This is a genomic window from uncultured Sphingomonas sp., from assembly GCF_913778135.1.
In the GTDB taxonomy this organism is placed as follows: Bacteria; Pseudomonadota; Alphaproteobacteria; order Sphingomonadales; family Sphingomonadaceae; genus Sphingomonas.
This window is the reverse complement of record NZ_CAJYVU010000013.1, coordinates 1-57,671: the sequence shown is the minus strand read 5'-3', so window position 1 is coordinate 57,671 and position 57,671 is coordinate 1. Positions and strand designations below refer to the sequence as shown.

Here is a 57,671-nt window from a genome sequence, read left to right as displayed (position 1 = left end):
CGACGCACTTCGCCGATACGCACCATGTGCAGCGCGCTGTCCGGCAGATCCGCGATGCGCACGGCGACATCTACGCCCTCCTCGACCATGTGCACGACGCGGTCGAGCAGCAGCAGGCGTACACGAAGATCCGGGTGCGACTGCAAAAGCTCGGTCACCACCGGCAGGATATGCAGCCGCCCGAACACCACCGGCGCCGTTACGGTCAGCAATCCGCTCGGTTCGCCCCGGCTCCCTTGCGCGATGGCGAGCGCCTGGTCGATCTCGCTCACCCCCGCTCGCGTACGCTCCAGAAAGGCCGCGCCCTCGTCGGTCAACCGGACGCTACGCGTCGTCCGCATCAGCAACTGCACGCCGAGGCTCGCCTCTAATGCCGCGATGGTGCGCGTCACGGCAGTCGGCGACATGTTGAGACGCCGCCCGGCCTCGGCAAAGCTGGCATGGTCAGCCACGCTGATGAACGTGCGTAAGGTTTTCAGCTGATCCAACGGGTCGTCCTCTGTCGCAGGATTGCTGGCATTTGTCGCAATAATGAAGTGCGAAACCGGCTGATTATCCTCACTACCAAAATGGGCCACATCCTCGTCATCGAGATTGCCACGAGGACACCGATCATGATGAAGACCGCCCCCGCTGCCATCGCAACGGCCCTGACTGCCGCATCTCTCGCTTTCAGCATGCCGACCACCGGCCACGCCGCTCCGGCCCCGCAGGCCGGGGCGCCTGCCCTCCCCGTCATCCACTATCGCACCGCGAAGGTCGAGGGGCTCGACATCTTCTACCGTGAAGCCGGTCCGAAGGATGCGCCGACGGTCCTCCTCCTGCACGGCTTTCCGAGTTCGTCCTTCCAGTACCGCAACCTGATCCCTGCGCTCGCCGACCGCTATCACGTCATCGCACCCGACTATCCGGGGTTTGGCCATTCGAGCGCGCCAGACCACAAGGCCTTTGCCTACACATTCGGGCACCTGACCGACGTCACCGAGGCGCTGCTCGCCCAGATCGGGGTGTTGCGCTATACCCTCTACATCCAGGACTACGGCGCGCCGGTGGGACTGCGGCTTGCGCTTCGTCATCCCGACCGTGGCACCGGGCTGATCGTGCAGAACGGCAACGCCTATAAGGAGGGCATCCAAGATTTCTGGAAGCCGGTCGAAGCGCTCTGGGCCGATCCCACGCCTGACAACCGCAATGATTTACGCAAGGTGCTGACGCCTGAATTGACCAGGTGGCAATATGTGAACGGCGTGCGCGATCCAAGCCGGCTCGACCCTGACACGTGGCAGCATGATCAGGCGCTGCTTGATCGGCCGGGCAATGACGAGATCCAACTCGACTTGTTCTACGACTATCGAACGAACGTCGCCATGTATACGCAATTCCAAGACTTCTTTCGGCGCCGCAAGCCGCCGACGCTGATCGTCTGGGGCGCCAATGATGACATTTTCCCCGCGTCGGGCGCGAAGGCCTATCTGCGCGACAATCCTGGGGCGGAACTGCACCTGATCGACTCGGGGCATTTCGCACTGGAGGATCGGCTCGACGAGATGGTGCCGCTGATCCGCGACTTCTTGGGCCGCACGTCGGCGCGCCGCTGATCGAACCGGCCTGGCGCCGCTACGACGCCCGGTCTCTCCCAAGGAGAGCGAATATGGCTTACGGATTTCTCGACCTTGCAGCCACGCCCGCGGTCAAGGCAGCGCAGGCGGCGAACGGCAGCCTCGATTATTGGGAGGGGTTTCGTGGCGATCGCGCCTTCGACCGCTTCACAGACGCAGAGGCGGCCTTCATCGCGGAGCGCGACAGCTTTTATATGGCGACGGTGAGCGAGAGTGGCTGGCCCTATGTTCAGCATCGCGGCGGGCCTGCCGGGTTCCTGCATGTGCTCGACGATCGCACATTGGGCTTCGCCGATTTCAGCGGCAATCGCCAGTATCTGAGCGTCGGGAATGTCAGCGCCGACGACCGGGCCTCGCTGATCCTGATGGACTATCCTCGCCGACGGCGGCTCAAGATCCTTGCGCATGTCGAGGCCCGCGATCTGACAAGCAACACCGATCTTGCGGCCCGGCTGGCGTTGCCGGGCTACAAGGCGCGGGTCGAGCGCGCGATGGTGTTGCGACTGGAGACGTTCGACTGGAATTGCCCGCAGCACATCACGCCCCGGTTCACTCAGGCCGAAATCGCCGAAGCCGCAGCACCCCTCCACGCACGGATTGCAGCACTCGAAGATGAAATTGAACGACTGCAGGCTCAAAATATAAAGAAGCGTTGAATGCTGGCGGAGATTGCTAATAGGGCGCGCCGGCACGCGATAACGAGGACCCATATTCGGCCATTTACTGGAAACATCGCAGTTCCCAACTTCAGCCATCCGTTCACGTGGCATGGCCTAATCGGAAAGGCCGCATTGTCCATGCAGTGCTTCTCGCCCGCGTAATTTGCCAAAACCATTTGCCGCGGCTGGCAGCCAGCGTGCCGTTTGGAGCTCGCGTTTTATCGCGCTCTGACCTGCCAACCGATCGATCAGTCTTTCAAACACGTTACCAGCCCGTGCACGCAGCCAAATATACACCTGCTGTCATGCGCCGCGATTGCTATGGCGCATCAACGTCTTCAGGCTGTCCTTTGGCAAAGATACCGCTTAGTGGGCTGCCAGCAATCGTCGCTAGCTCCGTATCATGCATGCTGGGCGGTCCGCGACGTTGCGGCGGTGGTAAGTCCGAAGACTAGATGATTGATCGTGTGCATGGCCAACGTCGCGCGATCGACGCGCCACTCGGGCTGCTTCACTCCAAGCGCAGGCCCAATCAACCAGTGCATCGCCACATAGAAGGCCGCGCCAAATGCCAGCCCTCCCGCAACTACCGGCGTGTCCTCGTCGGTTACAGCGGCGTAGGCCGCGGCGGCAAGTAGCCCAAGAACCAGATGTCCACCTTGAATGAACGCCTGTTCGCCTGCGGACGGCAGCTGGTCGGCAGGCGGCGTGTCGAGCCCGAGTTTGTCCGCCGCTGCGCGTTCCAGCTTCGCCAGTTCGGACGGTTCGCCCGACTTGCGCTCCCCTGAGATTAGCAGCGCCGTGATGCCGAGGCCGGCTACGAGCCCTCCCGCGAGCGCGCCGACCCAGCGTTTGGTGTTCACGTGAGCCATGTTAACGAACACCGGCGAACGAGAAGAGTTCTGTGCGGATTGATGCTGGGGCGCCGGGCTTGAACCAGTTCGTATCCTGGATGTGGCTGGCGGTAACGTAGATGCGGCCATTGCTGCCTTCCGAAAAGGTGTCGGGCCAGCGCAAGCGGCGGTCGGTCAGGACGTTCTGCACGGAGCTGCCGTTCAGCCGCTTGATCGAATAATCGGTCGGTGAGGTGATGTAGAGCGTGCCCGCCTTGCTCATCCACAAACCGTCGGCAACCTGCGTCTGCGCAACGGTGCGGACGCCCGCACCGCGCTGCGCCTCGCTGACGCCATCGCGCAGCAGCGCGGTGTCGATCGAGTAGAGCGTCTTGCCGGTCAGCGCCTGCCAATAGAGCGCGCGACCATCGTTCGAGATGGCGATGCCGTCGGCGGCGAAGGCAGGCTGGCGTCCATCGGGGCGGACCAGCGGACGGCCATCGAGCGTGATCTTGACCGTCTTGTCGATCTGCGTGGAGGGGTGACCGTCGAGCGTGCGGAACGACCGGCCGCTTTCCAGATCGACGACGATGATCGCGCCGCGCGTGCCGCTGTCGGTGATGTAGCCTGTCTTACCATCGGGGGAGAAGCGGATGTCGTTGAGGTAGGTGCCTTGCAGCGCCACGTCACCGGGCACGGGGATGACCTTTGTCACGCGATTGGTCCTGAGATCGATCTTGACTAGCTTGGGCGCGCCTTCGAGGATCTTCTCGTTGCCCGGTGCGCCAGGGTCGACCACCCACAGATTGCCCTTGCCGTCCGGGACGATCGACTGGACGCAGACGAAATAGTCGCTGACGGGCAGCTCGCTGCTGCGCGCGTTGCGCCAGCTGTTCCACTTTGCGTCCGGGTAGGGGCGCAGCGTGCCGTCCTTCATCACCTCGGCAACCGAGATCGGCGCATCGTCCGTCCACCGCGGGAAGTTGACGAAGCGTCGACCATCGGCGGTGACTGCGACCCCGGTTGCCTGATGGTCGAACTGGGCTTCCTGCTTGAGCTCTCCCGCGCTCGCTTGGGCATAGGTGATTGTGCCGGCGCCGAGCAGCGTGCTGGCAAGCGCGAGGGAAGCAAGGAAGCGGATCTTCGAGCGCATGATTGTCTCCAATTCCGAACTGCGCGTGATGCGCGTCTGTTGATAGGGAAACGCGAGAGATCGCTTTGGGTGCAACGGGCGTGATGGAAGCACCGGTTGAGCGCGATCCATGCAGAGTCGGGTTTAGGCCGGAATGTCGTTCACTCTGCCGGTATTCGCCGCCGCAATGCCGTTCTCGCGGTGGCGAAAGTTGCTGAGCGCTTGGTAGACCTGCATGCGCGCGCGCATGATGCCGCCAAGCGGGCGGTGCACCGTCAGGCTGTTTGCCGGACGGAAGGTTATTACCTCGTCGAAATAACGCACCCGCTCGGGGCCATATGCGGCTTGCCGGGGTAATCTGATCGTCGCGACTGTGCGATACGCGCTCTCGTTCGTCGGCCAGTCGACCGATGTATCCTCAATCGGCTGCGTGTCCGCGTCGGTCCACAGCTGCGCACGCAGGTCGAACACTGCGTCACTGCCGCCGAAGTAACTGACCGCGGCGTGACGAAAGCCGTCCTCGTCCTCGTGCGGATCGAGCCGCCAGTCGGTCAGAGTCTGCTGCTCCGGCGCGACCGGGAATGTGCCGATCTTCGCCACATGGTCGCCGAAGCGGATCGGACACTGGCTGAAGTAGGACTCGGCGAGCGGATGGCTAAATGGGTGACCGTAGAAGTCGAGCGTCGGGCTCGGGCCAGCGCCGACCGCGTTCAGCACCTTGTTGATATTGCGCGCGATCGATGCCGCCGCGCTCTTCACGCCTTCGGGCATTGGCACGGTCACGCCGATCTTCTTGGCCTGAGACAGGAACCCCGCGGCGGTGCCCGCCGGAAACGTCGTGCCGCTTGCCAGCACGAAGTCCTGCGTCGGCGCATCATGACCGGGCAGCTTCTCGCCCTCGACGCCGAAGACCTTGATCGACATGCCGCGGTGCGTCGACACGCGGTCGCCGAGCTTCTCTCCCGGCCCTTGCGCGAAGCGGACGGCAACGTCGAAGGTACCGGGATTGGCGAACAACCCTTGCGCGAGCTCGGGCGGCAGATCGGCGGCGATCGTCAGCGTGCCAGTTACACAAGCAGTGCTCTTGGCATGACTGGCGCGGACAGCGTGACCATCACGCTTCTCCACCGTCTGACTCTCCTGAGTCATACCCTTGATGATGCCGTCGATGCTTTCCTGCTCATCCGGTTCGCGCGTCTCGATGTCGTCGCTGTAGCGTAGGTAGGTCATTGCACCCGCTCCCATCTTTGATGATTGCTCGTCTTACGCTTCTGCGCCGACCGGTTCGTGAAAAAGGCAACCGTTCACGCGAGCACGAAAGTTCGCAGAATGACGATAGGTTTCATTGCGCGCACGATTGATGTTGCCGAGTGGCTGGTGCGCGGCGAGGCCCGTCCAGATAGAGAAGCGCATCTCCTCGTTGATGTGCTGGAACTTGTCATCGCTCAGGCTGTCCTGCTTGGCCGCGCGAATGGTTGCGACTCTCTGGAACGTCGCTTCTTCCTGCTTCCATTCAGTGGTGGGATCCTCGATCGGCTGCTTCTTTAGGTCGCGACACAGCTGGACGTGCAACTCCCATTCCATGTCGAGCACCTGAGTTTCCGTCCGGATCACGTCGCGCAACGCATCCGGGCGCGTGCTGGCATCGACTGTCGTGTCTGTCTGGTCGGTTAGGTCCTTGGATACAGGAAAGACCGCAAACTTCGCGACATAGTCACCGTAACGGAATGGCGTGACGCTGAAATATGTCTCGCCCAGCGGATCGGTGTTGGGCGCGCCGCCGAGCGTCTGCACCTTGGGGCTCTCGATCCCGACTGCGCTCAGGACGGTGTTCACGCCGCGCAGCACCTTCGACATCGCCTCCTTGGTGCCTTCCAGCCTGTCGGTCGTGCCGGCCAGCAGCTTAAGGTTGCTGAGGAACTGATCGGCGGTCTTGTTCTGAAAGACCGGGCCGTTGACCATCAAGAAGTCTTGCGTGTGTCCGTCAGCACCCGGCAAGCGATCGCCTTCGACATCCATCACCTTCAACGCAAGGCCGCGCGGCAGGCTGATCGTGTCGGGCAGGATGTCGCCCGCGTTGGTCGAGAACCGCATCACGATATTGTGGTCACCCGGCGTCGCAAACATGCCCTGCGCGAGCTCAGCTGGAAGGTCGCCGTGGATGGTGAGCGTGCCTTCGAGGAACCCGTGCGCCTTGGCGTGCACCGATCGGACCGTGTGGCCGTAATCCTCGGCGGTCTTTTCGAGGATAGTGTCGAACGTCTCGTTCAGCTTCGCGATCGTCTCCTCCTCGTCGGACTTCACGTCCTCAATGTCTGGCGAGTAGCGAACAGGTGCTTGAGCCATGATGATGGGTCCTATCGAAAAGAATTGGCGGCGGCGCGATGCCGCCGCCGTGACGTTCAGCGACGTGCCGCGGGAGCGGCGAATGCCGCCTTCAGCCGCGCGACCGCGAGATCGTTCGCTTCCTTCGCGCCGTGAACGACCTTCGCCATGCCAAAGAACTCGTGCGTGACGCCGGGGAAAGTCTTTTGCTCGACCTTGTCGCCCGCCTTGCGCATCGCGGCTGCCAGCGTCTCACCATCCGAGCGCAGCGGATCGATCTGCGCGTTGATGATTGTGGTGGGCGGGAGGCCGCGCAAATTGGCCGACACCAGGTTCAGGCGTGGGTCCTGCGCGTCGGCAGCGCTGCTCTGATAGTAATACCCGAACCACTTGAGCATCGCGGCGTTGAGCGGCTTGGCGTTTGCCGAGTCTATGCGCGATGGCAGCGTCATGCTGCTATTGGCGATCGGATAAACCGAGACGACGTGGCGCGGAGCGGTCAGGCCATTGTCGCGCGCGTAGATAGCAGTCGCGACCGCCAGATTGCCGCCAGCACTTTCGCCTGCCACCGCGATCTTCATCGGGTCGCCGCCCGAACTCGCCGCGTTCGCCAGTGTCCAGCGATAGGCAGCGGCCGCATCTTCGTGCTGTGCTGGGAACTTGAATTCGGGTGCATGGCGGTATTCGACCGACACAACGATTGCGTTCAGTGCCTTCGACATCGCGCGTGGTGCCGCATCATAGGTCGCGACATCGGCGATCACCCAGCCACCGCCGTGATAATAGACCACGACCGGCATTGGCGTGCCACCTGCGGGCGCGTTTGCGGGCTTGTAGATGCGCGCGAACTGCTTCGGGTCGCTGCCGTAAGGCACATCCTGCGTCGTGACCGAGGCGTCGGGCGCGGTCGACATGCCCTTCTTCGCCATTGCCGCCTTTGCGCCGTCCGCCGCCGACGGCTGCATCCGTGCCTCCGCCGGGGTCAGCGTCTCGATCGGCTTACCGCCGAGACCCGCCATGGCATCCAGCACCATCTGCATGTCGGGTGCGGCCTTCGGCGGCTGTATGCTGGTCGCGGGCGGCGGCGGAGGTGGCGGAGCGCTGACCGAGCGTGGCGATTGCGCGACTACGCCGGCGGAAGCCGTGAGCAGCGCGGCGGCGGCGACGCCGCGTGCCAGAGGCAGTTTCGAGATCGAGCGCATACGTTCCTCCTGTTATCCCGCCCCTGAACAATGGAGCCCGTCACAACGTTTCTGTACGAAACCGTTCCAAGTCTGGGTGAGCGCAGGAGAGGCAGTGGCAACGATCGTACCTATCAGCGGCGATGTCTCGCCCCTCATCCAAACGCGCGGTAACCGCTTGCTCGCGGCCCTGAGCCGCGATGACGCGGCGATGATCAGCCCCTATCTGGAACCGGTATCTTTCACGGTCGGCGACTACATTACCCGTGCCGGAGCGCCGATCGAGAGTTTGTGTTTCTTCGAGCAGGGAATAGCCGGTGTGCTGGACTCACTCGACAACGACCGGCGCTACGCGGTCGGGCTGCTCGGCGCCGAGGGGTTTGTCGGCTGGCCGTTGTTGATGGGTGACGACCGCTCCCCCTACGATGTCACCATGCGCGCTGAAGCCGGACGCGCGCTGCGCATCCCGGCGGACAAGCTGCTGGCGGCAATCGAACAAAGTGCAACCTTGCGCACGACGCTGCTCCGTTTCACGCACGTATTCATGTTACAGATGGGTCGCACGATCGTATCCTCGCTGGCGCATTCGATCGAGCGCCGCATGGCACGCTGGATTTTATTGTACCACGACCGCGTGCGAGCCGATGAAATTTGCATGACGCACGAGGAATTTCGGTTGATGCTTGGCGTGCGGCGCAGCAGCGTCACTGATGCTCTTCATCGCCTTGAAGAGGAGCAGGCAATACGTGCTGTACGTGCCAAGGTGCTGGTTGTTGACCGAGCCAAGTTGATGGCGTTGGCAGGTGATACCTACGGCTTGCCCGAGCAGGAGTATGCGCGCTTGCTGGAGTGATGTCGGCTGAAGTCAGATAAGCATGATGGCGCACAAATTCCGAGCAGACCCACAAACGGTCACTTAGGCGTCTTTCCAGTTCCCCGCTTTCAGACGTTCGTTCACCAGCCAAGCGCCGCCTCCCAGCGATTGTTGTTTCGCCAATTCTTGCTTCAGCCATCGATTGAGTTTGTCGGGGCCGAAACAGAGCCGGATCAAAGATGCGATTTTGAACACCTTGATATGAGCGAAGCCGCCTTAATCCGGGGTATTTAGCAGCCATTTCCGCAGTAGCATGGTCACTTCTCCCGGCCGCTCCAGCGGTGCAAGATGACCGCAGTGGCGCAGTTCGTGGAACTTCGCGTGAGAGATGCGGCTGGCCAGCGCACGCGCGTCGGCGGGTAGGCAGATCCGATCGCGATCGCCAACCGCGACGAGCGTTGGCATGTGTATCGCAGCGATGGCAGGTTCCAGATCGGGACGGGCCAGGAGCGCGCGCTGCTGCCGCTCGAAGACCTCAGCGCCGACTCGTTCAGCCATTGCCTGTACCGGGCCGCTGATGATCGAAGTCAGCATCGGATCGGCGTGCGGCGCGGTCGCCAGCATACCCTGCTCTCCGACAGTACGAGGCCTCATCTGCATCGTCGCGCGGGTGCCGAACAGCGCGACGCGGTCGATCCGGTCGGGTGCCTGACGCACCATCTCCAGTGCGACGTATCCGCCCAGGCTGACGCCGGCCACTGCAAAGCGTTGCGGGGCATGCGTCAGCACCCGCGTGGCCATGTCGGCGAGGGTCACGTCGACGGTGAGGTCGCCAAGCTCCGGGTGTGCGATATCGCCCAGGTCGACGATCTGTCGCGCCCAGAGTTGCCCGTCGCACCCCATCGCGGGAAGCAAGACTAGCGGCACAGGCTTGCGGATCATGATGGAAGTTCCTCACGGGTTGGACGGAAGGCAAGCGGCGCGGCCAGCAGGATGAGAACGACGCGGGCAAGGTGGTGTAACGAGCGTCCCGGCATCACGCCGATCGCCGCCGCCGTTGGCCGGCGGGTCGCCGGCCGGACAGCGATCGGCCCTCCGGCGACACTCACCGCCGCGCTGGCGACCATCGATCCGAGCACCCAGAGGAGCGACGCGCGCATCGCAATGCATGCGGCGTCGCCGTCGATCGCGAAGCGCGTGGTCACCGTGCGCCGCTCACCCGGCGAGGGGAAAGGCGAGGACCAGCATCCCGATCACCGTCATGACCGTGCACACCAGGATTGCGGGAACCAGCGTGAAACGTTGATGATCCGCCAGATCAACTCCCGCCAGGCTGACGAGCAGGTAGGTGGACGGCACCAGCGGGCTGAGCAGGTGAACCGGCTGCCCCATCAAGGACGCGCGCGCGATCGCCATCGGCTCGACGCCATAATGCGCCCCCGCCTCAGCCAGGATCGGCAGCATGCCGAAATAAAAGGCGTCGTTGGAGATGAAGAAGGTAAACGGCAGACTCAAGGCAGCGGCAATCGGCGCCATGTACGGCCCGAGCGCGGGCGGGATGATCCCGACCACTTCCTTGCTCATCGCCTCCACCATGCCGGTGCCCGATAGGATGCCGGTGAAGATGCCCGCGGCGAAGATCAGCGACACGACCGACAGAACGTTGCCCGCGTGCGCGGCGATCCGCTCCTTCTGCTCGGCGACCTGCGGATAGTTGACGATCATCGCGACAGCGAAGGCGAGCATCATCAGCACCGACAAGGGCAGGATGCCTGAGACGAGCCCGGCTAGCAGCGCAATCGTGAGCGCCGCGTTGAACCAGCGAAGATGCGGTCGACGCGCTTCGGGGAATTGCGACACCGCCATGCCGGTGAAGCTCGCCGGCTCGTTCGCCGCCACGTGCCCGATCCGCGCGCGTTCCTTGCGCCCGAACCAGACCGCGAGGCCGATCAAGAAGGCGAGCCCGGCGATCATGCCGGGGATCAGCGGCAGGAACAATGTCGCGGGGTCGAGCTTCAGCGCGCTCGCCGCGCGCGCGGTTGGACCGCCCCACGGCGTCAGGTTCATGATGCCGCTGGTCGTCATGAGAAGGCAGCAAAGATACAGCCGGTTCATATCGTAGCGCTTGTAGAGCGGCAGCAGCGCGGCGATCGTTATAATGTACGTGGTCGATCCGTCGCCATCCAGGCTGACCATTGCGCACAGCGCGACGGTGCCGATCAGGATCTTCATCGGATCGCCGTGGACCAGCCGCAGCAGCCGGTTGACCAACGGATCGAACAGACCCGTGTCCGTCATGGTAGAGAAGAACAGGATCGCGAACAGCAGCATGACGCTGGTCGGCGCGAGGTTCTTGATCCCGTCGATCATCATGTCGCCGAGCCCCGAGGCAAAGCCGGCGATCAGCGCGAAGGCGGTGGGCACGACGATCAGCGCGACCAGCGGGGTCATCCGCTTGGTCATGATGAGCGTCATGAAGGTGGCAACCATCAGGAAGCCGAACAGGGCAAGGCTCATAGGTTAGCGGCTCCGGATGGATCAGAAGGTAACGGCGACGCGCGTGCTGACGGTCTGGCCGTCGTCTTCGCCGGTGACCGCACCGACGCGGTTGTCGGTGTTCCAGTGAATTGCGTTCAGCTGCAGCCGCACAAAGCTGTTGAGGTACCAGTTGGCCCCGATCGTCGCCGCCCAGCCGCGGCCGCCGGTGACCAGATTGGTGAAATCGAGGTCCTCGTAGCGCGCGGTGAGCTCGATCGCGCCGGGCCCGCCATCGAACACCGGCCTGAGCACGCGCGGCTGCCCGAAGCTGCCAAGCCGCGGGTTGTAGGGCGGCAGGTCGCCGGTGACGAACCACCCGCCCGACAGGCTCCACGCCTTGCTGACGAAGTCGGGCCGCCCACCGTCGAGCCGCGCATTGCGTCGCCCCGCCTCGCTCATCACCCACACCGGGCCGGCATAGCCGCCCAGTTCGGCACCGTAGCCGGTGGTGCCGGTGCCGCCCAGCAGCGGCCCCGTCGAGACGCGCAACGCACCATTGAAGCGCCCGCCGATCACCGTGTTGCGCGTCAGCGTCGTCGCGGCCGAGGAGAGCGATTCATCGAAACCCCACAAGCCAAGGTGAAGCACGCCCGTATCGCTCTTGATCGGGTTCCAGTGCGCGCGCGCCAGGATCGTGCGACTGTCGCTGACCGCCTGGTTGCCATCGACGCGGTCGCCGGTGATCGTGAACGACGCGTGGCCCGTCTTCCAGAACAAGCGCGGCATGATGCCGATGCCGTAGAAGCCGCGCTGCGGGATGATCGCAGTCGACACCGTGCTGCGTTCAAGGAACGGCGTCGAGTCCGAGCCGGTCGACCCTTCAAAGGCGCGGTCGTTGAACAGGTGGCCTGCGCGCACGTCATAATCGAGCCCCGGTGCAATCCGGTTGCGCCAGCCGATGAAGGCGGTGACGACGTCGACCTCATTCTCCGAGAAATCGGTTTCGAACTGATAGAAGAAGTGCGTGCCCACGCCCCCTTCGATGCCGAGGCGCAGCGCGCGCATGCCTGTGGTGGTGATGTTGCGCGTGTCGCTCTTCGACCCGAACGTCGTGCTGACGTCGGTCAGGATGCGCCCGCGTGGCTTGTAGGTGAAGACGCCGTCGGCCGAATGGAACACCGGCAGGCCCGCGCCCCATTCGGTGGTGACGCCGGCCGCATTTGCTTCGCGTGCGCGCGCCACGTCGCGCTCTGCCGGGCCCGGGGGCACGAGCTGCGGCGCGTATGGTGAGGTGACCTGCGGACGGCGAGCCTGTTGCGCCAACTGGACCAGTGCCGGCGGGGACGTGTTCGCGGCTACCGGCGGTGTTCCCGGCGTCGCCGACGTTGCTGGTGCGGAAGCCACCTGCTGCGCGCCCTCAAGACGGTCGAGCCGCGCCTTGAGCGCCGCGATCTCCGCGGCCTGCGCGCGGACCAGCGCCGCCAGTTCGTCCGCATTTGGTGTCTGCGCCAGGGCCGGCGTGGCGACGACGAGCGCGATCAGCGCGCAACCGGTTCGCAACGGTTTCATCGGGTAACTGCTCCTTGGGTCAGGATGGCGTTCCAGTCGGCGAGGAAGCGACGTCGCTTGATGGCATCGAGATTGACGAGCAGCTGCGGCCCGATCCGGATCGGACGCGCCCGCTCGGCTCCCAGCCGTGGCGCGGGACCGTCGCTGCGGATCGGAAACAGCCACTGCCGCGCGAGCAGCACCTGCCCGGTGCGCGACAGCAGAAAGTCGAGGAACAGCTTCGCCGCCGCGGGATGGCGGGCATTGCGCGCGATGAAGGCAACGCGTGACGCGACGAGCACGTAATCGCGCGGGAACACGACGCCGATCCGCGGATCGCGGCGCGCACGCGTCAGCGCATATGGGCCGACCACATTGTAGGCGATCGCGGCGCATCCCCTGGCGACCGCATCCAGCATCGGTTCGGTGGTGCGCGACAGCATCGGCCGGGTCGCGGCAATCGCCTGCAGCAGCGATGCCGTGTCGCGGGTAATCGCGTAATCCTCGGTCAGGTACAGGTACCCGACATTGGAGCGTGCGGGGTCGTACGTCGCGACCCGGCCGGTCAGTGCAGCGCCGCGGTCCCGCAACAATCGCTCGAACGCCTCGTGCGTGCGCGGCACCCGGGCGGGCGGGATCAGCCGCTTGTTGTAGACAAAGGCGACCGGCTCCGACGTGACGCCATAGCCCATGTTCTTCCACACCGCGGCCGGTGGCAGCGCCGGCTTCTCCGGGCTCTGATAGGTCTGGGCGTAGCCGTCGTTGATTAGCTTGGCCTGGAGATCCATCGCCGACGACCAGACGAGGTCCGCACTCGGCTGCTGCTCCCGCGCCTCGGTCACGACGCGGCGATAGATGTCGCGTGCCTCCAGATCACGATACTGGACGACGACGCCCGGATAGGTACGGCGAAAGGTCGCGATCACCGCCGTCATCGCCGCCGCGTCGGCATTACCGTAGATGCGAACGCCGCCTTCGGCGCGCGCTTCCGCAATCAGCGCATCATAGGATCTGGGGTATCCAGCCGGCCTTTGCGCCGCGGCGGGCGCGGCGGTGCCGACGAACAATGCAAGCAGCACCGGGATCAGCAATAACGGGTGACGCATCGTTCAGGCTCCTCTCGCTTCCCGCCTCTTCGTTCGGGTAAGTCGACAGCCACCAGCTACACGGGCAAGCTGTCATCAACCTTTCACGAAGCGAGCGACGCGTTGAGGATCTTGATCGTAGAGGATGACGCGCCGCTGGCGCGCAGCATCGTCGCGCTGCTGCGCGACGCCGGGTACGCGGTCGACCATGTCGCCACCGGCGAGGATGCGCTGATGGTCACCGCCGACGATGTCTACGCGCTGGTGATCCTCGACGTCGGGCTGCCCGACACTGACGGTTTTGCCGTGCTCCAGACGCTGCGACGCCGGGGACAGCGCGTGCCGGTGCTGATGCTGACCGCACGCGATGCGCTCGACGACCGTGTCCGCGGCCTCGACCTCGGGGCCGACGACTACCTGCGCAAGCCGTTCGCGCCCGAAGAGCTGGAGGCCCGCATTCGCGCACTCGGCCGACGCCGCGGTGGCGATCCGACGCCCGAACTGACGGTCGGCGCGCTCGCGATCAACCGCTCCACCGGCGAGGCGCGGGTCGATGGTCGCCTGCTGGACCTGCGCCGGCGCGAATGGATGGTGCTCGATGCGCTGGCGACGCGCGCCGGTCAGATCGTCACGCGCGAGACGTTGCAGGCGGAGGTGTTCGGGTTCGACGAACCGGTCGGCCCCAACGCGCTGGAGGTCAACATCACCCGGCTGCGCGGCAAGCTGGCACCCGACGCACCGGTGATCCGCACGATACGCGGCGTCGGATACCTGCTCGATGCGACCTGAACCCCGCACCGGTGCACTGGCGCTGCGAACGCGGCTGCTGACCGCGATGCTCGTGCCGCTGCTGGCGATCGCGATCGTGCTGGGGCTTGCCGGAGCGACGCTGATCGCCGACGTCGTGCGCCGCACCAATGACCGGGTGCTGGGAGGCGCACTCGGCGCGATCGCCGAAACGGTGCAGGTCGAACGGGGCGAGGTGACGCTCGACCTGCCCGCTGCCGCATTCGGGATGCTGGAAAATAGCGAGCGCGACAACGTTTACTACCGCATTGCGGTGGGCGAACGACTGCTGACTGGGTACGCCGACCTTCCTGCGCCAAACGACCGCGCGCTCGACATCGACTCCGCGCGGTTCCGCTTCGCCATGTACCGCGGCCAGCGGATTCGCATCGCGGAGGTCCGCCGTGCCCTGCCGCGGATCGATCAGCCCGTGATTGTGCAGGTCGCGGAAACCCTGGACGGCCGCAGCGCGCTCCAACGCCGCCTGATGGCCGCGTTGCTGATCGGCGAGATCGCGCTCGTCGGTGTGGCGATGCTGCTGATCCGTCCCGCCCTCGCGTGGAGCCTGCGCCCCCTCGCACGGCTGCGAGCCGCCGTGGAAGCGCGCGATACGCGGGCGACACCCGACCTTTCGCCGCTTCGAGCCGGGCTCCTGCCGGCCGAGCTGCGCCCGCTTTCCGACGCCTTCGATCATCTGCTCGCGAGGCTCGACACGGCCACCGCCGGGGTACGGCGCTTCACCGCCGATGCCTCGCACCAGATGCGCACGCCGCTCGCGGTGCTGAAGGTGCAGGTCGAGCTGGCCCGTCGCGGCGATATGCAGGCGCTGGGTGAGATCGCCGACGCCGCAGACCGGCTGGAGCGACTGGTGACGCAACTTCTCGCCCTCGCGCGGGCCGAAGAGGCGGGTACGTCGCCGCCGCTCGAGCACGTCGACCTGCGCGAGGTCGCCATTGCCGCCATCAACCGCCGCATTCACGAGGCGATCGGAGCCGGTGTGGAGGTGCAGCTGGACGCGCCCGACGACGCCGTGGTGATCGCCAGCCATCGCACCCTGTTGTTCGAAATCGTGTCGAACCTTCTCGACAACGCAATCTGCTACATCGGAGACGGTTCGTCGATCACTGTCACCATCGTGAGCGACAACACGTCCTCGACGATCGCGGTGGCCGACGATGGTCCCGGAATCGGCGACGCGGACCTGCAGCGATTGGGCGAACGCTTCGTGCGATTTAGTACGAGCGCCGGACAGGAGGGCAGCGGTTTGGGTCTGGCGATCGTGCACTCCGCAGCCCAACGCTTGGGTGCGCGGCTTCAAATCACTAACACGTATCCTGGACTTCGCGTGACGCTTAGCTTCAAAAGTCTATGCACCCTGAACCATAAGTGAGAAGTTCACCGATGAATTGATTTAGAGTCGCAACCTCTAGCGCACTCGCTTTCTCAAGTTTTTGATATCTTCAATACATCCTATCGTTAGCCCCAATGTTTTATGATTGATTCACTTCTCTAACATATCTGCGACTGAGCAAGTTGGTATGATGGAGATGAGTGATGGGTCACTCGTCGATAGACCCCGCCTTTCATGAACTCCGCCCCTGGAACGAAGGCCGACTGGTCGGAGCCAAGCGGGCTCTGAAACAACAGCAGGTCTGGGCCATCCGCTTCTGGCTGGATCAACACAGACGACTTCGTGACCGAGCCCTTTTCGACTTCGCTATCGATAGCAAGCTGCGCGGCTGTGACGTGGTGAAGGTCCGAATTGGCGATGTGGTCTCGGGTGGGCGTGTGCGTGATCGCGCGGTCGTTGTTCAGCAGAAGACAAGACGACCTGTTCAGTTTGAGTTGATGGACACGGCGCGAAAGACGATGCGTGCTTGGTTGGAACGACGAGGCGGCACCCTGAATGACTTCGTTTTCCCGAGCCGTAACGACTACATGGCTCATATGAGTACGCGACAATATGCGCGTCTAGTGCATGAGTGGGTCGTCGGTATAGGTCTACCTCCCCAGGATTATGGGACGCATTCGCTCCGACGGACCAAGGCTTCGATCATCTATAAGGCGACGGGAAATCTGAGCAACGGACTGCGCTTCGATTGCGAATAGCTGCCTGATGTGGCGAGCACGAGCTCATCCTGGTTCTGAACGAGCATGCCGGTAAATATGCGATTGAGGCCGCGCACCACCATATTGAGCGCCGCGCGCGGCACGGGCTGTTTGGCGGCGATCTTATCGGCAACGTCGAGATAAAGTCCCGCGTAGCGAAACACCGTCAAATCCCACAGCGCATAATCCTCGACCTTGTCCTCGGGCATGGTGAAGAACAGCCGCTGCCGCTGGGCGCGCAGGACATTCAGGAAGCCGGTGCGATCGCCATCGTCCGCACCCTCGAGATAGGAGCGCTGCGCGGTCGCATAGGCCGGCGTCGCGCCATAGACGGGATCGCTGAGGATCAATGCGTGATAGTCGGCCGCATAGGCCGGATCGTCGGCGCCATAGACGAGCAGATTATCGACACGATTGCTGGTCTCGGCACCGATGCCGAACGCGTTCAGTTTCCGGAAGAGTTCGGTCTTCTCGGCCTTGCTGGGTTTCAGGTTTTCGCCGAAGATATTGCGATAGATGCTGGCGAGGTCGGCCTTGCCCGAAGCCTGGATGGCGGCGACGTCGTTGCAGGTCATCAGTCCGTCGCGCGCATCGGGGTGCCCCAGAATGGCGTTGGCGACGAGCGCCAGCAATTGCCGCACGGGGAAATGGCTGCCGTTGCGCTCACTTAGTTCGATGAGCGCGGTGAGGCGCTGCTTGAACGGATCGTCGGGCCCTTCGCCGATCAGCCGGCGGCGGTTCTCGAAGATCGGACAGCGCCCGTCGGTGCTCGCGCCGCAGCTTTCGCAGCCGTCCCAACCTTCATGGCCGGTGACCTCGTCGATGATCGCCATCGCCATTTTGGCGGCGGGCGAGCGGCTGAGATCGGTCAGCTCGAGCGCGATGCCGGGATCGCTGGTGATGCCCGTGACGAGCAAATCCTCGACGACCTTACTGACGCGGACGACCTCGGCGGCATCGGGGGCGGATTTGAGCTTCTCGAGCAGCTGTCCGTGATTGGCCGCGAACAGATAGAAGGTTCGCGTCGCGGGATCGGCAACGTCGCGGGCGAATTCAACGATGAGTTCGTTGCTCTCATCGTCGCGCAGTTCGCTCAAATCCTTGACGATGACGAGAGTCCGGTCGTCGAACGCGAGGCGCTGGATCTTGTCGCCATGGTTCCAGGCCGTGACGTCGCCGCCGAGCGCGGTCCATACTTCGCGACAATGATAGGTTTTGCCGTCGCCAGCCGTGCCGGTGATGATGTGCGAAACGGCTGCATCGCTTTTGAACATCGGTACGAGCTGGTCGCGAAGTGGCGCCGGCAGGGTGATCGGCCGAAGCTTGTGGCGACGCAGCGCACGCTGGATCGACTCGTCGTACATATTGTCGTTGGTCGGAATCGGGCCGTAGTTTCGAAGAAACCGCACCCATGCCGCTACAGTTGAATTCGCCGACAAGCCCTGCCCCCAAGTTTCCGACATGTTCCAGCCAAAGGTTTAGTTGGTCAACGACGAACGCCACGTATCGACCATGTCGGATGAAACAGTTCACAAGTTGCTGCGCTAACCTGCCCGCCCGGCTGAGTTTTCTGGACCGTCGCAGGCGGGATTTCCGTGTGGGACGCCCAAACGCGGTCAGGCAGAAAGCCCCCCGCACGGTTTAAGGCCCCGCTGCCCTGCTCCGATGAATGAAGGTCTGCTTACGCTGCGTAATGGCCGAAACCGGCCATTACGCTTCCCACCATCGACGCGCGCTCTGCGCGCCCTGCCCTCACTTTTGAACAAACGGCAGCTTACCTCGATGAGACGCCCGAAAGCAGACAGGCGGCTTTCCACCCACTTTTCACCACAACCAGCTATTCAGCCGCCTCACGGCGATTTCTCACCGGCACGTTCCTAATCAAACAGAACTTCCGGTGCACTAACGGGAATGATCCGCTCAGATCGGCTTAGGTAAAGCGATCGAAGCCGATCACCCTCTCGCCGCCACAAATCGCTCACCTCTAACGAATGTCACTGGTCGTGAGCGACTTTTACGTCCTCAGCCGGCCTTCCTCAGCGGTGAAGGTCGCCATCCCGCTGGCAGTTCCAGCTTCTGCAGCGTGATCGTCGCGGTCTCGTCGATCTGGTCGGAGGCATGGCCCAGCATGACCTGAAAGGTTCCGGGCGCAATGCTCCAGCGACGAGTCGCCTCGTCGAAGGTCGCGAACAGACGCGGGTCGATTGTAACGCTCACCTGCCGCGTTTGACCGGGCGCGAGCATCACCGACGCGAACCCGCCGAGCCGCTTGGGTGCTTCCCACCCGTTCCCCGCGACATAGACCTGCGGCACCGCTTTCCCAGCGACCTTGCCCGTGTTGCGGACGGTGAAGTCGGCGCGCACGCCCTGCCCGACCCGCGTCGCGCGCAGCCCATTCATCGCGAAGCTGGTGTACGACAGGCCGTGGCCGAAGGCGTAAGCGGGCTTCTGCCCCTTCTGCTCGAACCATTTGTACCCGACCGTCGCGCCCTCGCTGTAGGTCACGTCTCCCTTCGCCGGCTCACCCGGGTGCGGCAATTGCGCGACCGCGTCGGGGAAGGTCACCGGCAGATGACCCGAAGGATTGAAGCGCCCGAACAACACGTTGGCGATCGCGTCACCGCCCGCGGTTCCGGGAAACCACGCCGCGACCAACCCTGCGACCTTGTTGCGCCACGGCGTCAGCACCGCCCCGCCGCTTTCCAACACCACGACGGTGCGCGGGTTGGCCGCGGCGACCGCGTCGATCAGACCATTCTGGTTGTTCCCGAGCTCGAGCGGCACATCGAACGCCTCGCCCGCCCATTGCGTCGCGAACACGATGGCGACATCGGCGTTTCGTGCAGCAATGGCCGCAGCGGCTGAGTCGCTGCCATCGACGAACGTCACCTGAGCATCCGGCGCCTGCCGCCTTATCGCCTCCATCGGCGATGACGGATAATACATGATTGGCCCCGGCCAGAACGTCGGCTGCAAGCCCGGCACCGCGTTGCCACCTTTGGGATAGACCAGCGAGGAACCACCGCCTGCCAGTACGCCCTTGTCGGCGTGCCCGCCGATGACGACGATCCGCTTCGTTGCGGGCGACAGCGGCAGTATCGCGCCCTCGTTGCGCAGCAGCACCATGCTCGCTTCCGCTGCCTGCCGGGTCACATCGGCGTGCGCGGCGAGCGTCGCGTCGGGCAGGTCGAACGGCGCGGCCTCGATCGGATGATCGAACAGGCCCTTGGCGAACATCGTGTGGAGGATGCGCCCCGCCATGCGGTCGAGCTGTGCGTCCTTGACCGTGCCATCCGAAAGCGCCTTGTCGAGGTCGGCGCCGAGATATGGTTCCTTGTCGAACGGATAGCCCGATTGCTGGTCGAGGCCGGCGGTAATTGCGGGCGCGGTGGAGTGAACCGCGCCCCAGTCGGACATGACATAGCCCGGCCAGTTCCAGTCGCGACGTAGCACCTCGTTCAGCAGCCATGGGTTCTCGCACGCGAAGGGGCCGTTGACCCGGTTGTACGAACACATAACCGAGCCCGGATCGGCACGCTCGATCGCGAACTGGAACGCGAGCAGGTCGGACATGCGCGCCTGCGCGGGGTCGATGATCGAATTACCGGCGTTGCGGTCGGTCTCCTGATCATTGATCGCATAATGCTTGATCGTGGAAATGACGTGGTTCGACTGCACGCCCGCGATTTGTGCACCGACCATCGTGCCCGCGAGCAATGGGTCCTCGCCACCATATTCGAAGTTGCGCCCGTTGCGCGGCTCGCGCGCCAGGTTGACGCCGCCGGCGAGCAGCACGTTGAAGCCGGACGCGCGCGCCTCCGCGCCGATCATCGCGCCGCCGCGTTCGGCGACCGCGCGGTCCCACGTCGCGGCGATGGCGAGGTTGGAGGGAAGCGCAGTGCGCGCGCGCTTGCGCGGCGCACCCCCCTGGCTTGCGACGCCGATCCCGGCGTCGGCCTGCCACTGCGGCGGGATGCCGAGCCGCGGCACACCGGGAACGTAGCCCGCCGACCCGTTGCGCGCCTCCGCTGGCGCAGTGAACTGCTTGGGCGGGAAGTCGGTGGCGAAGAACCCCTGCACCAGCACGCGTTTCTCCGCGCGTGTCATCTGCGTTAGCAGCAGCGCGACGCGGCGGTCAGCGGGCAACGACGCGTTCATCCACGGACGTGCACCGTCTGCCACATTCCGGTTCGCGGGTGCCTGCGCCGCGGCACCGGCGAGCGGCAGCGTGGTGAGCAAAGTCGCCGCCAGCGATGTAGCGCGAGCGAGCCTTCGTGACTGATTACGCAAGATAATACCTCCCCCACATGTGCATGCTCGCGCGTGGCAGCGCGGCAATCGGCCGGCCGCTATCATGCGTACGATCGTTGCAGCGATAATGAGCATCGCATCAATCGCGTCAAACTTCGAATTGTTATCGACCGATCAGCTTGCGGCATTGATACCACTCCGAGATCGATAGCGTTTCCAAATAGGTCGATCGCCAAATTCTATTTTTTTGTTGCTCGGGCTTACGGCACATCAATCAGCAACGGTTTCCTTGAACGCCGCCGGCCATCGCTGAGGCTGCCAAACAGCCAGCGATTTCACGAACGGCACGAGGAGGCGCGACAAGCCGCGCGGAACGCGGCGCCGATGGGGAGGATAATCGTGAAGCCGACAAAGCGCGTCATTCGTCTGGGCTCGAGCACGCTGGCACTCGCCATCGCCGCCCACGTCTCCGTAGCGTCGGCGCAGGCGCCAGCGCAGGGCGGTGCCGCCTCGCCCGCCGGCCCCGCGCGATCGACCACCGACGAGCCTGTCGCACCGCCAATCCCCACCAACGCGCAGACCGCCGGCGCACCCGCCGGTGCGCAGGTGACGACGATCGAGCAGCCCGCGTCGGAGCCGGAAGCCGCCCAAGCGACAGACGAGACCGGCACGGGGCAGGACATCATCGTGACCGGCACCAACATTTCGGGCGTAAAGCCGGTCGGTTCTCAGACGCTGGCGATCGACCGGTCGCAGGTGCTGGCGACCGGTTACACCAACGTCAACGACGTGCTGCAGACGATTCCGCAGGTGCAGAACAACCCCAACTCCGGCGGCTCCGGCCCGGTCTATCGCCAGGGCGGTACCGCGGGTTACGGCGGCAATGCGACGCAGGGCACCGCGATCAACCTGCGCGGGCTCGGCACCTCCGCGACGCTGACGCTGGTCGACGGCCGCCGCGTCGTGCCGAGCGGCGCCGCCAGCACCTTTACCGAGTCGATCCAGATCCCGGTCGCCGCGCTCGAAAGGATTGAGGTGGTGAGCGACGGCAATTCGGCCATCTATGGCTCCGACGCGATCTCGGGCGTGATTAATTACGTGCTGCGCAAGAAGTTCGACGGGCTGGAGGTATCGGGCCGCGACACCTTCAACCGTTATAACAACGTCTGGGGCGTGTCGGTCACCGCAGGAAAGAGCTGGGACACCGGCAACATCATTATCACCTACGATCACGAGGATCGCGATCCTTTCACCAGCGGACGCTCAAAGTTCCTGCGCCGCGACCTAACTACCTTAGGCGGCGTCGACTCGCGCGCCAACAACGCAACGCTGGGCGTGTCAACGCCGACGCTCGTCACCGGCGGTAACGGCGTTCCCTACGCTTACTACACCATCCCGACCAACGCCGCGCCCGGCACCACCTTCGCGCAGCTCACGCCGGGTGCAAATTTGGTCGACCAATCGGACTTCACCGATTTCGTCGGGCGGCAGAAGCGCGATCAGGCCGCGGTGTTCATCAACCAGGACCTGACGCCGACGCTGTCGCTGTACCTGGAGTCCTTCTATACCAAGCGCGAGACGTCGAGCCGCAGCTACGGCAATTCGCGCGTCGGCAACAACGTGCTCGTCTGTCAGGGCAGCCCTTATTACATCAACGGCGCACCGGCTTCGGCATCGGCGGCGAACGCAGACTGCGGCGGCGCGCTGGCGCAGACGGTTGCGGTCGATCCCATCACCTTCTTCGGCGGACCGTCGGTGACGAAGAACCCGACCGAGACGATCAGCGTGACCGGCGGCATGACCGGGCATCTGCCCAATCGCTGGAACGTCGACACCTACTTCACCTACGCGCACGATTCGACCTGCGGCATCTGCAATTTCGACAACAACGCCAATGGTGCCGCCCTCGCCGCGCAGATCACCGCGGGCCGTATCAATCCGTACGGCAACGCGCCGCTCTCATCCGAGCAGTACGCGACCTTTCTCGGCACCAACACGCAATATTCGTACAACACCTTCGTCGACTCGGTGGTGAAGCTGGACGGGCCGCTGTTCTCGCTGCCCGGCGGCGAGGTGCGCACCGCATTCGGCGGCGAGCTCGCCTACAACCGCCAGCATCTACGCAACGGCAGCAACAATGCGTTCGAGAACGCTCGCACCAACAACGCCTTCGCGATCACCAACGACAGCGCCACGCAGCGAAGCACCGCGAGCGTGTTCGCCGAATTGTTCGTGCCGATCGTCGGCAGCGACATGAACGTGCCGCTCATACAGGAGCTGAACCTCGACGCCGCGGTTCGTTACGACAATTATTCCGACTTTGGTGGCACTACCAATCCGAAGTTCGGCGCGACCTGGACCGTCAACGACTTCCTGTCGATCCGCGGATCATGGGGAACGTCGTTCCGCGCACCCGCACTGACCGACACCAACCCGAACAATTACTCGTCCGCGGTGATCGGGCTGCCGTTCGCGAACAATTCGGGACGGCAGGATATCGCACTGCTCTATCCCGGCTTCAGCAGCACCTACATCCTGCTCGGCGCCAATCGCGACCTGCGCCCCGAAACGGCAACGACCTGGTCGGCGGGCTTCGACGTCAAGCCGGCGGGCAGCGGGTTCCGTTTCTCCGGTACCTATTACAATACGCACTACTCGAATCAGATCGTCGGGCAGAATGTCGGGCTGTTCCTGTCCAACCCGGCCAATGCCGCGCTCTACAGCCAGTATATTCAACCGGTCAGCAACCCGGCGAATTGCGTCAACGGCAACCCGGCGACCTATGACCCACGCCTCGCCAATTTCATCGCCGCCAATCCCGCGCTCTACAACACACCGGTGCTCAGCGCCTGCACGGTCGGCGTGATCCTCGACGCGCGCAACGCCAATGCCGCGACCACGTTTCAGGACGGATTGGATTTCCAGACCTTCTACCAGTTCGAGACCGGTTTTGGTCGCTGGAACATCGGCGCCAGCGTGACCAAGATCCTGAACCAGACGCTACAACAGGTATCCGGCGGCGCTACGGTCGACGTGCTGGATACCTATTACTACCCGGTCAGCCTACGCGGGCGCGGGCAGTTGAGCTGGAACCTAGGCGGGCTCGGTGTCAATGCGTTCCTCAACTACACGGGTTCGTACACCAACACGATCCCGATCACCGGGCGTGACCAGACCAAGGTGCCGTCGTGGAAGACGCTGGATATCGGCATCACCTACTCGGTCCCGCGTACCAGCGGCGTGCTGCGCGGCGTGCGACTGAGCGCGAACTTCCAGAACATTACCAACGAGGACCCGCCGCTTGTGCTGACGCAGGCCGGGGCGAATTACGGCGCGTACGACCCTTCCAACGCCAACATCCTCGGGCGTATCGTGACGTTCCAGCTCACCAAAGCCTTCTGACGCACGCAGCCTTCAACGGAGTTTCGATCTCATGACCAAGTCACAATTTGCGATGCTGGCGGCCGTCGCCGCCATCGCCACACCCGTTGTCGCGCCCGCACAAACTGGCCCGCAAGCCGGCGCGCCCGTCATCAAGACCGATCGCGGCCAAGTGCGCGGCTCCGTCGAGGACGGCGTCGCCAGCTGGAAGGGCATTCCATTCGCCGCTCCCCCGGTCGGGCAGCTCCGCTGGCGAGCACCGCAACCTGCCGCCGCCTGGACCGGTGTGCGCGATGCGACCGCCTATTCGCACGACTGCATGCAGGTGCCCTTCCCCAGCGACGCCGCCCCGCTCGGCACCACGCCTGCGGAAGATTGCCTGTACGCCAACGTGTGGAAACCGGCGAGCGCGGCCGCGAGTGCCAAGCTGCCAATTATCGTGTGGATCTACGGCGGCGGCTTCGTCAACGGCGGCGCCTCGCCCCCGACCTACTCGGGTGCGAACCTTGCCAAGCAGGGCGTCATGTTCGTCAGCTTCAACTACCGCGTCGGCCGCTTCGGCACATTCGCGCTGCCGCAGTTGACCAAGGCGAATGTCGACAACGGCATGCTCGGCAATTACGGCGTCATGGACCAGATTGCGGCGCTCAAGTGGGTGCAACGCAATGCAGCCGCGTTCGGCGGTGATCCCAACAATGTGACCATCATCGGCGAGAGCGCGGGCGGCATGTCGGTGCACATGCTCAACACCTCGCCGCTCGCACGCGGGCTGTTCAACAAGGCGTTCGTGATGTCGGGCGGCAACGGCCAATCCGACAAGAAGACGCTCGCCGATGTCGAGCAGGTCGGCGCCGCGTTCGCGCGGTCGAAGAACATCGACCCTGCGGCGCCTGACGCGCTGGCCAAGCTGCGCGCGCTCAGCGCCGACGACGTGACCGACGGGCTCAGCATGATGCAGATGTTCCGTCCCAAGGCAGGGCCGCCTACCAACACCGGCCCGTTTGTCGACGGCAAGGTCGTGGTGAACCTGGGCGACGCCTATAGCAGCGGCAATTTCGCGCGCGTGCCGACGATCATCGGTGCGACCAGCGCCGATATGGGCGGCAAGTCGGGCTTCATGATTGCGGGCGCGCGCGACGCGTCGGCCGCCATCGCCGACAAGGGCGTGCCGGTTTGGGAGTATCGCTTCTCCTACGTTGCGGACTCGGTCGGGCAGCCGGGCGCGCAGCACGCCACCGACATCCCTTTCTTCTTTGACACGCAGGCGATCAAATACGGCGACAAGACCACGCCGCGCGACAACCAGGTCGGCGACACGATCAGCCGCTACGTCGTCAACTTCGCCAAGACGAGCGATCCGAACGGCGGCAGCCTGCCCAAGTGGCCGCGCTACACGCGCGCCGGCGACCAGATCATGGACTTTACGGCCGACGGTCGTGCGGTGGCACAGCGCGATCCTTGGGGTGTCGACATCGAGGCAGGCAAGGCGCGGCTGGCGGCGGCGACCGCGTCGGGTCGCTACAATACGCTCACCACCACGCTCGGCACGCTGCTCGACAATCCGGGTGCGAAGGCGGTACTCCAGCGGCAGATCCCCGACGTGCTCGCCAGTCCGCAGATCGGGATGGCGCGCGGCGTGACGCTAGAGGCGCTGCAATCCTATCTGCCCGCGCTCACCGATCAGAAGCTGCGCGCGATCGACGCCGATCTCGCCAAGGTACCGGTGACCGACACCGCGGCGAGCAAGTAAACTAGACGATCTCGTCCTGTGCCGCCGGCAAGCGGCACAGGGCGGATTGACCGCATCGTTCGTGCCCGCCAACCTCCCGCCGATGCGCCGCTCGCCCAGCATGTCCAGCCTGCGCCTGTTCATGCAGGTCGCGTACAACCGCAGCTTCAGCGAAACCGGGCGGCTCACCAACGTCTCGCAGCCTGCGCTCAGCCGCACGATCCGGCTGCTCGAAGAACAGCTCGGGACGCGACTGTTCGACCGCGATAGCCGCAACGTCCGCCTGACCAGCGCGGGAGAGGCGTTGCTGCCGATCGTCGAGCGGCTGACAGCTGACTTCGACCATGCTTTCACCGAACTGGCGCAGAATTTCGCCGGGCAGCGCGGGCGCGTCGTCATCGGTGCCCTGCCGTCGGTCGCGGCGGGTGCGCTGCCGCGTGTCATGGCAACGTTCCTGGCTGCGCACCCACAGGTCGAGGTGATCGTGCGCGATCACCTGTCGGGCACCTTGTACCAGCAGATGCAGGACCGGCAGGTCGATCTGGCGGTCACCACGCCGCCGCCCAGCAACGAATTTCATTTCGCACCCTTGTTCGACGACCGGCTCGACCTGATCGTACCCGCGGGCAGCGCGCTCGACGTGCCCGCGCCGGCGCGCTGGGACGTGTTCGTCGACCATCCCTTCATCGCGATGGCCGCGCGCAGCAGCGTGCGCGACCTGACCGACGCCGCGATGAGCAAGGCGGATGTCTCGGTGCGTCCGTTGTTTGAATGCACCCAGCTGGCGAGCGTCGGCGCGATGATCGAGGCTGGGCTCGGCATCACCGCGCTGCCACGCTCGTGTCTGGGCATGCTGCACATGGGGGCGCTCGCGGCGCGGCGGCTGGAGGCGCCGGTGATCGAGCGGACGATCGGCATCGCGCACCCCGTCAATCGCACCCTCGCCCCCGCGGTGGAGGCGTTCCGGCTCCACTTCCTCGCGCATCAGCACACCTGCACCGCGATCGCATAAACTGATCGATCGATCAGAATTTTCTAATTGCTGAATAGCGTCGCCGCCCGCAATTTGTCGGACGACCGGCAACAGCCGGGTCGGGGAGGATCATGCTCGCACTCATCGGCGCATCGGCGATTCTGTTGCTGTTGCTGCTCATCCTCTCGAACCGCATCTCGCCCCTCGCCGCGTTGATCCTGGTTCCCGTGGCGGCTGCCGTGATCGCCGGGCAAAGCGCGGACGTGCCCGGCTACGTCGCCGCCGGCTTGTCCAAGATCGCGCCGGTCGCGGCCATGTTCGTCTTCGCGATCCTGTTCTTCGGCATCATGACCGATGCCGGGCTGCTCGCACCACTGGTCGCGCTGGTGCTGCGCCTGGTGGGCGAGCGACCGAGCCGGATCGCGCTCGGCACCGCCGCGCTCGCGCTGCTGATCCACCTCGACGGGTCAGGCGCGGTCTGCTTCCTCGTCACCATTCCGGCGCTGCGTCCGCTCTACGATCGGCTCGGCATGGATCGACGCGTACTCGCCTGCACGGCCTCACTGGCGGCAGGCGTCAACTTCCTGCCGTGGACCGGCCCGACGCTGCGCGCGTCCGCCGCGCTGAAGGTTCCGATGACCGATCTGTTCACGCCGATGATCCCGGTGCAGGCGACTGGGCTTGTGTTCGTCTTCGCCGCCGCCTGGTGGCTCGGCAAACGCGAGGAACGACGCATCGCCGCCGGGAGCCCACGCCCGACCGTGCAGGGCGATGCAGCCATTCCAAACACCGCCGACGATGATCGAACGCTCCACCGCCCCCGCCTCTTTCCCCTGAACGTCGCGCTGACGATGTTGGTGGTCGGCGTGATGATCGCCGGCGTCGTCGAGCCCGCGATCGTGTTCATGGTCGGCACCGCAATCGCGCTGGTACTGAATTACCCCGATGCAACGGCGCAGCGCGCCCGCGTCGACGCGCACGCCCGCGCGGCGCTGCTGATGGCCACCATCCTCCTCGCCGCCGGTGCGTTCACCGGCATCATGAACGGATCGGGGATGATCGGCGCGATGGCGCAGACCGGCGCGACGCACGTTCCGGCTCCGCTCGGACAGCACCTACCGGCCCTCGTCGGCGTGGTGGCGATGCCGCTCAGCCTCGTATTCGATCCCGATTCATTCTACTTCGGCGTGCTGCCCGTGATCGCGCACGTGTCCGACGCTTTCGGAACGTCGGGGATTGCGGTCGCGCGCGCGGCGCTGCTGGGGCAGATGACGACCGGCTTTCCGGTCAGCCCGCTGACGCCGGCGACCTTCCTGGTGGCCGGGCTGAGCGGCATCGAACTCGGCGCACACCAGCGCTTCTCCATTCCCTGGCTGTTCGCCGCTAGCCTTGTGATGCTCGCCGCCGCCCTGCTGCTCGGAACGATCCCACTGTGAACCGCACCATCCGCATCGGCGCCGGCGCAGGCTTCGCGGGCGACCGGATCGAACCCGCGATCGAACTGGTCGAGCACGGCGACCTCGACTTTCTCGTGTTCGAGTGCTTGGCCGAACGTACCATTGCACTGGCGCAGGCCGCGCGCCGCGCCGACGCAGCCGCAGGCTTTGACCCGTTGCTGCTGAACCGAATGCGGCGCGTCCTGCCGGCGGCGCATGCGCGCGGCGTGCGGATCGTCACCAACGCGGGCGCGGCAAATCCCATAGCAGCCGCAACCGCCGTCGCAGCGCTCGCACGTGACATGGGGATCACCCGGCTGAACGTCGCAGCCGTCACCGGCGACGACGTGCTCGACTATATCGTCGCTCACGATCTGCCGCTGATCGACCGTGCGGGTCGCACCGGAGACCTGGCCGGCGTCATTTCCGCCAACGCCTATCTGGGTGCCGCACCCATCATGGATGCGCTCGCGCAAGGGGCCGATGTCGTGATTACCGGACGAGTCGGCGACCCCGCGCTGTTCCTCGGGCCAGTGGCGCACGCCTTCGGTTGGTCGCTCGACGATCCAGAGATGGCAGGGCGTGGCACGTTGCTCGGTCATCTACTCGAATGCGCCGGGCAATTGACCGGCGGCTATTTTGCCGATCCGCCGCGCAAGCACGTCCCCGACCTTGCCCGGCTGGGCTTTCCGATCGCGGAGGTGGCACCAGACGGCAGCGCCGTGCTGACCAAGGTCGCGGGCTCCGGGGGACGCCTGACGCTCGCGGGGTGCAAGGAGCAGTTATTGTACGAGATTCTCGATCCAGGCGCTTATCACCAAGCCGACGTGGTTGCCGACTTCCGCCGCGTTCGTTTTCGGGAGCTCGCGCCCGATCGGATCGCGGTCGATGGCGGAACCGGGCACGGGCGTACGGGCAAGCTCAAGGTGTCGATCGGCCACGACGACGGCTTCATCGGAGAAGGACAGATTTCCTATGCCGGCCCCCGCGCCGCCGAGCGCGCAAGGCTGGCGGGTGAGATCGTGCGCGAGCGATTGCAACTGATCGGCGCGCAGCACGACGAACTGCGCGTCGATCTGATCGGCGCCGACCTGCTCGATCGATCGCGCGACGACCATGCCGCGCGCGAAGTACGGTTGCGTGTCGCCGCGCGCGCCGCAAGCGAACAGGCCGCAGACCTGGCGGGCATGGAGGTCGAAGCGCTCTATACCAACGGTCCCTTCGGCGGCGGCGGCGTGGTGCGCAGCGTCCGCCCGGTGGTGGCGATCGCCTCCACGCTGATCCCCGACGATGTGGTCAGCCCGCGCGTGACGATGGTGGAGGCGTAGATGCTGCTGGGTGACGTGGCGCACGTGCGCACCGGCGACAAAGGCGAAACCTCGCAGATTTCGGTGATCGCTTACGATCCGACCGACTTCGCCTTGCTCGCCCGCGAGGTGACGGAGGTACGCGTCACGCGGCATCTGTCTCACCTGCCGATCAGGCAGGCGACGCGCTACGAATTGCCGGAGCTCGGCGCACTCAACTTCGTGCTCGACGGTGCGTTGGCGGGTGGCGTGACCCGATCGCTCGCCCTCGATGCGCACGGCAAGACCATCGGCGCGCACCTGCTCGACCTCCCGATCGGTGAGGCAGAGCCGGCGTGATGGTGCGCAAGCAGCTCGCCTTTCTCCTGCTGGCGGCCAGTAGCGCGAGCGTCGCCGATGCACGGCTCACGCGCCTTTTCGTCACCAGCCAGGAAGATGTGGCCCCGGCCCGTCCGGATGCTCCCGCCTATCGCATCATGCGCGGCCATTACGACGGCGAGGTTGATCCCGTCGACGCACGCAATCGTATCATCACCGATCTCAGCAGTGCCCCGCGGCTCGCCAACGGCCATGTCGCCTATAGCGCGACCTTCGCAATTGCGCTTCCCGCCGATCCTGCACGAACGAACGGCTTCCTGTGGTACGACGTGCCCAATCGCGGCAACGGCAGTGTCACCGCCGACCCGGACGGCGCGATCCGTGTGGTGAGCGGGTGGCAGGGTGACCTGACCCCGCAACCCGGCGCGCAGACGCTTGAGGTGCCGGTCGCACGCGGTCATGACGGACCGCTGACCGGTCCAGTGCTCCAGCGCTTTACCGACGTGCCCGCCGGCACGCGAAGCGTCGCGATCACCGGCAGCATCGGGCGCCCGACCGCGCGGCCGCTACCCGTTTCGCTCGACACCCATCGCGCGCAACTGTTTAACCAGGCAAGTGATTCCGCTGCGCTGGTGGCAGTGGCCGCACGCGACTGGGCTTTTGCCGACTGCCGTGACGGCCCATTCCCGGGCCGTCCCGACCCGACGCAGCTCTGCCTGCGCGGCGGCTTCAAACCTGCCACTGCCTATACGCTCACGTATCAGGGCCGCGATTCGAAGGTGCTGGGATTGGGGTTCGCCGCGGTGCGCGATTTCAACGCATTCCTGCGCTACGCCGCGCGAGACGATGCGGGAACACCCAACCCGGTGGCGGGACTGGTGCGCTGGCCGATCATCACGGGCACGTCGCAGTCGGGCAATTTCGTCCGCAGCCTGATCGCGCTCGGCTTCAACGCGAGCGAAGACGGGCGGCGCGTGTTCGACGGCGCAAATCCCAACATCGCTGCGCGACAGGTGCCGCTCAACATTCGCTTCGGCGTACCCGGGGGTGCCGCGGGACTGTTCGAGCCCGGCAGCGAAGGCGCTTTGTGGTGGTCACGCTACGACGACCGCGCGCGTGACCGCGGTGTGTCGAGCCTGCTCGATCGTTGCCGCGTCGACGACACGTGTCCGCGGATCATCGAAACCTTCGGCTCGGCCGAGTTCTGGGGCCTACGGATGTCGCCCAATCTGGTCGGCACCGACGCGCGCGCGGACCTGCCGCTGCCGCTCGAGGTACGCCGCTACTATTTCCCCGGTACGACGCACGGCGGATCGTCCATCGGCGGCTTCCCGCCGGCAGGCGAGAAAGTGCCCGCCGGCGCCCCGGCATGCCTGATGGCATGGAACCCCAATCCGTCCGCGGATACGCGCCGCGCCTTGCTACAGGCACTCGCGGAATGGGTCGCGCGAGGCAAGGAGCCGCCCGCCAGCCGCTATCCCACGCTCGCGCGTGGCGAGCTGGTCGAACCGACCGCCGCCGCGATGAATTGGCCGCGCATTCCGGGTGCACCGCTGCCCGATGGCAAGCTGAACGCCTTCCTCGATTACGATTTCGGCCCCGGCTTTCGCTACAATGACCTGTCGGGCGTGATCGCGCGCCAGCCGCCAGCGATCCGGAAGGTGATTCCCTCGCTCGTCCCTCGCGTCGACCGCGACGGCAACGAGGTTGGCGGCGTGCCATCGGTGCAGATGCTGGTACCGCTAGGCAGCTATACCGGCTGGAACGTGCAGGCCCGCGGCTATGGTGCCGGCGGCGGTTGCGGCTTCGTCGGCGGGTTCGTGCCCTTTGCCCGCACCGAAGCGGAGCGGCGCGCGTCGGGGGACCCGCGCCCCTCGCTCCAATCGCGCTACCGCGACCACGCGGGCTTCGTCGCGCAGGTCCGCCGGGTTGCCGCCGAACAGGTGCAACAGGGCTGGCTGCTCGCCCCCGACGCCGAACGGCTGGTGAAGCAGGCCGAGCAGAGCGACGTGCTCCGATGAGCCAACAACACATATCGATCCGGGAGAACCACATGACTCGTCACAGGCTGTCGCTCTGCTCCGCGCTCGCGCTCGTGCTCGCCGCCGATGCCGCTACCGCGCGCGAGGCGCCGCCCCCCGATCAGGCGAGCGCACGCGCCGATGCGACGCTGGCCAAGATGCGGATGGAGGAGAAGACCATTCTCACCCACGGCATCATGCCGCTGCCGTTCGGCCCCAACCCGCCCAAGCTGCCCGCCGATGCGATCGCGGGCGCGGGCTATGTCGTGGGCGTCCCGCGGCTAAGCGTGCCGTCGCTGCGCGAAACCGATGCCAGCCTGGGCGTCGCCTGGGTCGGCGGCATTCGCAAGGACGGCGCAACCGCCCTTCCCTCCGGCCTCGCAATGGCATCGACCTGGAACGATGCGCTGATCGAGCAGGGCGGGCGCATGATCGGCGGTGAGGCTCGCGCGAAGGGGTTCAACGTCCTGCTGGCGGGCGGCGTCAACCTGCTGCGCGATCCGCGGAACGGTCGCAATTTCGAGTATTTGGGCGAAGACCCGCTGCTCGCCGGCACGCTGGTGGGGCACGCGATCCGCGGCATCCAGTCGAACCACATCATCTCGACGATCAAGCATTTCGCGCTCAACGGTCAGGAGACCGGACGAAAGTTCGTCAACTCGAAGATTTCCGAAGCCGCCGCCCGCGAGAGCGATCTGCTTGCGTTTCGCATCGGCATGGAGATCGGCAATCCCGGGTCGGTGATGTGCGCCTACAATCAGGTGAACGGCGAACAGGCGTGCGCGAGCGATTGGCTGCTCAATCGCGTGCTCAAGCAGGACTGGGGCTACCAGGGCTTCGTCATGTCCGACTGGGGCGCGGTGCCGAGCCTCGATGCCGCGCTTAAGGGGCTCGACCAGCAATCGGGTGCGCAGCTCGACAAAGCGGTGTTCTTCGCCGACAGGCTAGCCGCTGCCGCCGCTAGCGACCCTGCCTACAGAACGCGGCTAGACGACATGAACCGTCGCATCCTGTGGGCGATCTACGACAACGGGCTCGACCGCTTTCCCGCGCGCGCGGGCGGTGCGATCGATGCGACAGCCAACGCGCAGGTCGCCGAAGAGGTCGCGAAGCAGGGTATCGTGCTCTTGCGCAACGAACGCAACGCGCTGCCGCTCGCCGCTTCGGCGAAGCGGATCGCAGTGATCGGCGGATATGCCAACACCGGCGTCCTGTCGGGTGCGGGCTCGAGCCAGGTGCAGGGCGCGGCAGGGCCGGCGCTGTCTATCCCGCTCGGCGGCACCGATCCGTTCTCCGCCTTTCTCTCGCAATCCTACCAGCGTTCGGTCCCGCTCGATGCGATGAAGGCGCTCGCGCCACAAGCGGACTTCCACTTCCGCGATGGCCGCTACATCGCCGATGCGGTGACACAGGCGAAGCAGGCCGATGTCGCGATCGTCTTCGCCACGCAGTGGTCGACCGAGGGGCTCGACCAGCCGGACCTGTCGCTGCCGAACGGACAGGATGCGCTGATCGACGCGGTGACGCGCGCCAATCCGAACACGATCGTGGTGCTGGAAACGGGTGGTCCCGTGCTGATGCCGTGGCTTAACCGAACCGCGGCGGTGGTAGAGGCGTGGTACCCCGGCGCGCGCGGCGGCGAGGCGATTGCCGCGGTATTGTTCGGGAAGGTCAATCCCTCGGGCCATCTGCCGATCACCTTCCCGGCATCGATCGACCAGTTACCGCGTACGTCGGTCGACGGTTTCGACGCGCTCGAACCCGATTTCGCGGGCAATCCGCCGCACGGCGACATGAAGCTCGACGCCGATTACGGCATCGAGGGATCGGACGTTGGCTACCGCTGGAACGCGCGCAACGGGTACAAGGCGTTGTTCCCGTTCGGACACGGCCTGTCCTACACCAGCTTCGCAATTGGCGTGCCGCGCATGAACGGCACCAATGCGACGATCAACATCACGAACACCGGCCAACGCCCCGGCGCAACCGTGGGGCAGCTTTACCTCACCAAGCGCGGCGGCAAGATCAAGCAGCGGCTGGTCGGTTATGGTCGCGTTGAACTCGCGCCCGGCGAGTCGCGAACGATAACAATTGCGATTGATCCACGGCTACTCGCCGATTGGCAGAATACCGGCTGGACGATGCCGGCAGATGATTATTCTTTCGCAAGCGGCTCGTCAGCGGGAGAGTTGAGCAAACCCGTAACTATACATTTGCCAGCGCGTCGTTGGCACGACGCCACTCTTCGCGACCCAACTCGCAACAAGCGTTGAGAACTAAAATACGGCGGACGCAAGGCGATCATTCTAACCTTGTTCCGCCCGCAAATAGCAAATGCTCCGCTTCTAAACACATCAAGCGCTTGTGTTTTCAAGCTACTTCCTGAACAAACGGCCGACCATGGCAAGCATCCCTAGATAACGGACAGGCGGCTATCCACCACAAACAGACAATCGTCTGATGATCAGATCGGCGAGTGCCAAGGGCAGAAGATGCGGGAACCGACTTATCAGACCCGACGCTTCGTTGCGGCGACGAAGGAGTTCTCCACCGCCAGCCGGTCGACCCTGAACGAGGCGCACCGAGAGGCGACATCGATATATACTTACGAACTCGCCGAAGCGTTCACGAAGGCGATCGAGTAAAGACCTTACCTTCAACGCAGTTGACGAGTTGCGAACCAACCTCCGTTTCGACCGCAATAAAGGTCCCATAATCGATAGCCGATCGAATGAGCGCGCTACATCTGAAAGGCGAGTCGAACAACCGGTACAGCGGTTTACCTCTGAGGGCAGCCAAGACGGTCGCAGGCATTTGCTCACCCTCAACGCGTATCTCGTTCTTCCAAACGTGAAGACGGCCTGCGTCCCAACTCGAGGCGTGGATGATCCCGTCGCACCAGAACAGCTTGTAGCGTTGAAGACCCGAGGGCACCGCGACATCGGCGAACACCTCGTACTTCTCGGCGAGTCGAACGAGCAGGGAGGATAGACCGTCCGTCGAAACGAGTGCGATCGACAGAGCCATTTCGTCGATGCGTCCATCGGCTCCCGCATGGCGCAGCGTCTCGAGCTCCAGCGAACGGAGAAGCCCGTGCATGCCGACCGCCTTACCAGGCGCCTGTGCGGATCGGATGACCTGCATCACGGTTCCTTGTCGAAGAGCGTCGTCGATGGCGTCGAATTCTACGCAAAGCTCAACGGGGCTGAAGGGCACGTGATCATTCAGCTGCACCGTCACGCATCGAAAGCGGACCCCGTCCAGCGTCGTCGCCACTCGTCGAGCCGCATCGCTCGCCTCGCACACCCGCGCGGCGATCACCCGATCGTTGGTCCACAGATCAGCCATTTCGTCGACCACGTCCGCGGCGATGGTCTCGACCTCGCCAGCGGTGAGCGCGCAGAAGATTCCGCGCGAGGTCGAGTTCAAGGAATGTACGAGTAACACGCCACCGGCCGGAGCGAACGGCGGCCACTGCAGACAGTAGCGCCAATTTCCCGCGATGAACCTTTCAACGAGTGCCGGACGTCCGATGGCACCGCAGGGCCGATCCCGACAGAGGAGATCGACTTCTCGTAGAAGGAGAGAGAGGTTCGACCCGCCGGGTCGTTTCGGTAGATCCTGGGTCCGATGAAGCCCTGGTTCGTCGACGTCGAAGCTCAAGGTCTGATCGTCCACGAAGCCGACGCTTGGACCAACAGAACCCATTAGCGCACCACCCGGCAGCCTGCAGCGTCTGCCGCCACGACCGAAGAAGAGCCGGTCGAAACGCGCGGCTAGGCGGCGCACCGCAGGTCTATCGAGTCCCAGCCAGGCTTCCTCGACCAACCCGGCGCCACGTAACCGCGCCTCCGTCAAGAAAAGGTCGTGCAACGCGCGCCACACCGGGGTTCCAGTGGGCGTCCGGGCCTCGCCGACGGCGTGCTCCAGCAACGAGCGGACCCGCTCGGACCGCACCTCATCGGGTTGATTATGTTCGCAGAAGGAGCTGATCATGCGGTCGTTGTAGGACGACGAGGCCGATTGCCGAAGTCGACCATTTCGATCGCTCGTGCAAACTGAATCGGCGTCAGCGCCGGCGCGTCGCGATGCAGAAACATATCACCAAGTCTTTCATCTGGCGGCAACCAGAGAAAGACCTGTGTTTTAACGCACGACCGCAGGTGAAGTCACCGGCGGGGTCAGCCGAGCCGGTTGGATGCCTGGGGGTCGAGCGGTGTCTGCTGCTTGGCAGCGGTCGCCGCGATGGAGACGCGCTCACCAGTCTAGGTTCGCAACTCCCTCACAATCGCGTTCAACGGGCTGCGATAGGAATCGCGCGAGGCCCTCCACCACCTGCATCTCCGCCTTGTAGATCACCTGCCCCCCCCCCCTTTCTTGCGGAAACGAGTTTGGCGGCTGAGAGGATCGCCAGATGCGGGCTGGTGCCGTTGCGCGACATGCCGACCGCGTCCGCGATGTCGCTCGCGGCCACTCCTTGGGGCAGATGCTCGACCAGCAGCTTGTAGATATCGAGCCTGGTCTGCTGCGCCAGCGCGCTCATGACTTGTACGGCCTGCATCTTCTTCACTCCATTCCGATACGCGCGGCGGAGACGCCGATCCAAGCCCCGCTGAATTTAGCCACACAAATTCAATAATACGAGAACTATTGAATTATAATCGTAGAATTCTTATCTGCTGTGTGTCGCTGTAGGCCGCCGTTCGGCGACCTACAGACGGCGACGACCTGGAGGAACCGATGGATGCGATCACCGTCAGCGGTTCGATGCCGGCCAGGACGTCCACGCACGCGACGGCTTCACGGCGCACCTGCCGCGCGAGGAAAAGCGCGGCATCTTTCCCGATCCGCTCGACGCCGACAAAGCGGCCGACGAGCTGGTGCCGACAACTGACGTGCGATCGGCCGCATCGCCCCCGTCGCAGTGGAAATCCCAAGCTGTGCCGTCTCCGCCACAAACGCATCTTACCCGGGAGGCAAAGATGAGCATTCTTAACGCGGTCGACCGCGCGGACGCTGTCGGCATGCCGGGTGCGCGCGTCCTCCATCCGCTGCTTAGTGGCCGCGACTTCGTCATTCCGGGTGCCGCGCAGGTCGGTGGAGCATCGTCGCTCGCTTTCGATGCCGTTCGCGTGGCGTTGCAGGTGCCGTGGAAGGGCTAGGCGCACGCCGTCATAATCGACGACGCATCCATTCGATCGTCGCTGAACGTCGTGGAACCCAGTCATTAAAGAAGGAGCGTTGAGAGGCATGTCCACCAACGGCACGGCATCCACGAAGACGAGCCGGACGACGTTCGTGACCGAACGTCAGGCTACCGTATACAGCCTGTATGTTCGACACCAGTCGATGTCGGAGGTGGCTCGGATGATGGGCGTTTCCCAGATCACGGTTCGGGAGACGTTGGTCCAGTATCAGCGAAATAAGCTGCGGGATCAGGGATTTTCCCCGCCGCCGTTGAAAGCCATGTTGAAGGGGGACGTCATTACTCGCTTCGGCGTCAATCGTCGAAAGGCGGGCGGACGGCCGGCCATGCACCCGCAGGTAGATGTCGCGGCCCGTCCGACGCCTATGCGAGAGGTGCGATCGTCCGAACCGACCCGCCGCAAGGTCGACGCCCCCACCGCCGGCGTCACCAGGATGATCATCACATGTGCCGAGGCGGGAACACCCACCCACGAGGCGTTCCTCCGCAACGTGCTCGCATACGCCAACTGGTTGAACGCCGAGCTGATGGTGGTGAAGATTGGCGACGGCGACGTCGATCCGGTAGTTATAGACTTCTTGTGGGCGAGCCCGGTCGATCTCGAGGACCAGGTGGAGGTTGCCACTAACGTAAGCGTCCATCCGCGAGCCACACGTCCTCTGGGTAGCGTGAAGGGCTGCAGATCCGCTGTTTGGACCGTCGTGCCTCATGCGGTCATCCAGCTCGAGACGATGCCGCGCATCCGTGCCGACGGCCTTCGCGTGCAGCTCACGACGGGCGCTATGACTCTTCCGCACCGGTCAGCCATCCCCGGATCGCGCGAGGAACTCGGGGCCGTGATCGTGGAATTGTCTAGTGACGGGGTGGGTCATTGCCGCCACATCCTCGCGCCTGTCGACGGGGACGGATCGTTCCAGGATCTCGCAGTCCGCGTCGAAGGCGGATCCATCAAACGCGGCTGTGGGGTCGAGGCGATCAACTTCGGCGATATTCACCACTCCAGTCTCGATGCGGAAGTGGCGGCGGCGACCTGGGGAATTGGCGCAAAGGACCCAACCGCCAAATCCCTCGTCGACCTACTTCGTCCGAGACGGCAGATCTTCCACGACGTCTGCGACTTCTCGGCACGAAGCCCTTTCGACGCCCGTAACCACCTCCGTCGGTTCGCCCAGTTTGCGAACGGGGGTGGGAACGTGGGCGCGGAGATGGAGCAGGCTGCGAGATTTCTCTCCGTCTCCTCACGCCCGTGGTGCACGTCGCTGGTCGTTGCCTCCAACCACGACGCCATGTTCGGGCATTGGCTTCGGGAGACTGATTTCCGGGACGATCCGGCGAACGCAATTTTCTTCCTGAGATGCGCACTCGCTCTACATGAGCGGCTCGCACGCGGCGAGGACTCGGAAGGGTTCTTCGAGGCAACGCTGCGGGATCTCGCCGCGGATGAGCTGCAGGGAGTGCATTTCCTTCGGAACGGCGAGAGCTACAAGGTGGCGGGGATTTAGATGGGTATTCACGGAGACAAGGGCCCCGATGGACGCAAGGGCGGCATGCAAAGCGTCGAGAACCTAGGCATTCGCGCCACCATCGGTCACACGCATAGGCCCACCACGCGCGGAGGCATTTGGTCCAGCGGGGTGTGCCAGACTGAGCTCGGATACGCCAAGGGCCCGCTCACCGCGTGGGCTATCGCTCACGTGATCACGTATTGGAATGGTGCCCGCCAGCACCTCTTCTATCACGGCGACCGGTTCCATGGATGAGGTCGAGTCTTCGCATTTCGCATTTTCGCAGCAGGACGAAGAGCTTGGTAGTGGAGGTTTGAAGTGACCGCCGCTGCCCGCAGCCAGATAGGCAGCAACTTCCGCCGCCTCTCCAGCAATCTGCACCGCAATCCGAAAGCGATGGCGATGCTGGCCGCTATGGGCATCGACGAAGCCACGGTGCATCTGGTCGGACTGGGCATGAAGGAGCCCTACCGCCGCTCCGATGGCACGAGAACGGAGAACGTCCTTGCATTCCCTGTCGGGAGCGAGAGCGCTCGTCGGCGGTATGCCTATCTGAATCTCCCTGGCATGACCGTCAATCCCGAAAATCCGATTGGGTGGGGACCTGGTGCGCCCGAGGTGATCTCGTCCGGCGAGAACGGGCAGATCGTTCTGATATGCGCGAGCGCCATCGAAGTCTGGCAGGCGCAGAGGGCGGCGGTGGGTGGGGAAATCGACGTCGTCGCGGAATGCTCGAGCCAACCGGGCCGGATACCGGCGGCGTGGCTGGATCCGAGTCACTGGATGGGGCGCGCGAGGGTGGTAGTCACCGCCGGGGTGGCTTCTGCTTGCGCCGCGGCGATCATCCGCGTGGCGCAGAGGCCGGTCGAACGAAGCCGTACGACCTTTGTGGCCGATGAGTGGCCAGACGACTTGTCGATGTCCACTCGGCTGGTAGAAATTCTTGACGACGCAGCTCCGGAGGAATTGGAGAACGACGATCTTTTGGGCGACCTCACCCGGGAGTCGGGTGACTTTGCGGCAAAGCCGATCTCCGTGCATGGTGGCGTCAAGGACGCACGGAGCTTCTATGCGTTCACCGTAGAACGCCGACGAGCCGCCGAAGGAGGCAGGTCGGACCGTGTCCTTCACCAATACCATACCATCGTGTTACGGTCGGACGGGACGCTTCTTGAGGCTAGGGTTCTACCCGCGCCGGCTGGCACGCCAACTCACCGGCGCGTCCATTCGCTTTCGGATGGAACCCGGATCAACCCGATCCAGGACCCAGGTCACTATTGCTCGTGGTCGTTGGCAGGCATTCGGCAGTTCGTCGCTGACCGCAAGGCCGGAGAAGATCCCTGTCGCACTGACCCCAGGACTCTCGCAGAACAGGCCGCGGCAGGACTGCGCGACGTAGCGCGGCTGCCCTGCGCCGATGACTACTGGGCGCTGACCACATTCATCTTCGCAACGTATTTTTTTCGCCTGTTCGATGCCCTGCCGATCATTCATCTTCACGGCGAGCGTGGAAGTGGCAAATCGGATCTGACGACTACGATAGTCACAATGTCCTTTAACGGACAGACCATGGCCCAAGGCTCTGCGGCTGCGCTCGTGAGGCTCGTCAGGGAGACTGGTGGCCTTGTGGCGCTAGACGATGCCGAGACGCTGGTTGCCGGAGGCGGTGAGATGGGCCAAGCCTTAAAGCAAGGCTACAAGCAGCTGACGGCTACCAAGATCCTGACGATGCCCGGTGGGCGAACTGAGGCCATAGACTTCTTCGGGCCCCGCTTGGTGTCAAACACGCTCGGCCTGGACCCCATCCTGGCATCACGGGCTATACGAGTCCCTACTAGCGTTTCGACTGATAGTGCGTTCGACGCGTGCAAGGTCGATTTCAACGTAGCGGCTTGGCGGGATGCGGCGCACGCGTTCGCCATGAGCCGGATTGGCAAAGTAGCCGATGCATACGACTTGGCTAGGTCGGACGTGCGCAATCGCCACGACGAGATCTTTGCCCCGCTCATCGCGATCGCGCGTGTGGTGGGATGTGACGAGATGTTGCGCGCGGTGCTCTCGAAAGCCGCTGCCGAGGCGTAGGCAGCGGTGGCGGTGACCGAACCGACCATTCTCAAGCGGATGATTGAACACTCGCCCGGCTAAAGCGCTCTTCGTAAAGGATCAATCAAAGCATGATCCTCGCGCCGTCGACAGAGCCGACCACGTCCGCTTGAACCCCGCATGCTAAGCATGTGAGCTCGCCATAGCCGCGGGCGCACACGAATGCGCGCGGCCCGAGCCGCGTTCTAAAACATCGCGCGATTTGACCGATTCGGATATAAATCCGAGTAAAATGCGGTGAGAAAATCTAGGCAGCTAATAAGACACGGTTTTTGCTTAACACAGCTAGCATCTGTTCGAACTCTCATCGGCGATCGGCTTGCGCAGGCCGAACATCGGGTTGGCGTCGAGCCCGTCATGCTCGATTCCCCACATGAATGAAGCGTTGAGCCATTTATGCGCTTTGTTGGCGGCCGAGTGGCTGCGGTCCCCCACCGCCGCGCGCATGTCCTTGCAGTCCTGCTTCGTGATCTCGCGCACCGACCTGCCCTTGAAGAAGGGGCGCAGGTCGCGGTTGAACGTCCCCTCGACGTCCTTGAGGCTGCGCAATCCGTTCGCCTTGACGTGCTTCTCGATGTAGCGGTCGGCGAACGCATCGAAGTCGTGGTGGCTTTCCGAGGCGACCGCTGCCTGCTCATCGGCCTCCCGGCTTCGCCGCTCGGCGATGGGGTCGCCTCCGCGGTGGACCTGCTCGAGAACCGCGCGAGCTTCCGCCCGTGCCGCATCGGGGGACCAGGGCGAGCCGTATTTCCCGATCGTTAGCGTCTGCGTCTTCGCGCCGACGGCGCGAGTGCGGTATTGGACCACGAAGACGATGCTTCCGCTGGGATTGACGCGGATGCCGAAGCCCTTGAGTTGGGCGTCCCAGTGGATCTGCCGTCCCTCTTCCCGCGATGGCGTCTCGAGCGCGTTCAGGAACTTCTTGTTAATGACGGTGGGGGTGTCGGTGAGGCTCTTGGAATCGGGCGTCGTCGGGATCGTCATTGGTGCTGTCCTGGCAATCACCTGGCAAGCACCGCAGCGGAAGCCCACGGTATGCCAAGGTAAGGGGACGTCCATCTAAATGACTGTTTTTATCGGGAAAACCCAGTGGCGGTAAGCGATGGTAAGTCACGGAAACCGCGGGCCGGGACTTGGTAAGGCTGAGGTCGTGAGTTCAATCCTCACCGGCAGCACCATTTCTTTGAAACTTAGCATATTTTCTGCCGGGGTGTGAACGCTCGGGACACCACGGCACCACCATCGGAACGAGATCGGTTCGCTTCTGCTGGGGCGGGATGTGTCGAAGGCAGGTCGACCTGACCCTGGTTGGGTTAGACGCTCAAGCCCACGCCGCCTGCTCACCGTCAGGGCATGCTGCGGAGCGCGGCAGCGCCGCCATAATGTGCGGCTACGCCCGTACCGCGTACATGCCGTCGTCGGCGTGCGCGACGCAATCAGCGTCGCCGCAGCGGCAGCGATGTCGATGGTAAGCGCGTCACAGAACCGTGCCGGGGCGAAAGGCGTGACCTGTCCGGCGAGCAAAGCGATAACTTGCGAGATGAGCGAGCGGAAGGTCACCAGTCCCGCGCCGCATTGTCCCGGCGCAGCAGCTCCAGCGGGGGAATGTCCAGGCATCTGCCAAGCCAAGTGCGGATCGCAGCAATAGGTGCGATCTTGCCCTTCGTGGCAAGCCGCAGGATGCCTGACGGTTGTTGATCAGATCCGAGCGCGTTCAATCCATTCAAGGAGCGCGATCAGCGTGGCGCACTCGCTGTCGCCCAAGTCGTTCAGCAGGCATCATGGTCAGCGCGACCGCGCAGCGGTCGTCTTTCCGCGATTCGGAGATCGATCAGCCCGGTGGCGACGAGCTCGTTCGTCATTGCGGCGCTGCTCAGCCAGGTCAACTCCTTCACCGCCTACGTCCCGGTTGCGCCCGCGGTCAGCGTTCCGATGGCATCACTGCCATGATAAGCCCTGATAGGTCCGGCAGCTTGAGCCTTCGTAGCCTCAGGTTGCGTTCCGAGTAGCCAGCCGAGCAGCGGATCACTACCATAGGCCTTGTCAGCCGCGAGACTGGCAGGTTCAATGCCCAGCCTGGTGCTGGCACGTGACACCAGCGCCTGGCTTGCCGCAACCCTCGCTGCGAAGCGGGCGGGCGTCGCCTCCACGTCGAGGACGCGGTCGGTGTCGCGGTCGAGCAGCGGGTTGATGGCGTAGGCGTACCGCGCCGGCCCGTGATGTCCGTGAGTCTGTTCCGCCTTGCAGAAGTGGATCACGCGCTCGTCACCGCCGCAAGCAAGCCTTTTTCAACAGGGTCGAACGATTTCAATACCCCACTTCGAGCAAGCGAAAAGATGCCGAACCCTTTCGCAAATGCCACTCTTCACTGGTGGATGCCGCTCTCAACGCTCAGCAGCTTCTTTGATGCGAAGGCGAGCAAGCAGACCAGTGTGCCCGCGCTGCCCAGCAGGACGAACAGCCAGCGAACGCCGATGATTTCGCCTAGAGGAGCCGCAGCGAGTAGGCCGACCGGGGCAGCCAGACCCATCAGCGTGCCGAGCAGCGCCAGCACGCGTCCCTGCAACCAGTTGGGCACCGTGGTCTGAATAAGTGCGGTGAACGGCGCATCCCCCATAATGAAGGTGATCCCGCTGATCGCCCACATCATCGTCGCGAGCCAGAATAATCCGGGCGGCAACAGCGCAGTCGCCGCGAGCGACGCGCAGGACAAGGTAAACCCCCACACGATCCACCGGACTAATCGCTTGGGTACGATCGTGGCGACGATCACCCCGCCCGCGATCATTCCTGCTCCGCCAGCACTTTCGAGGATGGCGACCTGTTCAGGCCCGCCACCAAAATGCTGCTTCACCAGCAACGGCAGCAGCGTAAAGGTCGGCATGATAACCAACACCACCGCGGTCAGCAGCGCATAGATACGCAAAAGCCGGGGGCTTTGCCGAACCACTGCTATGCCTTCGCGAAATTCCGCCCACAGGCCTAAATTCTCGCCTTTTCCGCGTTGTTGCGGGACCGCGAAGATCAGCAGTGGCGTTATCCCCAAGACGGCGGTCCCTACGTCGATCCACAACGCCATGCCGACCGGCATCACCGTGATCGCCAGCGCGCCCAACGGCGCTGCGGCAACGGTGACAATTCCCATGAGCGTCTGATTGAGCCCCGCTGCGCGGGGAAGGAAGCCGCGTGGCACCAGCATCGCCGTGCTCGCGGACGATGCCGGCATCTGGAATGCACCCGCTGCGCTTCGCGCAAACATTGCGAGGTATACGTGCCACAGCGCGACCTGCCCGATCAGGAACAACACGATGAGGACTACGACGCACGCAGCCGCCAACAGGTCGGCGACGATCATCAACAGGCGGCGACTGTAGCGATCGGCGAACGTCCCCCCGAGCGGTCCCAGCAGTGCCTGCGGCAGCAGCGCCGCAAGCCCGGCGGTCGCCAGCGCGCCGAGATCCCGGGTCGTATCGGTGATCCACCAGATCAGCACAAACTGCGTGATCGCGGAGCCGATCATCGACAGCGCCTGACCGCCGAAAATCGACCCGTAACGCCATTGCCAGCCGGGACCGGGGTCGACGGCCGGCGCCGTCGCAGCCGCGTCGGTGGTCTGGGCCGGCATCATATCATGCGGGGCAGGACGTCGGTGTTCCGTCCGCGATCAAGGAAGCGGTGCTTGAGCACGCCAAGGACATGAAGCGCGACCAGCGCAAGCAGGGTGTAAGCCAGCGTCTTGTGCGTCCACGCGAAGACGGCAAAGGCCCGATCGTTCTTGGGGAGCAATTCCGGCAACTCCAAGCCGAAGAAGGGCACACCGTCGCTTTGCGTGAACGAACTGGACATCGCATAGCCCATCAGCGGCACGACGATGGCGAGCGCCAGCATCACATGTTGCACTATTGTCGACAGTGTCGTTTCCCATCTCGCCAGACCGTCGGAATGCGGCGGCACGGCAGATCGTCGGCGAACGAAGAGAGCGATCGCACCGATCAGGAAGGCCAGCACGCCAAACTCCTTGTGAACGGGATACGCCCATTCCGACTTGGCAACGAAGCTGTCGGGCAGCGAGGTCATCGCCCATCCCAGCGTGATAAGCGGGATGATCAATGCCGCGCGCATCCAGTGCAGCAGACGCATCGATAGCGGGTAACGATCGGGGCGTTGGTTCATCGCATGTCCTCAGGGGCAGTATCGCCACCCAGCGCGCGGTAAAGCGCGGAGGCGGCGGTTAGTTGATCGCGACGGACGGTCAGTGCCGTCTGCCGTGCGGCATAGGTCGCGCGCTGCGCGTCTAGGAGTTCGAGCCGGTCCGTCTGACCAGCACGATAGGCAAGGCTGGATAGCGATAGGCGGCGTTCCGCCTCGGTTATCACGGCGCGCTGCTCGGTTAACTGCGCGCCATAAGTTGCCTGCGCGGCGAGGCCGTCGGCGACTTCGCGGAATCCAGTCTGGATAGCCTTTTCATAGGTCGCGACGGCGATGGACGTACGCAGTTTCGCGATGTCGAGACTGCCGCTTAGCTCACCGCCTCGGAAGATCGGCAGGCTGATCGCCGGCGCGTAGGACCAGGACCTGTTGGCGCCCCGGAACAGCGTATCGAGCGCGAGACTAGCAAAGCCAAAGGCTGCGGTCAGTGACACCCGCGGGAAGAAGGCGGCGCGCGCTGCCCCGATATCGGCATTGGCCGCGCGCAGCTCCTGCTCCGCCTGGGCGATGTCGGGGCGGCGAAGCAACAATTCCGACGGCGTACCTGCCGCCAGGGTGTTGCGAACCGGCTGGTCGATCAGCGGAACCGGTACAGGCAGATCGGGAGGCAGCGGGGCACCGACCGCGAGCGTCAGTGCATTCGTCGCCTGCGCGCGCTCGCGCTCACGCTCGGCCAGATCGGCCTGCGCCTGGCGCACCAATCCCTCGGCCTGCGCCAGATCGATGCCGCTTGCCTGTCCGGCATCGTGGCGGCGACGGGTGATGTCGAGCGAGGTCCGCCAGTCCGCAAGCGTCGTCGCGGTCAGCGCCAGCTGCTCGTCGACCAGCCGCTCGTTCCAATAAGCGTCGGAAACTGCGCCGATCACCGTAAGCTGCACTGCACGACGCGCCTCTTTACTCGCGAGCCAGCGGTGGAACGCTGCCTCGTTGAGCGCACGCAGGCGGCCGAACAGATCGATTTCGAAACTCGACAGTGCGGTTTGCGCGCTGAACTGCCCGAAGGTGTACCCGGTCGGCGCGGTGCCCGTCCCTGTGCCGGGCGTCAGGCCAACGCCCGCACCGGCTACGCTGGCAGGCTGACGCTGCCGCGTATAGCCCGCATCGACGTTGAGGGCTGGCAGCGACTGCGCGCGCTGGACGCGCACCTGCGCGCGCGCCGCTTCGGCGTTGAGCGCCGCGATCCGCAAGTCGCGGCTCTCATCGAGCGACAGCGCGATCAACCGTTGCAGCCGCGGATCCCCGAACATGCCGCGCCATGCCGGGAGCGGTTCATGTCCGCTCGCAACCGGATAGGCTTTTGCGACCGGGGGCGTCGGTAAAGCCAGCCTCGGCGTCATCGAACAGCCCGCAGTGCTCGCCAGCATCAGCGCGAGCATCATGGAGCGCATCATCATGGCACCTGCCCCGCCCGCCGCGCGCGCCATTTCTCAGCCAGTCCCAGCACGACCACGAAGAACGTCGGCACGAAAACCAGCGCCAGAAGCGTGCCCGTGATCATGCCCCCGAACACGCCGGTTCCGATTGCGTGCTGCGTCTCCGCGCTCGCGCCGCCCGCCAGCATCAGCGGCATGACGCCTAGGGTGAAGGCAAGGCTGGTCATGATAATCGGGCGCAGCCGCACGCGTGCGGCGGCGATGGCGGCGTCGACCAGGCTGCTGCCGGCCTCGCGATATTGTTTGGCGAACTCGACGATCAGGATCGCATTTTTGGCACTCAGCCCGATGATGGTGATGAGCCCCACCTTGAAGAAGACGTCGTTCGACAGGTCGCGCAACAGCACCGCGGCTACCGCACCGATCAGCCCCAGCGGGACGACCAGCAATACCGCCATCGGTATCGACCAGCTCTCGTATAGCGCGGCCAGCACCAGGAAAACGACCAGCATCGACAAGGCGAGCAGCATCGGCGCCTGCGCGCCCGCATTGCGCTCCTGCAACGACTGGCCGGTCCATTCGATCGCGAAGCCGGGGGGCAGTTCGGCGGCAAGTCGCTCCATCTCACGCATCGCATCGCCGCTGGACGTACCGGGAGCGGCGGTGCCGGTGATGCTGACGGAGGGATAGCCGTTGTAGCTGGCGAGCTGGAGCGGGCTGTTGCTCCATATCGGCGTGACCAGCTCGGTCAGTGGCACCGTGCCGCCCGCTGCATTCTTGACCCGCAGCCGCATCACATCATCCAGGTTCATGCGGTGCGCCGCATCGGCTTGCACGATCACCTGCTGCAAGCGCCCCTGATTGGGAAAGTCGTTGACGTAGCTGCTGCCGAGCGCCGTGCCGATCATGTCACTGATTGCGGTGAACGACACGCCGAGCGCACGTGCTTTTGCCCGATCGATGTCGAGCCGCACGCTGGTACCGGCCGGCAGTCCCTCCGCATAGACGCTGCTCAACTTGGTGCTGCGGGCGGCATGCGCGATGAGCAGGTCGCGTGCGGTGAATAACGCCTGACGGCCCTTGCCTGCGCGATCCTCCAGCCGCAGCGCGAAGCCGGACGACGTGCCCAATTCGTCGATCGCCGGGGGCATGATGCTCATCACCTGCCCTTCGTGGATAGCGCCAGCGACCGCGGTGTCGGCACTTTCCACTTCCTTGCGGACGTCCGTCCCTCCCCGATCACCCCAGTCCTTCAGCATCGTGAAGACCATCGCGGCGTTCGGCCCCGAGCCTGAAAAGCCGAAGCCGAGGATCGCCTCGGTCGTCTCGATGCCCGGGCGGGTGGCGGCATGGCGCTCATAGGCCTGCACTGCCTCAAGCGTGCGCGTCGCGGTGGCATCGGCGGGCAGTTGGAAGCTGGTCATGAAATATCCCTGATCCTCCTCGGGCATGAACGAGGACGGGAGATTGGCGAAGGCGAGCCCCAGCATGCCGACGATCGCGACGAAGACGAGCATCATCCGCCCGCTGGCCCTGAGCAGCCGCGCGACCCAGCTCTGGTAGCGTTGCGTCAATCGATCGAACCGGTCGTCGAACCAGGTGAAAAAGCGGTTCCTGCGCGGTGCATCCTCCAGCGGCTTCAGCAGCGTCGCGCACAAAGCCGGAGTGAGGGTGAGCGCAAGGAACGCGGAGAACAGGATCGATACCGCCATCGCCACCGCGAACTGGCGATAGATCGTGCCGACCGATCCCGCCGCCAGTGCCATCGGGATGAAGACGGCCGACAGCACCAGCGTGATGCCGATGATCGCGGGCGTGATCTCGTCCATCGCCTTGCGCGTGGCGTCCTTCGGGGACAGCTTTTCCTCGTGCATCAATCGCTCGACGTTCTCGACGACGACGATCGCGTCGTCGACGATGATGCCGATCGCCAGCACCATGCCGAACATCGTCAGCACATTGATCGAATAACCGGTCGCCAGCATGACCGCGATCGTGCCGAGCAGCGCGATCGGCGCGACGATCGCGGGGATCAGCGTGTAGCGGACCTTCTGCAAGAACAGGTACATGACGAGAAAGACCAGCACCATCGCTTCCGCCAGCGTGTGGAGCACCTTCTCGATCGAGATACGCACGAACGGAGCGGTATCGAACGGCGCGGTCCAGCTCATCCCCTGCGGCAGCGCGCGGGACAGCTCGGCCATCCGTTCGCGCACCGCCTTCGAGGCGGCGACGGCATTGGCGCCGGGCGTCAGCTGGATGCCGACCGAGGCCGCGACCTTGCCGTTCTCACGCGTGGCGTTGCCGAAGCTCTGACGGCCAAGCTCGATCCGTGCGACCTTGTCCAAGGTCACGCTCGACCCGTCGGTATTCGACTTCAGGATGATGGCTGCGAAATCCTCCGGCGTTTTCAGCTGACCATCGGCAGTCAGCGGCACCAGCACGCGCTGGCCGCCGTTCCTCGGTTCCGCCCCCAGCGCACCCGGCGCGATCTGTACATTCTGCTCGGCGATCGCAGCGGTCACGTCGGTCGCGGTCAGCCCGAATCCGGCGAGCTTTGCCGGATCGATCCAGATCCGCATCGCGCGCTCGGCCGAAAAGTTCTGGACGCGGCCGACACCGGGCACACGCTTCAGCTCATCGACGATGTTGCGCGTCATGTAATCGGACAGCTCGACCTCATCCTGGCGTCCGTCCGACAGCAGGCTGACGATCATCAGAAAGCCCGATGCGGCAGATTCGACGGTCACGCCGGTCTGGCGCACCACTTGCGGCAGGCGCGGTTCGATCGTCTTGAGCCGGTTCTGCACATCGACCTGCGCGAGTTCGGGGTCGGTGCCGGGGCGGAAGGTCGCCGTGATCGTCGCGGACCCCGACGTATCAGCCGAGCTTTCGAAATACAGCAGGTTCTTCGCGCTCGACAGCTCGCGCTGGACGAGCGACACGATGCTGTCGTTCAGCGTCTGCGGTGTCGCACCGGGGTAGCTGGCATAGATGCTGACGGTCGGCGGTGCGACGCTGGGAAATCGCGCGACCGGCATTTGCGGGATCGCGATGATGCCCATCAGCACAATCGCGATGGCGATGACCCAGGCAAAGACCGGACGGTCGATGAAAAAGCGCGGCATGGTTAGTCCCCAGTCCGGTCACGCCAGGCACGTTGCCTGACCGGGGTGTTCGACTGGACCCGATCCTGCCCCTCGACGATCACGACCTCACCGGCCTTCAATCCGGCGCTGACGACATAACGGCCGTCCGTCAGCGGCCCCAGGGTCACCGGACGAACGTGAACCCGATCCTGCGGGTCGACGACACTGATCTGAGCCCGCCCATCGCCTGCACGCGTCACCGCCTGTTGCGGCACGGTCAGCGCATCGGGCAGCGCGGCACGGGGCAGCCGCGCGCGGACAAACATACCGGGCAACAATCGTTCGCCCGGATTGGCCACCTCGATGCGGACCAGCGCATCGCCGGTCATTGGATCGACCGCAATGCCGGAAAAGAGGATGCGACCTCGTAGCGGTACCCCGCCGGACCCGGCCACGATCTCTGCCGCGTGAGCGTCGGCGCCCTGTTTCCGCAGCGCGGCATAGCGCTCCGCGGGTTGACGCACATCGACATAGACCCGGTCGATCTGCTGGATTGTCGCGAGCGGATTGGCGTCGGCGGCGGCAACCAGCGCACCCTCCGTCACGTTGGCCGCGCCGATGCGCCCGGCGATCGGCGCGGTGACACGCGAGAAACCGACATCGATCTGCCGACGCCGCAGCGTGGCACGCGCCTCCGCCAATTCTGCCGACGCCTGTTCCCGCGCAGCGACGGCGTCGTCGTAAGCTTGTCGGCTGATCGCGTCCGCTTGCACCAGCGGCTTCAGGCGTTCGGCCTGCGTTCGCGTCCGCGCATAGGCGGCAGATGCCTTGGCGACCGTCGCCCGCGCCGTATCGGCCTCGGCGCGGAAAGGCGCGGGGCTGATCTGGAAAAGCACCTGCCCGGCGCGCACCACGGCGCCCTGATCGAACAGGCGACGCTGGATGATCCCGCCGATCTGCGGCCTGATCTCCGCTGTGCGGAACGCGACAACGCGGCCCGGCAGTTCATCCACGGCTGTCACCGCCCGTGGTGCCACCCGGATCGTCAGCACCTCGATCTCGCTGGTGTTTCGCGCAGGCGCTTGCGCGGAACATCCGCCCAGCGTGGCAGCCATCATCATGGCTGTCAGCAAGCCGAGACTAGCGGTTGTAAGGCGGTAGCTATGCTTCATCGCCACGCCCATCGGCGCGGTCGGTTGCCGCGGGGTCGAGATCGTGTGGAGACTGTGTGGATCCGCGCTGGCAGGATCGTGGAAAGTGCGGCTAGGATGATGCGATGCCGACGCCCGCCACCCGATGAGCCCGCTCGCCCTGATCGCTGAGGATGACCGCGACATCGCCGATATCGTGCGTGCCTATCTCGAACGCGAGGGATTTCGCACGGTGCAGGCGACCGACGGGCGAACCGCGCTCGACCTGCATCTGGTGCTGAAACCGGACATCGTGCTGCTGGATATCTCGATGCCGCTGGTGGACGGATGGGAGGTACTGGCGGAGGTCCGACGCCGGGGGAACACGCCGGTCGTCGTCACGACGGCGCTCGATCAGGATATCGACAAGCTCCAGGCGCTCCGCGTCGGCGCGGACGATTATGTTGTGAAACCGTTCAATCCCGTCGAGGTGGTGGCGCGGGTCAAGGCCGTGCTGCGACGCTCGGGCGGGGACAACGGCAGCGGCGTCCTCCGGGTCGGTCCGGTCGAGGTCGACATCGGCGCACATATGGTTCGCACCGTGACGGGCGAGGTGACACTGACGCTGACCGAGTTCCGACTGCTAACGCATATGGCGCGAACGCCCAGCCGCGTGTTCAGCCGCGGCGAATTGCTCGACGCCTGCCTGCCCGGATCGGACGCGCTCGATCGGACGGTCGATAGCCATGTCAGCAAGTTGCGCCGCAAGCTGGAGCAGGCAGGCGCCCCGAACATGCCGGAGGGCGTGCGCGGCGTCGGCTATCGCCTCTGGTCCCGCGGATGAGCCGGCAGGTCAGCCTTACGCGGCAATTGTCGATCGCGATGGCGGGGCTGGCGTTCGTTGCCGTCGTCGTCAGCACCGTGGCCTTCTACATCGTTTATGCGGTGCTTGAGCGCATGCGCATCCTTCCGCCCATGCCCTCCAGCGTCGCCGACACCACCGGGCTCGATCTGGGCATCACGCTTGCCGCCGCCGGGATCGGGATCGTTCTGGCGCTGGTCATCGCGATCCGCCTCGCGCGCAGGATCGTTCGCCCGTTGGGCGCGGTGGGAGACGCTGCGCGCCGGATCGCATCGGGTGATCTTACCACGCGGATCGATGCCGTGCCCGGAACGCATGGCGAAATCGCGCTATTGATCGACGACTTCAACGCGATGGCCGGTCGCCTGCAACGCATGTCCGACGACGTGAAGGTCTGGAACGCGCAGATCGCGCACGAGCTGCGCACGCCGCTGACCGTGCTTCGCGGCCGACTGCAGGGGGCGAAGGACGGCGTGTTTCCGCTTGATGATGCGCTGGTGACCGGGCTGATGAAGCAGGCGGACGGCTTGACCCGGCTGGTCGAGGATCTTCGTAGCGTCAGCCTGGCCGACAGCGGACGGCTCGAACTGGTAATAGCGGATGTCGATCTTGCCGCCGAGCTGGCCGAGATGCAGCCACTAGTGCTGGCGATACTCGCACCGGCCGGTTTTGAGCTGCAGATGACGCTTGAGCCCGTCTCCGTGCGCGCCGATGCCGCCCGCATCCGTCAGGCCGTCCTAGCGTTGGTCGACAACGCCCGCCGCCATGCCGATGCCTGCACCCTGCGGATCGCGGTCGTATCCGCCGGAGGAGCGGCAACGATCACCGTTTCTGACGACGGCCCCGGGCTGCCCCCCGGCTTTGAAGGCGATGCATTCCGCCAGTTCACGCGCGGCACCAGTCGACTTGGAGGATCGGGGCTCGGACTGGCTGTGGTGCGTGGCATTGCGCAAGCACATGGAGGTGACGTGGTCTACCAGCGTGCGCCGGGAACTTCCGCATTTCGTATCAGCCTGCCGCTGAGCAAACCGAACTAGTCCGCAGGTACCAGGCCCAGGCGAGGCTGTTGGAAAAGGCCCTTGCGAAATCGGCGTGGCGGATGGCGTCGGCGCGCCGCGCGCCGCCGTCCGGATCGTCAGCGCCGCGCCGCTGTAGCAGCTGGTGACGGCGACCGTCGCGCGCGATGCCGAAAAGGTCGACCTGCCCGACAATCCGCCGGCGACCCGGCAGCCCCGCCGAACCCGTCGAGTGATGAGGACAGGTCCCGGTAGCGGCGGGATCGGTCGCAACGCGAATTGCAAACGGTGACCGACGCGGCGACGAGCGGGCGCAGCGTCAGCCACGCGTCGCGCCAGGACAGGCCATCGTTGCCTAGTCGAAGGGCCTGAACGTTCGACCGCCAGCGATAATAGACATTGAAACTTCAATGAACGTCTTAACGCTCGGCGAGAAGGTGTGTGAGTCATTGCAGCCGAAAACTGACGTGCATCTACCGCACGGATGGTTGGTCAACAGGGGGTGGATGATGACAGGATTGAGCAAGTCGGCGTGGCTGATTGCCTGCGCTACTCTGGCTCTGGTGCCGAGCATGACGGCTGCGCAGACCTCAGCACCCACACCGAGCGCTGCGCAGGCGCCGGACCGGAGCGGTGACGCATCGCTCGACATCGTCGTCACCGCGCACATCGACTCCGGCGTCGGCAGCCGAGGCTTACCAGATGTCGCACAGATTGCCCTTGCGGTCGCAGGCGACGTATGAGGTGATGTGGACGTTTGAGCAGGCCCGTCGGCATGATATTCTGCGCTCGATCGGGCTCCGTCGGCGCGTTGGGCGTCGATTGCGCAGCAGCGTCCGCCGCGAGCGAAAGGGCGATGGCCGTCGCGATCACGCCATGCTTGTACCTGGCATCGTCCATCTCCAACGGCCCTCTCTTGTAGAGGATGGGTACGGCGTGGGCCTTCCTTCCCTGTTGGCCAGAGGTGTGCGCGGCCGTGCACCCCGACCGCTATCGGGCATGGTTCGCGACCTGCCATGCGGCGACCCGGTCCACCGCATTGCGGCGCAACGCGTCGTAGAAGAGCCCATAGTCGTTGAGATGGTAGCTGCCGAACAGGATCGACAGCTTGTCCATGAAGCCCGAGGGTGCCGACCACGGCACTTCCACTTCGAGCAGGCCGTCGCGGCAGGCCGCCCCGGTCAGATGAGGCACCAGTGCTGGCAGCGTGCCGGCCGCAGTGCCGAACGGTGCTGCGGGGAACGGCAGGCTGCCGTGGTTGGCATCCTTCGGCGCAGCGCCGTGACGGCGCCAGGTCAGCGGATTGACGCAGAGCGCGCGCGAGCGACCGTTCACGACATGCACGCCCCGCCACCAATAGGCGCGATTGTCGGTGATCATCCGCGTGCCACTGCGCCCGGCCTCACTCGTGTTATAGGAAACGACGCAGCCGGTCTGACGCGCAGCTTCACAGATCGGCAGGCCGACCTGGCCGAACGTATCGGGCACGTAGCCGCCGATCAGATACGCCGCGACGAGCCGCTTCTCGAGCGGTGTGCCGAGGATTTCGTCCTGCAGTAGCCGGATGGCGTGCGCGGTCCCCTGACTGTGCGATGCGATGATGAAGGGTCGACCGGCATTGTGGTGCGCGATGAAATAGCGGAATGCGCGCGCGACATCGCCGTAAGCGGCATCCAGCGCCCGCATCTCCTTCAAGGCGCCGAGCGTCGCCTGGCGATATCGCGGGGCATAAAGCCGGCAACAGGCGTTGAACACGCTCACCTGGGCCAGCAACACCGGCCGGTTTAGGGGGGCGGCGTCGTTCGTCGCGTCGAAAGGCGCGTTCCACACCGGGCTTCCCTTGAACGTGGTGGGGTGGACGAAGAACACGTCCGCGCGAGCCGTTCGTTCGTCGATGACGGCGGTTTCGGGCGGCGTCGACCGCTCCAGACCATTGCGGCCAGGCAGCGCGAGCCACGCGCCGCCCTTCGCATAATCCGGTGCGGGCGGCAGGGCGGACGCGTCGAACGCCTTGGGCGGACCACGAAGCCCTGCCAACAAGCCCCAGCCGCCGACCGCCGTGAACAGCCCGAGCAATATGGCAATTACCACGCCCAGGCAGGTCAAGCCGCGCGTGACCCAGCGACGCCGGATCGACGTCGCGCGGCGTGTGCTCACAATTTGCGGGCCCGGGCATGCGCCGCAAGCACCCGTGCGCTCGGCTTGACGGTCCGCTTGAACGTCTTGCGATCAACGGCGACGAGACCGAACTGCTTGGCATAGCCCGAGGTCCATTCGAAATTGTCGAGCAGCGACCAGTAGAGATAGCCCTTCACGTCGATGCCCTCCGCGATGCACCGGGCGACCTCGGCGACCGTCGCGTCGATGAACCTGGCGCGCGCGGCATCATCGGTGGTGCCGATCCCGGTTTCCGTCAGGTAAATGGGGCGGCCGATATGCTTCGCGGCGTAACGGATCGTCGCGCCGACCGCGGGCGGGTAGTTCTCGTACCCCATGTCGGTCAGCGGCACGCTGCCATCGGCGGGCAGCAGCCCCTTCGCGCCGACACGCATCCGCGAATAGGTCTGCACGCCGACGAAGTCGGAGCGGCGCGCAGCATCCAGCCAGCCGCCGTACATGGTGCGCTCCACCTCCGCCGCCCGGTTATCCGGACCGACGCCCTGCACCTCCTGCATGGTCAGCGAAACTCCGACGGGAAAATCGCCCGGACCTGCCTTGATCGCCGCCTGCGCCTTGGCGTGGGCGTCCAGCATGACGGCATCGATCTTGTCGGGATCGCCGAACAGCATGGACGAGAATGCGGGCGAATTCGTCCGCCGCGCCGCAGCAGCGATCATCGCCCGCGCATTGGTTGCCTCGGCGTCGCTGGCAAAACGCGGCAGAACCCTGCGCAGCCCGAGGATATTGGCCTCGTTGAACGTGGTCGCCATGCCGATCAGCGGCCCCAGCTTCTGCGTCGCCCGCGCGCAAAAGCGGGCAAACAGGTCGGCACCGTCCACTACCTCGAAGCCGCCGCGCATCGCGAACCACAGCGGCACGGTGAAGTGATTGTAGGTGACGATGGGCAACAACCTGCGCGCGTGGCACGCCTCCAGGACGCAAACGTAATGATCGAGCGCGGCTTCCGAGAACATGCCCTGTGCCGGCTCGATCCGAGCCCATTCGATGCCGAACCTGTAGCAGTTCAGGCCCAGGCTGACGGCGATATCGAGGTCTTCTTCGTACCGGGCATAGCTGTCACAGGCGTCGCCGGACGGGTCCTTGAACGCGGTCGGCGTGATCGTCTCGAGCAGCCAGCTGTCGGAGGCGGTATTGTTGCCTTCGCTCTGATGCGCGGAGATCGCGGTACCCCAGAGGAAATCCCTGCCGCTCCGCGGTACGGCAGGACGCGTGCGCGCGTCTGCGGCACGCCCCGCGGCAAGCAGGCTCGCTGCGCCTGCGACCATCTGCCGGCGGTTGGGGTTGCTACCCATCTTCACTCTCCCGTTCGTTGGTGTGGTGCCGGTGATCGGATCACTGCGCAGGAGACAGCGCCCACTTCTTGCGCGCATCGATCATGGCGGCATCCTTGGCGCGCTCGCGGATCGGCTCCAGTCGCTTGACCTCGGTCGTGGCACCGACCGACAGATAGGTTGTCGGCGTCGTGGTGACCGCAGGCCAGCGCGGCGCACCGTTGCCGTTCGGATCGCCCGTACGCGCGAAGCGGACCCAGTAATCGCCCATCAGTTTCGACACGGCGGCATCGCGGGCGTCCCAACGGTGCTCGGCTGGTTTGGTACCGAACACATATTCCAGTTCGCCGCCGTGATCGGTCCCCGCCGCGCCGGCGCGCTGATCCACGGGAACCTGATCGAAGAAGTAGGCGAAGGCCGGGTTGCCGTTGGCGGCATGGCGATCCGCCAGCGCGAACGACGGCAGGACAAAGCCGACATCTTCGGCCAGATCGATGGTGGCGGCGTCACGCGGCTTGCCCCCGGTCGCGACATAGCCGTCGCGCAGTGCGGTGAACTGATCGCCCAGCAGCGCCATGGCCGCGGCCTCGTTCATGCCGCCGAGGCTGGATTCGTTGGAATTCGCGCCGATCATCAGCGGAATGCGCATCTCCTCGTTGCGGTAGAACGGGTCACCGGGACTGCGCACCACGACCTTTCCGTCTATGAACGGAAAGGCACGACCATTTTTCACGATGTCGGCGAGCGGGATGGCGCGAAGCTGTGCGGCCGTCGCGTCCTTCAACCCCAGGCTGGCGGTCCATAGTTCGCCGAGCTTTTCGGCATTGATGGGACCGCCACGAATGGGGAACAGCGCGCCGCCGCCCGCGCCGGACTCGGAAATGGCTTTCTGAAACAATCCCCGCGACGAAGGCGAACCCATCATGACCTGAACGGTCCCGGCACCCGCCGACTCGCCGAAGACGGTGACGTTGGCGGGATCGCCGCCGAAACGCGCGATGTTGCGGCGTACCCAGCGCAGGGCCGCAACCTGATCCATGATCCCGTAATTGCCGAGTTGCCCGTCCGGATCTTCCCGGGTGAGCGCGGGATGCGCGAAGAAGCCGAGCCGGCCAAGGCGATAGTTGATCGTCACGATCACCGCACCCCGGCGAGCAAGCGCGGCCCCGTCGTACAACGGCACACCCGCAGCGCCGTAGGTGAAGCCGCCCCCGTGGATGAACACCATGACCGGATACGTTCCGGGCTTGGTCGGCTGCCAGACGTTGAGGAACAGGCAGTCTTCGCTCGTCGGCCCGACCTGCGCCCACGGCTCCTTGTGCGCGTCATCCTGCGGACAGGCCGCACCGAAACGGCGAGCCTCTCGCACGTTGGTCCATGGCGCAACGGTCTGCGGCGCCTTCCACCGCAACGGACCGACGGGCGGCGCGGCATAAGGGATGCCCTTGAACACGGATACCGGGCCTTCGTTCGCCCCGACCACGATGCCGCTGTCGAGCTTCACCCGAGCCGTCGGCGTTTGTGCGATCGCGACAGCCGGCAAGGCTAGCCCCAGGACCATGCCGAGCAAGCGCCCGATCGTTCGCGCACCAGACAGATCGAATGTTCCGGACTTGTTGCCGGGCCGCGAAACCGGCGACCTGCGACGTGAGGCGAAAGCGTGCATGATCCTCTCCCTTGCGACCACGATCGTGGTTCGTGCGGATCGCCATAGCACAGGCACAAGATGTTCAATAGAACT

Annotated in this window: 45 protein-coding genes (1 of these 45 running past the window's edge); 21 read left to right on the top strand and 24 right to left on the bottom strand. The window is 64.7% G+C overall.

Annotated elements, in window-relative coordinates; genetic code table 11:
* Window positions 1–578 carry the 5' portion of a LysR family transcriptional regulator gene (locus tag QZ847_RS01355; protein WP_294352389.1) on the bottom strand. It extends 400 nt beyond the left edge of the window, so the window shows 578 of its 978 coding nt (coding positions 1–578); the start codon lies at window positions 576–578; the stop codon falls past the left edge of the window.
* A gap of 39 nt (window positions 579–617) precedes the next feature.
* Between QZ847_RS01355 and QZ847_RS01350 the strand changes: the two genes are divergently transcribed.
* Window positions 618–1,598, top strand: a complete 981-nt coding sequence (locus tag QZ847_RS01350; RefSeq protein WP_294352401.1) for an alpha/beta hydrolase — start codon at window positions 618–620, stop codon at window positions 1,596–1,598.
* Window positions 1,599–1,651: 53 nt separating this feature from the next.
* Complete coding sequence (locus QZ847_RS01345) at window positions 1,652–2,275, top strand: pyridoxamine 5'-phosphate oxidase family protein (RefSeq protein ID WP_294352387.1); 624 nt, start codon at window positions 1,652–1,654, stop codon at window positions 2,273–2,275.
* Between the two features lie 404 nt (window positions 2,276–2,679).
* Here the strand turns inward: QZ847_RS01345 and QZ847_RS01340 are convergent, their stop codons facing one another.
* The 5 genes from QZ847_RS01340 to QZ847_RS01320 form a co-directional block, all read right to left on the bottom strand.
* Complete coding sequence (locus QZ847_RS01340) at window positions 2,680–3,141, bottom strand: hypothetical protein (RefSeq protein WP_294352385.1); 462 nt, start codon at window positions 3,139–3,141, stop codon at window positions 2,680–2,682.
* A gap of 10 nt (window positions 3,142–3,151) precedes the next feature.
* The gene (locus QZ847_RS01335; RefSeq protein ID WP_294352384.1) at window positions 3,152–4,264 is read right to left on the bottom strand and encodes an L-dopachrome tautomerase-related protein; all 1,113 of its coding nucleotides are present in this window, start codon (window positions 4,262–4,264) and stop codon (window positions 3,152–3,154) included.
* A 123-nt stretch (window positions 4,265–4,387) separates the two neighbouring features.
* Complete coding sequence (locus tag QZ847_RS01330) at window positions 4,388–5,473, bottom strand: catalase family protein (RefSeq protein ID WP_294352382.1); 1,086 nt, start codon at window positions 5,471–5,473, stop codon at window positions 4,388–4,390.
* Window positions 5,474–5,506: 33 nt separating this feature from the next.
* Complete coding sequence (locus tag QZ847_RS01325) at window positions 5,507–6,589, bottom strand: catalase family protein (RefSeq protein WP_294352380.1); 1,083 nt, start codon at window positions 6,587–6,589, stop codon at window positions 5,507–5,509.
* A 56-nt stretch (window positions 6,590–6,645) separates the two neighbouring features.
* Window positions 6,646–7,608, bottom strand: a complete 963-nt coding sequence (locus QZ847_RS01320; protein ID WP_294352378.1) for an alpha/beta hydrolase — start codon at window positions 7,606–7,608, stop codon at window positions 6,646–6,648.
* Here QZ847_RS01320 and QZ847_RS01315 point away from each other — a divergent pair.
* The gene (locus tag QZ847_RS01315) at window positions 7,586–8,602 is read left to right on the top strand and encodes a Crp/Fnr family transcriptional regulator (RefSeq protein ID WP_294352376.1); all 1,017 of its coding nucleotides are present in this window, start codon (window positions 7,586–7,588) and stop codon (window positions 8,600–8,602) included. The two genes, QZ847_RS01320 and QZ847_RS01315, sit on opposite strands and share 23 nt — an antisense overlap.
* A gap of 237 nt (window positions 8,603–8,839) precedes the next feature.
* Here the strand turns inward: QZ847_RS01315 and QZ847_RS01310 are convergent, their stop codons facing one another.
* Genes QZ847_RS01310 through QZ847_RS01290 form a run of 5 tightly spaced genes read right to left on the bottom strand, consistent with a single transcriptional unit; the run spans window position 8,840 to window position 13,695 of the window.
* Entirely contained in the window at window positions 8,840–9,505 is a 666-nt protein-coding gene (locus tag QZ847_RS01310) for an alpha/beta fold hydrolase (protein WP_294190140.1), read from the bottom strand.
* The gene (locus QZ847_RS01305; RefSeq protein WP_294190139.1) at window positions 9,502–9,768 is read right to left on the bottom strand and encodes a hypothetical protein; all 267 of its coding nucleotides are present in this window, start codon (window positions 9,766–9,768) and stop codon (window positions 9,502–9,504) included. The genes QZ847_RS01310 and QZ847_RS01305 overlap by 4 nt, the downstream gene beginning before the upstream one ends.
* A 10-nt stretch (window positions 9,769–9,778) precedes the next feature.
* A complete protein-coding gene (locus QZ847_RS01300; RefSeq protein ID WP_294352374.1) occupies window positions 9,779–11,080 on the bottom strand; it encodes a CitMHS family transporter in 1,302 nt (433 codons plus the stop codon).
* A gap of 21 nt (window positions 11,081–11,101) precedes the next feature.
* Window positions 11,102–12,610: a porin gene (locus QZ847_RS01295; protein ID WP_294352372.1), complete on the bottom strand. Its 1,509-nt coding sequence runs from the start codon at window positions 12,608–12,610 to the stop codon at window positions 11,102–11,104.
* Window positions 12,607–13,695, bottom strand: coding sequence for an ABC transporter substrate-binding protein (locus tag QZ847_RS01290; protein WP_294352370.1), 1,089 nt, complete (start codon window positions 13,693–13,695; stop codon window positions 12,607–12,609). Before QZ847_RS01290 ends, QZ847_RS01295 begins: the two co-directional genes overlap by 4 nt.
* A gap of 102 nt (window positions 13,696–13,797) precedes the next feature.
* On the opposite strand from QZ847_RS01290, the gene QZ847_RS01285 reads away from it, so the two are divergent.
* The 3 genes from QZ847_RS01285 to QZ847_RS01275 all read left to right on the top strand — a co-directional run bounded on the left by QZ847_RS01285 (window position 13,798) and on the right by QZ847_RS01275 (window position 16,569).
* Complete coding sequence (locus QZ847_RS01285) at window positions 13,798–14,463, top strand: response regulator (protein WP_294190135.1); 666 nt, start codon at window positions 13,798–13,800, stop codon at window positions 14,461–14,463.
* A 46-nt stretch (window positions 14,464–14,509) separates the two neighbouring features.
* The gene (locus tag QZ847_RS01280; RefSeq protein ID WP_294352368.1) at window positions 14,510–15,850 is read left to right on the top strand and encodes a sensor histidine kinase; all 1,341 of its coding nucleotides are present in this window, start codon (window positions 14,510–14,512) and stop codon (window positions 15,848–15,850) included.
* A gap of 164 nt (window positions 15,851–16,014) precedes the next feature.
* Window positions 16,015–16,569, top strand: coding sequence for a tyrosine-type recombinase/integrase (locus QZ847_RS01275; RefSeq protein ID WP_294352366.1), 555 nt, complete (start codon window positions 16,015–16,017; stop codon window positions 16,567–16,569).
* On the opposite strand, the gene QZ847_RS01270 is transcribed toward QZ847_RS01275, so the two are convergent.
* Together QZ847_RS01270 and QZ847_RS01265 are read right to left on the bottom strand one after the other, a co-directional pair.
* Window positions 16,518–18,008, bottom strand: coding sequence for a hypothetical protein (locus QZ847_RS01270; RefSeq protein WP_294352364.1), 1,491 nt, complete (start codon window positions 18,006–18,008; stop codon window positions 16,518–16,520). The two genes, QZ847_RS01275 and QZ847_RS01270, sit on opposite strands and share 52 nt — an antisense overlap.
* A 583-nt stretch (window positions 18,009–18,591) precedes the next feature.
* Complete coding sequence (locus QZ847_RS01265; RefSeq protein ID WP_294352361.1) at window positions 18,592–20,808, bottom strand: glycoside hydrolase family 3 C-terminal domain-containing protein; 2,217 nt, start codon at window positions 20,806–20,808, stop codon at window positions 18,592–18,594.
* A 411-nt stretch (window positions 20,809–21,219) separates the two neighbouring features.
* Between QZ847_RS01265 and QZ847_RS01260 the strand changes: the two genes are divergently transcribed.
* The 9 genes from QZ847_RS01260 (at window position 21,220) to QZ847_RS01220 (ending at window position 34,630) form a co-directional block, all read left to right on the top strand.
* Window positions 21,220–24,222, top strand: a complete 3,003-nt coding sequence (locus QZ847_RS01260) for a TonB-dependent siderophore receptor (RefSeq protein WP_294352359.1) — start codon at window positions 21,220–21,222, stop codon at window positions 24,220–24,222.
* A 31-nt stretch (window positions 24,223–24,253) separates the two neighbouring features.
* The gene (locus QZ847_RS01255; RefSeq protein ID WP_366930161.1) at window positions 24,254–25,951 is read left to right on the top strand and encodes a carboxylesterase family protein; all 1,698 of its coding nucleotides are present in this window, start codon (window positions 24,254–24,256) and stop codon (window positions 25,949–25,951) included.
* A gap of 46 nt (window positions 25,952–25,997) precedes the next feature.
* Window positions 25,998–26,942: a LysR family transcriptional regulator gene (locus tag QZ847_RS01250; protein ID WP_294352357.1), complete on the top strand. Its 945-nt coding sequence runs from the start codon at window positions 25,998–26,000 to the stop codon at window positions 26,940–26,942.
* Window positions 26,943–27,034: 92 nt separating this feature from the next.
* Window positions 27,035–28,339 carry a citrate:proton symporter gene (locus QZ847_RS01245; RefSeq protein ID WP_294352355.1) on the top strand — a complete coding sequence of 435 codons (1,305 nt, stop codon included), beginning with the start codon at window positions 27,035–27,037 and terminating at the stop codon, window positions 28,337–28,339.
* The gene (locus QZ847_RS01240; RefSeq protein ID WP_294352351.1) at window positions 28,336–29,667 is read left to right on the top strand and encodes an acyclic terpene utilization AtuA family protein; all 1,332 of its coding nucleotides are present in this window, start codon (window positions 28,336–28,338) and stop codon (window positions 29,665–29,667) included. The genes QZ847_RS01245 and QZ847_RS01240 overlap by 4 nt, the downstream gene beginning before the upstream one ends.
* Window positions 29,668–29,985 carry a hypothetical protein gene (locus QZ847_RS01235; protein WP_294190205.1) on the top strand — a complete coding sequence of 106 codons (318 nt, stop codon included), beginning with the start codon at window positions 29,668–29,670 and terminating at the stop codon, window positions 29,983–29,985.
* Window positions 29,985–31,985 carry an alpha/beta hydrolase domain-containing protein gene (locus QZ847_RS01230; protein ID WP_294352400.1) on the top strand — a complete coding sequence of 667 codons (2,001 nt, stop codon included), beginning with the start codon at window positions 29,985–29,987 and terminating at the stop codon, window positions 31,983–31,985. The genes QZ847_RS01235 and QZ847_RS01230 overlap by 1 nt, the downstream gene beginning before the upstream one ends.
* 32 nt (window positions 31,986–32,017) lie before the next feature.
* On the top strand, window positions 32,018–34,258 hold the full coding sequence (locus QZ847_RS01225) for a glycoside hydrolase family 3 C-terminal domain-containing protein (RefSeq protein ID WP_294352350.1): 2,241 nt from the start codon (window positions 32,018–32,020) through the stop codon (window positions 34,256–34,258).
* A gap of 219 nt (window positions 34,259–34,477) precedes the next feature.
* Window positions 34,478–34,630, top strand: a complete 153-nt coding sequence (locus tag QZ847_RS01220) for a hypothetical protein (RefSeq protein WP_294352348.1) — start codon at window positions 34,478–34,480, stop codon at window positions 34,628–34,630.
* Here QZ847_RS01220 and QZ847_RS01215 read toward each other — a convergent pair.
* Window positions 34,611–35,981, bottom strand: coding sequence for a hypothetical protein (locus QZ847_RS01215; protein WP_294352346.1), 1,371 nt, complete (start codon window positions 35,979–35,981; stop codon window positions 34,611–34,613). The two genes, QZ847_RS01220 and QZ847_RS01215, sit on opposite strands and share 20 nt — an antisense overlap.
* A 298-nt stretch (window positions 35,982–36,279) precedes the next feature.
* Entirely contained in the window at window positions 36,280–36,546 is a 267-nt protein-coding gene (locus tag QZ847_RS01210) for a helix-turn-helix domain-containing protein (RefSeq protein WP_294352398.1), read from the bottom strand.
* A 421-nt stretch (window positions 36,547–36,967) separates the two neighbouring features.
* Between QZ847_RS01210 and QZ847_RS01205 the strand changes: the two genes are divergently transcribed.
* The 3 genes from QZ847_RS01205 (at window position 36,968) to QZ847_RS01195 (ending at window position 40,778) form a co-directional block, all read left to right on the top strand.
* The gene (locus QZ847_RS01205; RefSeq protein ID WP_294352344.1) at window positions 36,968–37,147 is read left to right on the top strand and encodes a hypothetical protein; all 180 of its coding nucleotides are present in this window, start codon (window positions 36,968–36,970) and stop codon (window positions 37,145–37,147) included.
* An 88-nt stretch (window positions 37,148–37,235) separates the two neighbouring features.
* Window positions 37,236–38,693, top strand: coding sequence for a hypothetical protein (locus tag QZ847_RS01200; protein ID WP_294352342.1), 1,458 nt, complete (start codon window positions 37,236–37,238; stop codon window positions 38,691–38,693).
* 321 nt (window positions 38,694–39,014) lie between these two features.
* Window positions 39,015–40,778: a hypothetical protein gene (locus QZ847_RS01195; protein WP_294352340.1), complete on the top strand. Its 1,764-nt coding sequence runs from the start codon at window positions 39,015–39,017 to the stop codon at window positions 40,776–40,778.
* A 306-nt stretch (window positions 40,779–41,084) separates the two neighbouring features.
* On the opposite strand, the gene QZ847_RS01190 is transcribed toward QZ847_RS01195, so the two are convergent.
* From QZ847_RS01190 to QZ847_RS01165, 6 genes are all read right to left on the bottom strand, one after another.
* Window positions 41,085–41,783: an Arm DNA-binding domain-containing protein gene (locus QZ847_RS01190; RefSeq protein ID WP_294352338.1), complete on the bottom strand. Its 699-nt coding sequence runs from the start codon at window positions 41,781–41,783 to the stop codon at window positions 41,085–41,087.
* A 1,381-nt stretch (window positions 41,784–43,164) separates the two neighbouring features.
* Window positions 43,165–44,424, bottom strand: a complete 1,260-nt coding sequence (locus QZ847_RS01185; protein WP_294352336.1) for an MFS transporter — start codon at window positions 44,422–44,424, stop codon at window positions 43,165–43,167.
* Entirely contained in the window at window positions 44,424–44,972 is a 549-nt protein-coding gene (locus QZ847_RS01180; RefSeq protein ID WP_294352334.1) for a cytochrome b/b6 domain-containing protein, read from the bottom strand. Before QZ847_RS01180 ends, QZ847_RS01185 begins: the two co-directional genes overlap by 1 nt.
* Window positions 44,969–46,372 (bottom strand): efflux transporter outer membrane subunit, encoded by a 1,404-nt coding sequence (locus tag QZ847_RS01175; RefSeq protein ID WP_294352396.1) that lies wholly within the window; start codon window positions 46,370–46,372, stop codon window positions 44,969–44,971. Before QZ847_RS01175 ends, QZ847_RS01180 begins: the two co-directional genes overlap by 4 nt.
* Before the next feature lie 26 nt (window positions 46,373–46,398).
* Complete coding sequence (locus QZ847_RS01170) at window positions 46,399–49,509, bottom strand: efflux RND transporter permease subunit (protein ID WP_294352332.1); 3,111 nt, start codon at window positions 49,507–49,509, stop codon at window positions 46,399–46,401.
* Between the two features lie 2 nt (window positions 49,510–49,511).
* The gene (locus QZ847_RS01165) at window positions 49,512–50,591 is read right to left on the bottom strand and encodes an efflux RND transporter periplasmic adaptor subunit (protein WP_294352330.1); all 1,080 of its coding nucleotides are present in this window, start codon (window positions 50,589–50,591) and stop codon (window positions 49,512–49,514) included.
* Window positions 50,592–50,766: 175 nt separating this feature from the next.
* Between QZ847_RS01165 and QZ847_RS01160 the strand changes: the two genes are divergently transcribed.
* From QZ847_RS01160 to QZ847_RS01150, 3 genes are all read left to right on the top strand, one after another.
* Window positions 50,767–51,444 (top strand): response regulator, encoded by a 678-nt coding sequence (locus tag QZ847_RS01160; RefSeq protein ID WP_294352328.1) that lies wholly within the window; start codon window positions 50,767–50,769, stop codon window positions 51,442–51,444.
* A gap of 26 nt (window positions 51,445–51,470) precedes the next feature.
* On the top strand, window positions 51,471–52,499 hold the full coding sequence (locus tag QZ847_RS01155) for an ATP-binding protein (RefSeq protein WP_294352326.1): 1,029 nt from the start codon (window positions 51,471–51,473) through the stop codon (window positions 52,497–52,499).
* A 389-nt stretch (window positions 52,500–52,888) separates the two neighbouring features.
* Window positions 52,889–53,221, top strand: a complete 333-nt coding sequence (locus QZ847_RS01150) for a hypothetical protein (RefSeq protein ID WP_294352324.1) — start codon at window positions 52,889–52,891, stop codon at window positions 53,219–53,221.
* Between the two features lie 247 nt (window positions 53,222–53,468).
* On the opposite strand, the gene QZ847_RS01145 is transcribed toward QZ847_RS01150, so the two are convergent.
* From QZ847_RS01145 to QZ847_RS01135, 3 genes are read right to left on the bottom strand one after another with little or no spacing between them, the layout of a single operon-like run.
* Window positions 53,469–54,635: a DUF3089 domain-containing protein gene (locus QZ847_RS01145; protein ID WP_294352322.1), complete on the bottom strand. Its 1,167-nt coding sequence runs from the start codon at window positions 54,633–54,635 to the stop codon at window positions 53,469–53,471.
* A complete protein-coding gene (locus QZ847_RS01140; RefSeq protein ID WP_294352394.1) occupies window positions 54,632–55,951 on the bottom strand; it encodes a family 1 glycosylhydrolase in 1,320 nt (439 codons plus the stop codon). The genes QZ847_RS01145 and QZ847_RS01140 overlap by 4 nt, the downstream gene beginning before the upstream one ends.
* Before the next feature lie 40 nt (window positions 55,952–55,991).
* The gene (locus QZ847_RS01135) at window positions 55,992–57,596 is read right to left on the bottom strand and encodes a carboxylesterase family protein (protein WP_294352320.1); all 1,605 of its coding nucleotides are present in this window, start codon (window positions 57,594–57,596) and stop codon (window positions 55,992–55,994) included.
* Window positions 57,597–57,671: the final 75 nt, after the last annotated feature.

What these genes read in the sequence shown, in the direction of transcription:
- QZ847_RS01175 (WP_294352396.1), bottom strand. Translation starts at nt 46,372, where the DNA reads ATGCTGGCGAGCACTGCGGGCTGTTCGATGACGCCGAGGCTGGCTTTA.
- QZ847_RS01345 (WP_294352387.1), top strand. Translation starts at nt 1,652, where the DNA reads ATGGCTTACGGATTTCTCGACCTTGCAGCCACGCCCGCGGTCAAGGCA.
- QZ847_RS01200 (WP_294352342.1), top strand. Translation starts at nt 37,236, where the DNA reads ATGTCCACCAACGGCACGGCATCCACGAAGACGAGCCGGACGACGTTC.
- QZ847_RS01320 (WP_294352378.1), bottom strand. Translation starts at nt 7,608, where the DNA reads ATGCAGATGGTGCTGGATGCCATGGCGGGTCTCGGCGGTAAGCCGATC.
- QZ847_RS01315 (WP_294352376.1), top strand. Translation starts at nt 7,586, where the DNA reads ATGGCATCCAGCACCATCTGCATGTCGGGTGCGGCCTTCGGCGGCTGT.
- QZ847_RS01275 (WP_294352366.1), top strand. Translation starts at nt 16,015, where the DNA reads ATGGGTCACTCGTCGATAGACCCCGCCTTTCATGAACTCCGCCCCTGG.
- QZ847_RS01310 (WP_294190140.1), bottom strand. Translation starts at nt 9,505, where the DNA reads ATGATCCGCAAGCCTGTGCCGCTAGTCTTGCTTCCCGCGATGGGGTGC.
- QZ847_RS01150 (WP_294352324.1), top strand. Translation starts at nt 52,889, where the DNA reads ATGAACGTCTTAACGCTCGGCGAGAAGGTGTGTGAGTCATTGCAGCCG.
- QZ847_RS01235 (WP_294190205.1), top strand. Translation starts at nt 29,668, where the DNA reads ATGCTGCTGGGTGACGTGGCGCACGTGCGCACCGGCGACAAAGGCGAA.
- QZ847_RS01300 (WP_294352374.1), bottom strand. Translation starts at nt 11,080, where the DNA reads ATGAGCCTTGCCCTGTTCGGCTTCCTGATGGTTGCCACCTTCATGACG.
- QZ847_RS01330 (WP_294352382.1), bottom strand. Translation starts at nt 5,473, where the DNA reads ATGACCTACCTACGCTACAGCGACGACATCGAGACGCGCGAACCGGAT.
- QZ847_RS01230 (WP_294352400.1), top strand. Translation starts at nt 29,985, where the DNA reads ATGGTGCGCAAGCAGCTCGCCTTTCTCCTGCTGGCGGCCAGTAGCGCG.
- QZ847_RS01225 (WP_294352350.1), top strand. Translation starts at nt 32,018, where the DNA reads ATGACTCGTCACAGGCTGTCGCTCTGCTCCGCGCTCGCGCTCGTGCTC.
- QZ847_RS01165 (WP_294352330.1), bottom strand. Translation starts at nt 50,591, where the DNA reads ATGATGATGGCTGCCACGCTGGGCGGATGTTCCGCGCAAGCGCCTGCG.
- QZ847_RS01290 (WP_294352370.1), bottom strand. Translation starts at nt 13,695, where the DNA reads ATGCGTCACCCGTTATTGCTGATCCCGGTGCTGCTTGCATTGTTCGTC.
- QZ847_RS01215 (WP_294352346.1), bottom strand. Translation starts at nt 35,981, where the DNA reads ATGATCAGCTCCTTCTGCGAACATAATCAACCCGATGAGGTGCGGTCC.
- QZ847_RS01140 (WP_294352394.1), bottom strand. Translation starts at nt 55,951, where the DNA reads ATGGGTAGCAACCCCAACCGCCGGCAGATGGTCGCAGGCGCAGCGAGC.
- QZ847_RS01190 (WP_294352338.1), bottom strand. Translation starts at nt 41,783, where the DNA reads ATGACGATCCCGACGACGCCCGATTCCAAGAGCCTCACCGACACCCCC.
- QZ847_RS01185 (WP_294352336.1), bottom strand. Translation starts at nt 44,424, where the DNA reads ATGCCGGCCCAGACCACCGACGCGGCTGCGACGGCGCCGGCCGTCGAC.
- QZ847_RS01350 (WP_294352401.1), top strand. Translation starts at nt 618, where the DNA reads ATGAAGACCGCCCCCGCTGCCATCGCAACGGCCCTGACTGCCGCATCT.
- QZ847_RS01135 (WP_294352320.1), bottom strand. Translation starts at nt 57,596, where the DNA reads ATGCACGCTTTCGCCTCACGTCGCAGGTCGCCGGTTTCGCGGCCCGGC.
- QZ847_RS01220 (WP_294352348.1), top strand. Translation starts at nt 34,478, where the DNA reads ATGCGGGAACCGACTTATCAGACCCGACGCTTCGTTGCGGCGACGAAG.
- QZ847_RS01325 (WP_294352380.1), bottom strand. Translation starts at nt 6,589, where the DNA reads ATGGCTCAAGCACCTGTTCGCTACTCGCCAGACATTGAGGACGTGAAG.
- QZ847_RS01335 (WP_294352384.1), bottom strand. Translation starts at nt 4,264, where the DNA reads ATGCGCTCGAAGATCCGCTTCCTTGCTTCCCTCGCGCTTGCCAGCACG.
- QZ847_RS01280 (WP_294352368.1), top strand. Translation starts at nt 14,510, where the DNA reads ATGCTCGTGCCGCTGCTGGCGATCGCGATCGTGCTGGGGCTTGCCGGA.
- QZ847_RS01245 (WP_294352355.1), top strand. Translation starts at nt 27,035, where the DNA reads ATGCTCGCACTCATCGGCGCATCGGCGATTCTGTTGCTGTTGCTGCTC.
- QZ847_RS01210 (WP_294352398.1), bottom strand. Translation starts at nt 36,546, where the DNA reads ATGCAGGCCGTACAAGTCATGAGCGCGCTGGCGCAGCAGACCAGGCTC.
- QZ847_RS01255 (WP_366930161.1), top strand. Translation starts at nt 24,254, where the DNA reads ATGACCAAGTCACAATTTGCGATGCTGGCGGCCGTCGCCGCCATCGCC.
- QZ847_RS01205 (WP_294352344.1), top strand. Translation starts at nt 36,968, where the DNA reads ATGAGCATTCTTAACGCGGTCGACCGCGCGGACGCTGTCGGCATGCCG.
- QZ847_RS01170 (WP_294352332.1), bottom strand. Translation starts at nt 49,509, where the DNA reads ATGCCGCGCTTTTTCATCGACCGTCCGGTCTTTGCCTGGGTCATCGCC.
- QZ847_RS01160 (WP_294352328.1), top strand. Translation starts at nt 50,767, where the DNA reads ATGAGCCCGCTCGCCCTGATCGCTGAGGATGACCGCGACATCGCCGAT.
- QZ847_RS01295 (WP_294352372.1), bottom strand. Translation starts at nt 12,610, where the DNA reads ATGAAACCGTTGCGAACCGGTTGCGCGCTGATCGCGCTCGTCGTCGCC.
- QZ847_RS01180 (WP_294352334.1), bottom strand. Translation starts at nt 44,972, where the DNA reads ATGAACCAACGCCCCGATCGTTACCCGCTATCGATGCGTCTGCTGCAC.